The organism is Clostridium sp. TJA032, from assembly GCF_058310275.1.
Window position 1 is genome coordinate 1 of record NZ_JBZEFB010000004.1, and the last position, 57,671, is coordinate 57,671.

General features: G+C 28.2%; 48 protein-coding genes, 8 tRNA genes, 1 riboswitch and 2 other annotated features (1 of these 59 running past the window's edge). Of the genes, 8 read left to right on the top strand and 48 right to left on the bottom strand.

The features are described from left to right. Window positions 1–454: 454 nt before the first annotated feature. Complete coding sequence (gene murD / locus AC4FRL_RS09430; protein ID WP_491139950.1) at window positions 455–1,834, bottom strand: UDP-N-acetylmuramoyl-L-alanine--D-glutamate ligase; 1,380 nt, start codon at window positions 1,832–1,834, stop codon at window positions 455–457. Window positions 1,835–2,138: 304 nt separating this feature from the next. On the opposite strand from murD, the gene hydE reads away from it, so the two are divergent. Further along, a complete protein-coding gene (gene hydE / locus AC4FRL_RS09435) occupies window positions 2,139–3,182 on the top strand; it encodes a [FeFe] hydrogenase H-cluster radical SAM maturase HydE (protein WP_491139952.1) in 1,044 nt (347 codons plus the stop codon). Window positions 3,183–3,273: 91 nt separating this feature from the next. On the opposite strand, the gene AC4FRL_RS09440 is transcribed toward hydE, so the two are convergent. The 39 genes from AC4FRL_RS09440 to purR form a co-directional block, all read right to left on the bottom strand. Beyond that, window positions 3,274–4,515, bottom strand: coding sequence for an NAD(P)-dependent oxidoreductase (locus AC4FRL_RS09440; protein ID WP_491139953.1), 1,242 nt, complete (start codon window positions 4,513–4,515; stop codon window positions 3,274–3,276). Between the two features lie 92 nt (window positions 4,516–4,607). After that, complete coding sequence (locus AC4FRL_RS09445; protein WP_491139954.1) at window positions 4,608–5,471, bottom strand: S66 family peptidase; 864 nt, start codon at window positions 5,469–5,471, stop codon at window positions 4,608–4,610. 171 nt (window positions 5,472–5,642) lie between these two features. Next, entirely contained in the window at window positions 5,643–7,046 is a 1,404-nt protein-coding gene (locus AC4FRL_RS09450) for a glycine--tRNA ligase (RefSeq protein WP_491139955.1), read from the bottom strand. 174 nt (window positions 7,047–7,220) lie between these two features. Beyond that, window positions 7,221–7,388 (bottom strand) — a binding site (T-box leader). Window positions 7,389–7,505: 117 nt separating this feature from the next. After that, window positions 7,506–7,580 (bottom strand) — tRNA-Asn (locus AC4FRL_RS09455). A 203-nt stretch (window positions 7,581–7,783) separates the two neighbouring features. Next, the gene (gene lysS, locus AC4FRL_RS09460; RefSeq protein ID WP_491139957.1) at window positions 7,784–9,730 is read right to left on the bottom strand and encodes a lysine--tRNA ligase; all 1,947 of its coding nucleotides are present in this window, start codon (window positions 9,728–9,730) and stop codon (window positions 7,784–7,786) included. 27 nt (window positions 9,731–9,757) lie between these two features. After that, window positions 9,758–10,234, bottom strand: coding sequence for a transcription elongation factor GreA (gene greA / locus AC4FRL_RS09465; protein ID WP_491139958.1), 477 nt, complete (start codon window positions 10,232–10,234; stop codon window positions 9,758–9,760). Window positions 10,235–10,512: 278 nt separating this feature from the next. Then, the gene (gene dusB / locus AC4FRL_RS09470) at window positions 10,513–11,493 is read right to left on the bottom strand and encodes a tRNA dihydrouridine synthase DusB (RefSeq protein WP_491139959.1); all 981 of its coding nucleotides are present in this window, start codon (window positions 11,491–11,493) and stop codon (window positions 10,513–10,515) included. A 6-nt stretch (window positions 11,494–11,499) separates the two neighbouring features. Next, on the bottom strand, window positions 11,500–12,279 hold the full coding sequence (locus AC4FRL_RS09475; RefSeq protein ID WP_491139960.1) for a type III pantothenate kinase: 780 nt from the start codon (window positions 12,277–12,279) through the stop codon (window positions 11,500–11,502). A 202-nt stretch (window positions 12,280–12,481) separates the two neighbouring features. Continuing rightward, a complete protein-coding gene (locus tag AC4FRL_RS09480; protein WP_491139961.1) occupies window positions 12,482–14,152 on the bottom strand; it encodes a formate--tetrahydrofolate ligase in 1,671 nt (556 codons plus the stop codon). A gap of 173 nt (window positions 14,153–14,325) precedes the next feature. Further along, complete coding sequence (gene ftsH / locus AC4FRL_RS09485; protein WP_491139962.1) at window positions 14,326–16,131, bottom strand: ATP-dependent zinc metalloprotease FtsH; 1,806 nt, start codon at window positions 16,129–16,131, stop codon at window positions 14,326–14,328. A gap of 81 nt (window positions 16,132–16,212) precedes the next feature. Next, window positions 16,213–16,764 (bottom strand): hypoxanthine phosphoribosyltransferase, encoded by a 552-nt coding sequence (hpt, locus tag AC4FRL_RS09490; protein ID WP_491139963.1) that lies wholly within the window; start codon window positions 16,762–16,764, stop codon window positions 16,213–16,215. A 1-nt stretch (window position 16,765) separates the two neighbouring features. After that, the gene (gene tilS, locus AC4FRL_RS09495) at window positions 16,766–18,175 is read right to left on the bottom strand and encodes a tRNA lysidine(34) synthetase TilS (protein ID WP_491139964.1); all 1,410 of its coding nucleotides are present in this window, start codon (window positions 18,173–18,175) and stop codon (window positions 16,766–16,768) included. A gap of 183 nt (window positions 18,176–18,358) precedes the next feature. After that, window positions 18,359–20,749 carry a stage II sporulation protein E gene (gene spoIIE / locus AC4FRL_RS09500; RefSeq protein ID WP_491139965.1) on the bottom strand — a complete coding sequence of 797 codons (2,391 nt, stop codon included), beginning with the start codon at window positions 20,747–20,749 and terminating at the stop codon, window positions 18,359–18,361. A 302-nt stretch (window positions 20,750–21,051) separates the two neighbouring features. Then, window positions 21,052–21,140, bottom strand: a tRNA-Leu gene (locus AC4FRL_RS09505). Between the two features lie 16 nt (window positions 21,141–21,156). Next, window positions 21,157–21,233 (bottom strand) — tRNA-Met (locus AC4FRL_RS09510). A 3-nt stretch (window positions 21,234–21,236) separates the two neighbouring features. Beyond that, window positions 21,237–21,312 (bottom strand) — tRNA-Met (locus AC4FRL_RS09515). 7 nt (window positions 21,313–21,319) lie between these two features. Next, a tRNA-Leu gene (locus AC4FRL_RS09520) sits at window positions 21,320–21,408 on the bottom strand. Between the two features lie 16 nt (window positions 21,409–21,424). Next, window positions 21,425–21,501: transfer RNA gene (locus tag AC4FRL_RS09525), tRNA-Met, on the bottom strand. 3 nt (window positions 21,502–21,504) lie between these two features. Further along, window positions 21,505–21,580 (bottom strand) — tRNA-Met (locus AC4FRL_RS09530). Window positions 21,581–21,587: 7 nt separating this feature from the next. Next, window positions 21,588–21,676: transfer RNA gene (locus AC4FRL_RS09535), tRNA-Leu, on the bottom strand. A gap of 229 nt (window positions 21,677–21,905) precedes the next feature. Next, a complete protein-coding gene (locus AC4FRL_RS09540) occupies window positions 21,906–22,310 on the bottom strand; it encodes a S1 domain-containing RNA-binding protein (protein ID WP_491139966.1) in 405 nt (134 codons plus the stop codon). A 62-nt stretch (window positions 22,311–22,372) separates the two neighbouring features. Continuing rightward, on the bottom strand, window positions 22,373–22,693 hold the full coding sequence (locus AC4FRL_RS09545) for an FtsB family cell division protein (protein ID WP_491139967.1): 321 nt from the start codon (window positions 22,691–22,693) through the stop codon (window positions 22,373–22,375). 95 nt (window positions 22,694–22,788) lie between these two features. Further along, the gene (yabQ, locus tag AC4FRL_RS09550) at window positions 22,789–23,163 is read right to left on the bottom strand and encodes a spore cortex biosynthesis protein YabQ (protein ID WP_491139968.1); all 375 of its coding nucleotides are present in this window, start codon (window positions 23,161–23,163) and stop codon (window positions 22,789–22,791) included. Window positions 23,164–23,168: 5 nt separating this feature from the next. Further along, window positions 23,169–23,465: a sporulation protein YabP gene (gene yabP, locus AC4FRL_RS09555; protein ID WP_491139969.1), complete on the bottom strand. Its 297-nt coding sequence runs from the start codon at window positions 23,463–23,465 to the stop codon at window positions 23,169–23,171. Between the two features lie 129 nt (window positions 23,466–23,594). Next, the gene (locus AC4FRL_RS09560; RefSeq protein WP_491139970.1) at window positions 23,595–23,852 is read right to left on the bottom strand and encodes an RNA-binding S4 domain-containing protein; all 258 of its coding nucleotides are present in this window, start codon (window positions 23,850–23,852) and stop codon (window positions 23,595–23,597) included. Window positions 23,853–23,951: 99 nt separating this feature from the next. Further along, window positions 23,952–24,227 carry a non-specific DNA-binding protein Hbs gene (hbs, locus tag AC4FRL_RS09565; protein ID WP_003450698.1) on the bottom strand — a complete coding sequence of 92 codons (276 nt, stop codon included), beginning with the start codon at window positions 24,225–24,227 and terminating at the stop codon, window positions 23,952–23,954. Between the two features lie 215 nt (window positions 24,228–24,442). Next, complete coding sequence (gene yabN / locus AC4FRL_RS09570) at window positions 24,443–25,894, bottom strand: bifunctional methyltransferase/pyrophosphohydrolase YabN (RefSeq protein WP_491139971.1); 1,452 nt, start codon at window positions 25,892–25,894, stop codon at window positions 24,443–24,445. A gap of 25 nt (window positions 25,895–25,919) precedes the next feature. After that, window positions 25,920–27,452: a putative polysaccharide biosynthesis protein gene (locus AC4FRL_RS09575; RefSeq protein ID WP_491139972.1), complete on the bottom strand. Its 1,533-nt coding sequence runs from the start codon at window positions 27,450–27,452 to the stop codon at window positions 25,920–25,922. Window positions 27,453–27,651: 199 nt separating this feature from the next. Then, window positions 27,652–28,200 (bottom strand): stage V sporulation protein T, encoded by a 549-nt coding sequence (gene spoVT, locus AC4FRL_RS09580; RefSeq protein WP_491139973.1) that lies wholly within the window; start codon window positions 28,198–28,200, stop codon window positions 27,652–27,654. A 196-nt stretch (window positions 28,201–28,396) separates the two neighbouring features. Further along, the gene (locus AC4FRL_RS09585) at window positions 28,397–29,425 is read right to left on the bottom strand and encodes a peptidylprolyl isomerase (RefSeq protein WP_491139974.1); all 1,029 of its coding nucleotides are present in this window, start codon (window positions 29,423–29,425) and stop codon (window positions 28,397–28,399) included. Window positions 29,426–29,537: 112 nt separating this feature from the next. Beyond that, window positions 29,538–33,047 (bottom strand): transcription-repair coupling factor, encoded by a 3,510-nt coding sequence (mfd, locus tag AC4FRL_RS09590; RefSeq protein ID WP_491139975.1) that lies wholly within the window; start codon window positions 33,045–33,047, stop codon window positions 29,538–29,540. A gap of 31 nt (window positions 33,048–33,078) precedes the next feature. Beyond that, entirely contained in the window at window positions 33,079–33,645 is a 567-nt protein-coding gene (gene pth, locus AC4FRL_RS09595; RefSeq protein WP_491139976.1) for an aminoacyl-tRNA hydrolase, read from the bottom strand. A gap of 119 nt (window positions 33,646–33,764) precedes the next feature. Continuing rightward, window positions 33,765–34,922: a S1C family serine protease gene (locus tag AC4FRL_RS09600; RefSeq protein ID WP_491139977.1), complete on the bottom strand. Its 1,158-nt coding sequence runs from the start codon at window positions 34,920–34,922 to the stop codon at window positions 33,765–33,767. 20 nt (window positions 34,923–34,942) lie between these two features. Beyond that, window positions 34,943–36,352: a HAMP domain-containing sensor histidine kinase gene (locus AC4FRL_RS09605; RefSeq protein WP_491139978.1), complete on the bottom strand. Its 1,410-nt coding sequence runs from the start codon at window positions 36,350–36,352 to the stop codon at window positions 34,943–34,945. Beyond that, entirely contained in the window at window positions 36,352–37,038 is a 687-nt protein-coding gene (locus AC4FRL_RS09610; protein WP_011010926.1) for a response regulator transcription factor, read from the bottom strand. The genes AC4FRL_RS09605 and AC4FRL_RS09610 overlap by 1 nt, the downstream gene beginning before the upstream one ends. A gap of 268 nt (window positions 37,039–37,306) precedes the next feature. Continuing rightward, on the bottom strand, window positions 37,307–38,266 hold the full coding sequence (locus tag AC4FRL_RS09615; RefSeq protein ID WP_491139979.1) for a ribose-phosphate diphosphokinase: 960 nt from the start codon (window positions 38,264–38,266) through the stop codon (window positions 37,307–37,309). A gap of 56 nt (window positions 38,267–38,322) precedes the next feature. After that, window positions 38,323–39,687 (bottom strand): bifunctional UDP-N-acetylglucosamine diphosphorylase/glucosamine-1-phosphate N-acetyltransferase GlmU, encoded by a 1,365-nt coding sequence (gene glmU / locus AC4FRL_RS09620; protein ID WP_491139980.1) that lies wholly within the window; start codon window positions 39,685–39,687, stop codon window positions 38,323–38,325. A gap of 204 nt (window positions 39,688–39,891) precedes the next feature. Beyond that, the gene (spoVG, locus tag AC4FRL_RS09625; protein WP_491139981.1) at window positions 39,892–40,164 is read right to left on the bottom strand and encodes a septation regulator SpoVG; all 273 of its coding nucleotides are present in this window, start codon (window positions 40,162–40,164) and stop codon (window positions 39,892–39,894) included. A 111-nt stretch (window positions 40,165–40,275) separates the two neighbouring features. Then, on the bottom strand, window positions 40,276–41,079 hold the full coding sequence (gene purR / locus AC4FRL_RS09630) for a pur operon repressor (protein ID WP_491139982.1): 804 nt from the start codon (window positions 41,077–41,079) through the stop codon (window positions 40,276–40,278). A gap of 361 nt (window positions 41,080–41,440) precedes the next feature. Between purR and murC the strand changes: the two genes are divergently transcribed. The 4 genes from murC to AC4FRL_RS09650 all read left to right on the top strand — a co-directional run bounded on the left by murC (window position 41,441) and on the right by AC4FRL_RS09650 (window position 46,266). Continuing rightward, a complete protein-coding gene (murC, locus tag AC4FRL_RS09635) occupies window positions 41,441–42,814 on the top strand; it encodes a UDP-N-acetylmuramate--L-alanine ligase (protein WP_491139983.1) in 1,374 nt (457 codons plus the stop codon). Between the two features lie 208 nt (window positions 42,815–43,022). Continuing rightward, a complete protein-coding gene (locus AC4FRL_RS09640; RefSeq protein WP_491139984.1) occupies window positions 43,023–44,042 on the top strand; it encodes a LacI family DNA-binding transcriptional regulator in 1,020 nt (339 codons plus the stop codon). A gap of 114 nt (window positions 44,043–44,156) precedes the next feature. Further along, window positions 44,157–44,975, top strand: a complete 819-nt coding sequence (locus AC4FRL_RS09645; RefSeq protein WP_491139985.1) for a purine-nucleoside phosphorylase — start codon at window positions 44,157–44,159, stop codon at window positions 44,973–44,975. 64 nt (window positions 44,976–45,039) lie between these two features. Then, complete coding sequence (locus tag AC4FRL_RS09650) at window positions 45,040–46,266, top strand: NupC/NupG family nucleoside CNT transporter (protein ID WP_491139986.1); 1,227 nt, start codon at window positions 45,040–45,042, stop codon at window positions 46,264–46,266. Window positions 46,267–46,341: 75 nt separating this feature from the next. Here AC4FRL_RS09650 and AC4FRL_RS09655 read toward each other — a convergent pair whose 3' ends face one another. Then, the gene (locus AC4FRL_RS09655) at window positions 46,342–47,418 is read right to left on the bottom strand and encodes a M24 family metallopeptidase (RefSeq protein WP_491139987.1); all 1,077 of its coding nucleotides are present in this window, start codon (window positions 47,416–47,418) and stop codon (window positions 46,342–46,344) included. Between the two features lie 181 nt (window positions 47,419–47,599). On the opposite strand from AC4FRL_RS09655, the gene AC4FRL_RS09660 reads away from it, so the two are divergent. Then, window positions 47,600–48,298 (top strand): metallophosphoesterase family protein, encoded by a 699-nt coding sequence (locus AC4FRL_RS09660; RefSeq protein WP_491139988.1) that lies wholly within the window; start codon window positions 47,600–47,602, stop codon window positions 48,296–48,298. Window positions 48,299–48,426: 128 nt separating this feature from the next. Here AC4FRL_RS09660 and AC4FRL_RS09665 read toward each other — a convergent pair whose 3' ends face one another. Continuing rightward, window positions 48,427–49,143, bottom strand: a complete 717-nt coding sequence (locus AC4FRL_RS09665; protein WP_491139989.1) for a cytochrome b5 domain-containing protein — start codon at window positions 49,141–49,143, stop codon at window positions 48,427–48,429. Window positions 49,144–49,247: 104 nt separating this feature from the next. Further along, window positions 49,248–49,487, top strand: a binding site (T-box leader). A 65-nt stretch (window positions 49,488–49,552) separates the two neighbouring features. Here AC4FRL_RS09665 and asnS point away from each other — a divergent pair. Further along, complete coding sequence (gene asnS, locus AC4FRL_RS09670; protein ID WP_491139990.1) at window positions 49,553–50,950, top strand: asparagine--tRNA ligase; 1,398 nt, start codon at window positions 49,553–49,555, stop codon at window positions 50,948–50,950. Between the two features lie 87 nt (window positions 50,951–51,037). Here asnS and AC4FRL_RS09675 read toward each other — a convergent pair whose 3' ends face one another. The 3 genes from AC4FRL_RS09675 to nrdG form a co-directional block, all read right to left on the bottom strand. After that, on the bottom strand, window positions 51,038–52,525 hold the full coding sequence (locus AC4FRL_RS09675) for a leucyl aminopeptidase (protein ID WP_491139991.1): 1,488 nt from the start codon (window positions 52,523–52,525) through the stop codon (window positions 51,038–51,040). A gap of 131 nt (window positions 52,526–52,656) precedes the next feature. Continuing rightward, the gene (locus AC4FRL_RS09680) at window positions 52,657–53,208 is read right to left on the bottom strand and encodes a YcxB family protein (RefSeq protein WP_491139992.1); all 552 of its coding nucleotides are present in this window, start codon (window positions 53,206–53,208) and stop codon (window positions 52,657–52,659) included. A 115-nt stretch (window positions 53,209–53,323) separates the two neighbouring features. Next, window positions 53,324–53,833, bottom strand: coding sequence for an anaerobic ribonucleoside-triphosphate reductase activating protein (nrdG, locus tag AC4FRL_RS09685; protein ID WP_491139993.1), 510 nt, complete (start codon window positions 53,831–53,833; stop codon window positions 53,324–53,326). A gap of 105 nt (window positions 53,834–53,938) precedes the next feature. Between nrdG and AC4FRL_RS09690 the strand changes: the two genes are divergently transcribed. Beyond that, entirely contained in the window at window positions 53,939–54,547 is a 609-nt protein-coding gene (locus AC4FRL_RS09690) for an HD domain-containing protein (RefSeq protein ID WP_491139994.1), read from the top strand. Between the two features lie 52 nt (window positions 54,548–54,599). Here the strand turns inward: AC4FRL_RS09690 and AC4FRL_RS09695 are convergent, their stop codons facing one another. The 3 genes from AC4FRL_RS09695 to AC4FRL_RS09705 all read right to left on the bottom strand — a co-directional run. Further along, window positions 54,600–55,988 (bottom strand): MATE family efflux transporter, encoded by a 1,389-nt coding sequence (locus AC4FRL_RS09695; protein WP_491139995.1) that lies wholly within the window; start codon window positions 55,986–55,988, stop codon window positions 54,600–54,602. 380 nt (window positions 55,989–56,368) lie between these two features. Continuing rightward, on the bottom strand, window positions 56,369–57,364 hold the full coding sequence (gene add / locus AC4FRL_RS09700; RefSeq protein WP_491139996.1) for an adenosine deaminase: 996 nt from the start codon (window positions 57,362–57,364) through the stop codon (window positions 56,369–56,371). A 55-nt stretch (window positions 57,365–57,419) separates the two neighbouring features. Next, window positions 57,420–57,519: riboswitch (purine riboswitch) on the bottom strand. A gap of 113 nt (window positions 57,520–57,632) precedes the next feature. Then, window positions 57,633–57,671, bottom strand: partial view of an anaerobic ribonucleoside triphosphate reductase gene (locus AC4FRL_RS09705; RefSeq protein ID WP_491139997.1) — the 3' end only. 2,079 nt of this gene lie beyond the right edge of the window; only the last 39 of its 2,118 coding nucleotides appear in the window; its start codon lies beyond the right edge, outside the window; the stop codon is at window positions 57,633–57,635.

The window sequence follows — 57,671 nt, forward strand, 5'->3', positions numbered from 1 at the left end:
AAGTTTAATCTATACTCATATTACTTATAAAAGAATTGCTGGTTTATGTTAATATCTTCTGTTTAATTTTCAAAGACCATTTCTTTGTCGCCCTCAAGCGACTTTCTTAGTTTAACATCACTTTGAAACTTTGTCAATAACTTTTCAAAAAAAACTTTTAATTTATTTTGTTAAGTTGTTTCCGCATCTCTTAGCGACGAGATTTATCTTAACATCTTAACTACTAAAGTTTTCTAATAAATATCAACGTCAAAGTTATTTAAACTTTAAATACTTATATTATCTTAAATTTATTTTAAAATTCAACTATTGATACTCCAGGTTACGTTTTTTATATATTTAAAAGATATATTATTATTATTTCTTTTAAAGATTTAAATATGCACTAAAATAAAAAACCATATTTTATTTTAAAATTTATTTAAATCTTAAAATAAAATATGGTTTTATTTTTTTATTTTATCTTATTTACTATATCTTTAAATTTATTTCCTCTAATCTCAAAGTTCTTAAACATATCAAAACTTGCACAAGCTGGTGAAAGAGTTACAATATCTCCGTTATTAGAAATAGACTTAGCAATATCAACTACTTCTTCTAAATTTTCTCCAAAGTACACAGGAATATTTATTCCTTTTTCTTTTTCTAACTTATCAAAGGCTTCTTTTATTTTATTCTTTGTTTTTCCAAATAAAACTAAAGCTTTTATTTTATCATATCCTTCATAAGCTAAAGGTTCAAAAGGTATGTTTTTATCATAACCACCAGCTAAAAGTATTACTGGTTTTTCAAAAGCTTTTAAACCTGCTAAAGTTCTTGTAGGACTTGAAGCTATAGAATCATTATAATATCTAACGCCATTAACCTCTCTTATAAATTCACATCTATGATTTACTCCACTAAATGTTTCAGCTACAAATTTCATTGTACTTATGGATACTTCATCATATACTGCTAAAAATGCTGCTAGGTAATTTTCTACATTGTGCATGCCTTTTATTATTATATCTTCTTTTTTACATACTTCTTTTCCATGAACATATAATTTACCTTCTTTGTAATAAGCATCTTCTCCCTCTACTTTCTTTGAGCTAAACTTAAAAACCTTTCCTTTTGCTTCTTTATCTAGAACTTTGGTTATTTCATTTTCATCATTTATTACTAAGATATCATTTTCTTTTTGATATTTAAAAACATTTTTCTTAGCATCAATATATTCTTGCATATCTTTATGCATATCCAAATGATTTGGAGTTATATTAGTAACTACTGCTACATCAATTTCAACATCCATTGTCATAAGTTGAAAACTTGATAATTCTAAAACAACCTTATCATTTTCTGTTATTTCTTCAATATTTGAAAATAATGGAGTGCCTATGTTTCCTCCAGTCCAAGTTTTATATCCTTCTTTAGATAATAACTTAGATATTATTGTTGTAGTTGTTGTTTTACCATCACTACCAGTTACACCATACACTTTAGCTTTACAATATCTTACGAACTCTTCCATCTCTGAAGTAATATATGCACCTTGATTTTTGCATCTAACTAAAGCTTCGCTATCTATTCTCATAGATGGTGTTTTAAAAACAACCTCAAACCCAGTTAATCTATCTAAATAACCTTCTCCAAGTTCTAATTTTACTCCTAATTCTTCAAATTCCTTTGCAACTTCTCCTAAATCCTCAAAGGATTTCATATCAAAAGCAGTAACTTTAGCCCCTAACTTAACTAGGAATTTTATAAGAGGTATATTACTTACTCCAATACCTACAACTGCTACATTTTTTCCCTTTATAAATTCTTTAAACTCTTTAAAGTCTCTCTTCATTTTGTGGCCTCCAAAATTTTTACCAATTTTAATAATGGTTTTTTATAATTCTATCCCATTTCTTTCTAATTATAACACTATGAAAAACTCCATTCCATATTATTATAACTTATTCAAAAGCATTCTATTTTGTTATTTTATAAAAATATTCATGTTATAATAAATTATTAATCTATCTTTAATCATATTGTTTAAAATAAATTTGTAAATTATAATTATTAATTAATAATCATTTTAGGATAAATAAAGGTAATTTTTATATCTAAGAAATCCTTATATAAAAGATTTAGGTGGGAGGATTAATATGAATAATATAATAGAAAAAGCGAAAAAAACTCATAGTCTTTCAAGAGATGAAATAATATCCTTATTAAAAGATGATTCTATAAATAAAGAACTTTTTAAAGCTGCTGATGAAGTTAGAAAAGAATATCTTGGTGATGAAGTTCATTTAAGAGGACTTATAGAGTTTACAAATATATGTAAAAGAAATTGTATGTACTGTGGACTTAGAAGAGATAACAAAAATATCGAAAGATATAGACTATCCCATGAAGAAATCCTAGATTTCGCAAAAAAAGCTGTAAGTTATGGATATAAAACTTTAGTACTTCAAGGTGGAGAGGATGATTATTTTACTGTAGAACGTTTAGTTCCTATAATAAAAGACCTTAAAGCTTTAGGTGTTGCTTTAACTTTAAGCATAGGGGAAAGGTCTTTTGAGGATTATGAAGCTCTAAAAAAAGCTGGTGCAGATAGATTCCTTTTAAGAATAGAAACTACTGATAGAGAATTATATGAAAAATTAGACCCAGGAATGAGCCATGAAAATAGAATTCAATGTTTAAAAAATTTAAGGAAATTAGGTTTTGAAGTTGGAAGTGGGTGTCTTGTTGGACTTCCAGGACAAAAAATAGAATCTTTAGCAGATGATATTTTATTTTTTAAAGAACTTGATGTTGATATGAATGGAGTAGGTCCCTTTATTCCAAATGAAGATACTCCACTAAAAGATGCAGAAGGTGGACAATTTATCCTTGCTTTAAAGGTTATGTCTATAATTAGATTACTTTTACCTGATATAAATATCCCTGCTACTACAGCTATGGAAACTTTAAATAAACAAGGAAGAGTAATAGCACTTCAATGTGGTGCAAATGTAGTTATGCCAAATGTTACAGAAGGAGATTATAGAAAACTTTATGCTCTATATCCTGGTAAGATTTGTACTGGAGATACTCCTGCACATTGTAGAGGATGTATAACAGGTAAAATAAGAGGAATTGGTAGAATAGTTTCTGATGGCCCTGGATTTAGAGCTAATGGTTCTAAACCTAAAAGCAGATAATACCTAAATAGCATAAATAAATTTTTATTATTTTAGGATAACCTAGATATATCTAAGTTATCCTATTATTTTTATGTTATTAATTTTATATTTAATTACTTTTACAAAATTCATCTATAGCATATGCAACTTTTTTACTATTTGCAACAGCTTCAACTACAGTTTTAGGACCACTTACAACATCTCCTGAAGCAAATACTCCTTTAAGTGTTGTTATACCCTTTTCATCTGTTACCACTAATCCATATTTATCAGTAGAAATTTCTTTGCTTGTTGAAACTATATTATCTCTTGGTGCTTGGCTTATTGCAACTATTATTGAGTCGCACTTAAATACATCTTCGCTTCCTTCTAAAGTTTTAAAAGATACTCTTCCATCTTTAGATATTACTCTTTCTGTTTTTATGTACTTTACTCCATCTTCATAAATTTCTAATGGAGCTTTATATAATTCAAATTTAACACCATCTTCTTTAGCCTCTTCTATTTCAACTTTAGTAGCTGGCATATCTTCAAAACTCTTTCTATAAAGAATATATGTATCTGCACCATTTCTTTTTGCAGTTCTTGCAGCATCCATTGCTACATTTCCAGCACCTATTACAACTACTCTTTCTCCAAGATTATAGGATTTTGGTGCTTTTAAGTAATCTATAGCATAATGAACATTTCCTAATGTTTCTCCTTTAACATTTAAGGTTTTAGGATTCCAAACTCCTGTAGCTATAAATATGGCTTTGTACCCATCACTTTTTAACATATCTAAAGTTATTACTTTACCTATTAAAGTATTAGGTCTTATTTTTACATTTAACTTAATAAGTGCTTCTTCATACTTATCTATTATCTCTCTAGAAAGTCTAAACTCTGGTATTCCGTATCTTAATACCCCACCAATTTTATCATTTTCATCAAATATTGTTACCTGATATCCCTTTTTAGCTAGTATAAAGGCTGCTGTTATCCCTGCTGGACCTCCACCTATTATTGCAATCTTATCTTCTAGAATAGTATCTTGAGTAAGATTTATATCCTCTAGAAATTCCTCTGATATTTCTTTTTCTATTTCACTAAAGTTTACAGGTCTATCCTTTATTCCCTTTATGCAATTTCCTTTGCATTGATTCTCATGAGGACATACTATAGAACAAACCACAGATAAAGGATTGTTCTCAAATAAAATTTCCCCAGCTTCTTTTATTCTATCCTCTTTAAATAATTCTATTATCTCTGGAATAGGTGTGTTTATAGGGCAATTTGCCTTACATCTTGGATTTTTACACATTAAACATCTTGAAGCTTCTTCTTTCAAACTTTGCTCATTTACCATCATTTTTAATTAACCCCCTGATTTCTTAACAAGCTATAAATTTTATTCATTGTTTCATAATATGATATATTATTAAAATAATTTAGTAAAGTAGTTTATTTAAAAATCAAATATTTTCCTATAGGCATACATTTAGCATTAGCTCCATGTCCTAATTCCTCAGTTTTTAATATTGGAATATTAATCTCACCTATAACTCTTTTTAATATATTAAAAATATCTGGTTTTAAATTATCCTTTTCCATTTCTGTAAATTCCCCTAAAATTAATCCTTTTATCTCTTTAAATACACCTAAATTTTTATATTGTGTAAGATAAGTTACCATCTTAGCTGAATTTCCACTAAAACTTTCTAAAAATAATATTTTATCTTTAAAATTTGGCATATATTCTGTACCTGCTAATTTTAATAGACATCTTATATTTCCTCCAACAACTTCTCCTTCAAGGTAACTTCCATTTATCCATATATAATTTATATTGAATATATCATTTTTACCTTCTATAAAAGAGGATTTAAAATCACCTAACTGCTCCTTAGCACAATTTCCTATTAAATTTCTTAATTGATAATTGTAAGTAGGTATAGAAGTCTTTTTATATATAGCATTAAGTAATACTGTTAAATCACTATATCCAAAGAAAGGTTTAGGATTTTCTTTTATTAATTCAAAATTTAGAAATTCTAAAACTTCATTAGCTAAATCGCCTCCTGAAATATCAAAAATCATTTTTATATCTTTATTTAAAAAAAGCTTTTCTAAGGCTCTAGCTTTTTCTTCTCCTGTTCCACTAAAAAGGTTATATTCCTTTGCATATAATGTATCAGCTTCTAAAGTATTGATTCCTAATAACTTTAAGTTATCCTTTAAAGCATCTATAACAAATTTATTTCTTAAACTAATTCCATTTGAACAACTTATTATACCTATTTTATCTCCTTCATTTAAAATAACCATATTTTAATACCTCCTAAAAATAATTATAATAATACCACTTGTTTTTATAAATTTACCCACCTTAAAATATTATACAATTAAATTTAACTTATTTATAAAAAATTAGTAAGGTTCTAAATTAAATAAAAAAGCTTATAAATATTTTAAAATATTTATAAGCTTTACTTTTAATTAAAACTCTAAGCTTTTTTCAATTATAGCTTTAACATCTTCAATTTTAACTCTTTGTTGTTCCATGTTATCTCTATCTCTTACAGTTACACATCCATCCTCTAAAGTATCGAAATCAACTGTTATACAGAAAGGAGTACCAATTTCATCTTGTCTTCTATATCTCTTACCAATACTTCCTGTTTCATCATAATCAACATTAAAGTATTTGCTAAGTTCAGCGTATACTTCATCAGCTTTTTCTGATAATTTTTTAGAAAGTGGTAATATAGCAGCTTTAAATGGTGCTAAAGCTGGGTGTAAGTGCATAACTGTTCTTACATCTACTTTTCCATTAGCTCCTTCTAACTCTTCTTCATCATAAGCTTCAACTAAGAATGCTAAAGCAACTCTATCAGCTCCTAATGATGGTTCTATAACATATGGTACATATTTTTCATTTGTTGTTGGGTCTAAGTAACTCATATCTTGTCCTGAGTGCTCAGCATGTTTCTTTAAGTCATAGTCTGTTCTATCAGCTATTCCCCAAAGTTCTCCCCAACCAAATGGGAATAAATATTCTATATCTGAAGTAGCATTTGAGTAGAAGCTTAATTCTTCTTCTCCATGGTCTCTCATTCTTATATTATTTTCATTCATTCCTAAGTTTAATAAGAAGTTCCAACAACTATCTTTCCAGTAATTAAACCATTCTAAGTCAGTTCCTGGTTTACAGAAAAATTCAAGCTCCATTTGTTCAAACTCTCTAGTTCTGAAAGTGAAGTTACCTGGAGTTATTTCATTTCTGAAAGATTTACCAATTTGAGCTATACCAAATGGTATTTTCTTTCTTGTAGTTCTTTGAACTGATTTAAAGTTTACGAATATACCTTGAGCAGTTTCTGGTCTTAAATATACTTCGTTTTTACTATCTTCAGTTATTCCTTGGAAAGTTTTAAACATTAAATTAAACTTTCTTATGTCTGTATAATTTAATTTTCCACACTTTGGACAAACTATGTTGTTTTTAACTATGTAGTCCATTAATTCTTCATTGCTCCATCCATCAGCTGTAGCAACTTCTGCTCCGTTTGCAGTCATATGGTCTTCAACTAATTTATCAGCTCTAAATCTAGCTTTACATTCTTTACAATCCATTAAAGGATCTGAAAATCCTCCAACATGACCTGATGCAACCCAAACTTCTCTATTCATTAAGATAGCTGAATCTAATCCAACATTATATTTACTCTCTTGAACAAACTTTTTCCACCAAGCTTTTTTTACGTTATTCTTAAATTCAACTCCTAATGGGCCGTAATCCCATGAGTTTGCAAGTCCACCGTATATTTCTGAGCCTGGGAATATAAATCCTCTATTTTTACATAAGGCTACTATTTTATCCATAGTTTTTTCTACTGCCATATTACAATTACCTCCATCTAAATTAAATAAATTATTTTATATTAATTCTTCACTTTATAAAGAACTTTAAACTTCCTTGAAAAATATTTCTAACAGCTTTTATTAACTGCTAGAAATACTTATTCTAGATTAACAGCCTAAGGGCTTTATATAAATAAAAAAAGCCATTACATTCAAAGGGACGAAATAAAATTCCGCGGTTCCACCCTTTTTAGCAAAAGCTCATCTCTCACAATAATTGTACTCAAAAGCTCCCTTCATTTTAAATCTTTAATAACTTACACCAACCGCTATCTCTCTAAAAAAGATTTTAAAACTACTCTTCTTTATCATAGTACTTATTTAGTTATATTCTTAATTTTATCAAAACTAAATTATATGTCAATAAAAAAAGAATTTATAAGCATATAAATTTATATGTTTATAAATTCTTTCTAAGCTAATTTTAAGCAAAAAAAATGGCTCCTCGGAGAGGACTCGAACCTCCAACCTATCGGTTAACAGCCGAGTGCTCCACCATTGAGCTACCGAGGAACATTTACAAATTTATTATACCATATTTGAAATAAAATACAATAGTTTTTTCATAAAATTTTATAAAAAAGTCTAATTTTTTAAATTAACTTCTAAGTATAAAAAAATATATTTTAATATAATTTTCTTTATAAAAATATAGGACACTTTTAATCTTTAATTATCAATTGAAAGTGTCCTTATTTAAAAATTATTTTTGAATACTAGTATAATTTTGCTCCTGCAGGAATTCTATCATCAACCATAAGAAGGTTAAGTCCTTCACGACCATCTTCTTCATGTACTGCTGAAATTAACATACCTTCTGAAGCTATACCCATCATTTTTCTTGGTGGTAAGTTTACAATAGCAATTGCTGTTTTACCAACAAGTTCTTCTGGTTCATAATACTCATGAATACCACTTAAAATAACACGGTCTTTACGTTCTCCATCATCTAATGTAAACTTTAAAAGCTTTTTAGATTTAGGAACTGCTTCACAAGCAAGAATTTTAACTGCACGATAATCAGATTTAGCAAATGTTTCAAAATCAATCATATCTTTAAAGATAGGCTCTATTTTTACATTTGAAAAATCTACTTTTTCTTTTTCTACTGGAGTAGAGGAAACAACTTTTTCTTCATTTTTAACTTCAATTTTTGAAGAACCTTGTGGTTTCATTGTTGGGAATAAAATTACGTCTCTTATTGATGAAGAGTTAGTTAAGAACATTATCATTCTGTCTATTCCAATTCCTAATCCACCAGTTGGAGGCATACCAGTTTCTAAAGCACTCATGAATTCTTCATCTAACATGTATGCTTCATCATCACCGTATTCTCTTTCTCTAGCTTGTTGTTCAAATCTTTCTCTTTGAACTATTGGGTCGTTAAGCTCTGAGTATGAGTTACACACTTCTCTACCATATACAAATCCTTCAAATCTCTCAGTAAACATTTCATTTCCTCTTTTTTTCTTAGTAAGAGGTGATATCTCTACTGGATAATCTGTTAAGAAAGTAGGTTGTATTAACTTATCTTCTCCATACTCTTCAAATAACATATTTAAAACTTCACCTTTAGTAACTTTATCTAATGGTTTAGGGAATTCTAAATTCTTTTCTTTAGCTATTTCTCTAGCTTCCTCATCACTCTTTATTTCATTGAAGTCTATACCTGCAAATTCTTTAACAGCATCTACCATAGTTAATCTTCTCCATGGTGGTGTAAAGTCTATTTCAGTTCCTTCATACATAACTTTTGTTGAACCATTTACTTTTTCACATACATATGCAATCATATTTTCCATGATTTCCATCATATCATTATAATCTGCATAAGCTTCATATAGTTCTATAGCAGTAAATTCAGGGTTGTGTCTTACAGAAACACCTTCGTTTCTAAAATTTTTACCCATTTCATAAACTTTTTCAAATCCTGCAACTATTAATCTTTTTAAGTATAATTCTGTTGCTATTCTTAAATACATATCTATATCTAAAGCATTGTGATGAGTTATGAAAGGTCTAGCAGCAGCACCACCAGCTATTGGTGAAAGAATTGGTGTATCTACTTCTAAAAATCCTCTATTATCTAAGAATTCTCTTATAGCTTTTATTATTTGTGATCTTTTAATAAAAGTATCCTTAACTTCTGGATTTGTTATTATGTCTACTTCTCTTTGTCTGTATCTTAAATCTGGGTCTTTTAAACCATGCCACTTTTCTGGTAATGGTTTTAATGACTTACATATTAATTCAAAAGAAGTTACCTTAATAGAAACCTCTCCCATTTTTGTTTTAAATACTTCACCTGTTGCAGCAACCCAGTCTCCTAAGTCAAAAGATTTAAATTCCTTTAAAGCTTCTTCTCCAACATTATCAATTTTAATGAACAATTGAATTTTTCCTGGTAAATCTGCTAAATCAGCAAATACAACTTTACCTTGACCTCTTTTTGACATAAGTCTTCCAGCAACTTTTACTTCTTTGCCTTCTAACTCTTCAAAATTGTTTTTTACATCAGCAGAAGAATGTGTTCTTTCTACCTTGTATACATCAAATGGGTCCTTACCAGCTTCCTGTAAATCTGAAAGCTTTTGTCTTCTTAACATTTCTTGTTCACTTAATTGATCTTCGGCTTCGTGAATATTTATTTCCTCATTTGACATTTAAAAATCCCTCCATCTATAAATTATCTATCTTCTTATTCCAAGAATTTCGAACTTAGTAGTTCCTCCTGGTACTTCTATATCTACAACATCTCCAACTTTTTTACCCATTAATCCTGAACCAACTGGTGATTCATTTGATATTTTATAGTTCATTGGATCTGCTTCTGCTGAACCAACTATTGAATACTCAACTTCTTCATCAAAATCAAAGTCCATAACCTTAACTATTGATCCAACTGTAACTATATCTGTTGATATTTCAGATTCATCAACAACAACAGCATTTTTAAGCATGTTTTCTAATTGAATTATTCTACCTTCAGTGAAAGCTTGCTCATTTTTAGCCTCATCATATTCTGAATTTTCACTTAAATCTCCGTATCCTAAAGCAACTTTTATCTTTTCAGTTATTTCTTTTCTTTTTACTGTTTTAAGATATTCTAATTCATCTTCTAACTTTTTAACACCTTCATAAGTCATGATATGTTTTTTTTCGCTCATTTTCTTTCTCCCCTTTGAACATATTATTATAATATCATATTTAAACTTAACCTGTTAATATACAATTCATAAAAACTTTAAGATTATTAAGCCTAATTATTCAAATTATTATAATTCTTAAAGATTATTATGTCAAACCATATATTAAATAAGATATATTCCACTAAATAAAAAAGCATTATTTAGCTTTCATTCTCACCTTTATTTGTATAAATTAAACATTTAACCTTTAACTAATGATTTATTATATCCACCTATATACCCATTTATGATAGATATTATAAATTATTTTTCATTAAATATTCTTTATACTCTTTAAGTATATCCATTATTTTTTCTGGATTTGCTTCTAAATTTAATTTATTCTTAATTTCAGTACAGTTATTTAGTCCTTTTATATACCAAGCTGCATGTTTTCTCATTTCTCTTACAGCTTTATACTCTCCATCATATTTAAGAGCTAAATTATAATGTCTTATACACATATCTATTTTCTCCTCAGGAGTTGGAATATAAACTTCTTCACCATTTAACTTCTGAACTATTTGCTTAAAAATCCAAGGATTTCCCATACTTCCCCTAGCAACCATAATTCCATCACAATTGCTTTGTTTTGTAAGGTTTAGAGCATCCTCTGCTGTAAATACATCTCCATTCCCTATAACAGGAATATTTACGGCTTCTTTAACCTGTCTTATTATATCCCAATTAGCCTTACCTTCATACATTTGAGCTCTAGTTCTTCCATGAACAGCAATAGCATCTACTCCTGCTTCTTCCATAACTTTAGCAAACTCAACAGCATTTATGTGTTCATCATCAAAACCCATTCTAAATTTAACAGTTACAGGTTTTGTTGCAACCTTTTTAATACTGCTCATAATTTCATAAGCTAATTTAGGTTCTTTCATTAAAGCTGAGCCTTCACCATTTTTAACTATCTTAGGTGCAGGACATCCCATGTTAACATCTATTATACATATATCATCATTTGTATTAAAATGTTTCTCAGTGACATAAGCCATTATCTTAGGATCATTTCCAAACATCTGACAAGATACAGGTTTCTCTTCATCTGAAATTCTCATCAATTCTTTTGTATTCTCACTTCCATAGTATAATGCCTTTGCACTAACCATTTCAGTGCAAACAATTCCAGCCCCCATTTCTTTGCATAATCCTCTAAAGGATATGTCTGTAACCCCTGCCATAGGTGCTAAAAAAACATTATTGTCTAAAACTATGTTTGATATTTTCATTACTTTCTACTCCTTGTTTTTCTCGTAAAGAATCTTAAGTCCTTCTAAAGTTAATTTACGATCTACTTCATCAATTACATCCGTTTCGCTATAAACAAGTTTAGCTAGCCCTCCTGTAGCTAATACAAATGGTTCTTTCTCTCCTAAGTCAATCATTTCTTTTTTCATACGCTTTACTATATACTCAACTTTTCCAATGTACCCATAAATTATTCCAGCCTGCATACTAGTAACCGTATTTTTACAGATAACACTCTTTGGCTTTTCAAGTTCTATTCTAGGTAATTTTGCAGCTCTTTCAAATAAAGCATCTGCTGAAATTTGAATACCAGGGCATATGTTTCCACCTAAGTAATCTCCCTTTTCAGTAATTGCACAAAAAGTAGTTGCTGTTCCAAAATCTATTATTATCATAGGTTTTTTATGCTTTTCAAAAGCTGCTACAGCGTTTACTATTCTATCTGCTCCTACTTCTTTTGGATTATCATATTTTATGTTAATACCAGTTTTAATTCCAGGTCCTACTACAATCGGTTCTTTTAAAAAGCACTTTCTAACCATATTCTCTAAAGAATGCATTATATTAGGAACAACAGAAGAAATTATAATTCCTTCTACATCTTCTGGATTTAATTTAGCCTGATTAAATAATTGCATAACTTGTATTGAATACTCATCTGATGTTTTCTTAGAATCTGTAGATATTCTCCATGATGCTATATATTTATTATTATCATGAACACCTAGAACTATATTTGTATTACCTACATCTATTAATAAAATCATGTGTCTTACACCACCTTAATATAATTAAAGACAGCTAATAAAGCTGTCCGGAAAATACCATGTACCCTTTATATAACAATATTAATTTTAACAACTACTATATATTTGTCAAGCAATTACAATTACTAGTTTTCAAAATAAAAAGACCTATATGAATATTTATTAAAAATACTTATATAGGCCTTTAAAGTTATCTAAAGATTTAGAATAATCCTACTATTTCTCCATCTTCTTTTATATCCATTTTGTTAGCTGCTGGCACTTTTGGTAGCCCTGGCATTGTCATAACATCTCCAGTTAAGACAACTATAAATCCTGCACCATTTGAAACTCTAACCTCTTTAACTGTAATATCAAAATTTTCTGGTCTTCCTAAAAGACTTGGGTTATCTGATAAAGAATACTGAGTTTTTGCCATACATATTGGAAGCTTATCTAAATTAAACTTTTCAATTTCGGCTATTTGTTTAAGAGCTTGTGGAGTATAATTTACTCCTTTTCCTCCATATATAGTTTTAACTATTTTTAATATTTTTTCCTTTATAGGTTCCTCTGCACTATAAATCATTTCAAAATTTGAAGGTTCAGTTTCAATTGTTTTTATAACTTTATTTGCTAAATCAATTCCACCTTCTCCGCCTTTTTCCCAAACCTCTGTTAAACTAACCTCTACCTTAACTTTCTTACAGAAATCTTCTATTGCTTTAATTTCCTCATCTGAATCTGTTATAAATTTATTTATAGCTACAACAACTGGTACCTTGTAAGATTTTATATTTTCTATTTGTTTTTCTAAATTCTTAATTCCCTTATTTAAAGCTTCAACATTTGGTATGTTTAACTCATCTTTTTTAACACCACCATGATGTTTTAAAGCTCTTATAGTAGCTACTAAAACTACACAATCTGGTTTTAAATTTCCATATCTACATTTTATATCTAAGAATTTTTCCGCACCTAAGTCTGCTCCAAATCCAGCCTCTGTTATTGTTATATCACTAACTTTTAAAGCTGTTTTAGTTGCTATTATAGAATTACATCCATGAGCTATATTAGCAAAAGGTCCTCCATGAATTATAGCTGGAGTATTTTCTAAAGTTTGTACTAGATTTGGCTTTATAGCATCTTTCATAAGTAAAGCCATAGCACCTTCAACTTGTAAGTCTTTTGCATAAACTGGCTCTCCCTCTAAGTTATATGCAACTAAAATATTTCCCATTCTTTCTTTTAAATCTTCTAAATCACTTGCTATACATAATATAGCCATTATCTCTGATGCAACAGTAATCATAAATCCATCTTCTCTTAAGAATCCATTAGCCTTGCCACCTAGGCCAACAACTATTTCTCTTAAAGCTCTATCATTCATATCCATAACTCTTTTAAAAACAACTCTTCTTGAATCTATTCTTAACTCATTTCCTTGATGAATATGATTATCTATAGCTGCACATAAAAGGTTGTTTGCAGAAGTTATTGCATGCATATCTCCTGTAAAATGAAGATTTATATCCTCCATAGGAACTACCTGTGAATATCCTCCGCCAGCTGCTCCACCTTTAATTCCAAAAACAGGTCCTAATGATGGTTCTCTTAAAGCTATAACTGCATTTTTACCTATTTTATTTAAAGCTTGTCCTAAACCTACTGTAACTGTAGATTTCCCTTCTCCTGCTGGAGTTGGATTTATAGCTGTAACTAAAACAAGTTTACCTTCTTTATTATTTTCTAATTTCTTTATAGCATCTAAAGATATTTTACATTTATATTTTCCATAAAACTCTATGTCATCTTCTGTAAGTCCTATTTTCTTAGCAATGTTTATAATTAGCTCCATCTTAGCACTTTGTGCTATTTCAATATCATTTTTCATAAATCCGCACCTCATTCCAAAGTAATCTAATTACTATTATACCCATATTTTCTTAAAAAACAAAGGATTTTATCGAACATTTAATTATTTTTTAAAATAAATCATTCGTATTTATATTGTATAATTGGTACAATTATTAAAATAAAAAAGGTGCTTTTAAAAGCACCTTTTTATTATGAATTCTCAAATATTTCTCTAAATTCATCTCCATCAATTTTTTCTTTTTGAAGTAATGCATCTGTAACTGCATTTAGCTTACTTATATTTTCACTTAACATAATTTCAGCTCTATTGTAAGCTTCATCAATTAATTTTTTAATTTCCTCATCTATTTTAGCACTAGTTTCTTCACTTATATTGCTACTCTTACCAATATCTCTACCTAAGAATACTTCTCCGCCATCACCATTTCCAAATGATATAGGACCAATTACATCACTCATTCCATATTCCATAACCATACTTCTTGCAATATGACTGGCTCTATCTATATCATTTTTAGCTCCAGCACTTATATCACCAATAACTAATTTTTCTGCAACTCTTCCACCTAAAAGTTCTACCATCTTATCTTTAAGCTGTTTTTTAGATGTATGAGTTCTATCTTCATCTGGTAAATTCATTGTATAACCAGCTGCCATACCTCTTTGTATTATACTTATTTCATGAACTGGATCTGCATATTCTAAAAGATTACTTACAACAGCATGACCTGATTCGTGTACTGCAGTAATTCTTCTGTCATATTCACTAACAACCCTGCTCTTTTTCTCAGGACCTGCTATTACTCTTGTTATAGCTTCTTCAATATCAGTCATATCTATACTATTTTTTCCACATCTTACAGCTAATAAAGCAGCTTCATTAGTTAAATTTTCAAGGTCTGCACCACTAAATCCTGGTGTCATTTTTGCTAAGACACTTAAATCAACATCATCTGATAAATGCTTGTTTCTTGTATGAACTTTTAAAATTTCTTCTCTACCTTTAACATCTGGTAATCCAACTAAAATTCTTCTATCAAATCTACCAGGTCTTAATAATGCTGGGTCTAAGATATCTGGTCTATTTGTTGCGGCAATCATAATTATACCTTCATTAACTCCAAATCCATCCATTTCAACTAAAAGTTGATTTAAAGTTTGTTCTCTTTCATCATGACCACCACCAACACCTGCACCTCTTTGTCTACCTACAGCATCTATTTCATCTATAAATATTATACAAGGAGCATTTTTCTTAGCCTGTTCAAATAAATCTCTTACTCTTGAAGCACCAACACCTACAAACATCTCAACAAAATCTGAACCAGATATACTAAAGAAAGGAACACCAGCTTCTCCTGCTATTGCTTTCGCAAGGAGTGTTTTACCTGTTCCTGGAGGACCAACTAAAAGAACTCCCTTAGGTATTCTTGCTCCCATTTCTATATATCTTTTTGGTTGTTTTAAGAAGTCAACAATTTCCTCTAATTCTCCTTTTTCTTCATCAGCACCAGCAACATCTTTGAAAGTAACTTTATTACTATCTAAGTTAGCCATTTTTGCCTTACTTTTACCAAAATTCATTACGCCCCTATTTCCACCATTATTCTGGGCTTGTTGACTAAACATGAATAAAGCAAATAATATAACTCCCACTATAAGTATTGTTGGAAGGATGCTAATCCAAATTCCCATATTATTTGGAGGTGTATATTTAATTACTGTATCTATACCTTTATTATCTTGTAAAAGATTATCTAGCATTTGATTTGAAACATAAGAAGTAAATCTTTTTCCATCTTTCATTACACCATCAACGACCATTTTATCTTCTTTTATAGTCATTGTTTCAATCTTATTCTCTACATATGCCTCTTTAAAATCTGTATATGATATTACTTTTCCTTGAGTTCCATTTCTATAAAAAGCAAATGCAAACATAAGAATTATAGCTAATATAGCTAAATAAGTAATTACATTTTGTACTTTTTTCATCTCTATGCCCCCCTTCTCTGACCATTATTTTTTAATTTATTTCAAAATAAAATTATAATATATTTTTACAATAGTTTTTAATTATTTATTGTAAATCTCTTCTTTTAAGGCACCAATAAAAGGTAAGTTTCTATATTTTTCAGCATAATCTATACCATAACCAACTATAAATTCATCTGGTACATCAAATCCTTTATATTTTGCTGAAACATTTGAAGTTCTTCTTGCTTCTTTATCTAATAAAGCAACTATCTCTATACTAGCAGCTTTTCTAGCTTTTAAATATTCTAAAAGATAGCTTAAAGTAGTTCCTGTATCAACTATATCTTCAACTATAAGTACATGTTTATTTTCTATATCACTATCTAAATCCTTTAAAATTCTAACAACTCCTGAAGTTTGAGCTGAATTTCCATAACTTGAAACAGCCATAAAATCTATTTCACAAGGAATATCTATATTCTTTATAAGGTCTGATGTAAATACTACAGAACCCTTTAATATTCCTACAACTAATAAATCTTTTCCTTCATAATCCTTACTTATTTCCTTAGCCATTTCCTTTACACGCTTAGCTAATTCTTCCTCTGAGTATAAAACTTTTTTAATGTCATCTTTTATGTATTTTGCCATACTAACTTTCCTTTCCTTTATAGATAATTTTAATTACCCTTTTAGTTTTATTTGTAACTTTAAATGTATCACTTACATTTAAGCCTACAATCCAAGATATCTCATTATTAAATAAGACTAAAGGTATAAAATCTCTTTTCTCTTTAGGTATTTTATTATTTATAAAAATATCTTTTAGCTTTTTAGTGTTTTTCATCCCTAAAGGAATTATCTTATCCCCTTCTCTTCTAAATCTAATGTCTATATTGGAAATTTTATCATAATCAAAAGACTTTATAAATCTATCTTTTGAAAATTTCTCACCCTTTTTAAAATCTTCTAATATAAATTCATAAGTGCCTAAAAGACTATCTTTTATTATAACCTGTTTTTTTTCCTCTAATTCTTTTCTAAAATTATTTAAAGTTATACATTTATCTTCTTTTAAAGAATCTTTTTTAAGCAAACTTATTCTTATTTTTCCATATTCATTTGAAGCTATTACTCCATTTGTAATATTAATCTTTTTTCCTGTTTTTCTATACTTTAAAGCTATTATGTCCTTAATATGCTTTAGCTCAAAGTTATTATTTTTTGAACTTACTTCAACTAAAGCTCTTTTTATAATTCTTGTTAAAAGTGCTTCCTTCTCTGAAAAAGCCTCTTCTTTTATCAAGATACTATTATCTTCTCTTACACAAAATTTAGAAAAACGTTTATTAACTTCCTCTGTAATAAACTCTACGTCTTTACTACAACTATAAGCTAATCTATTTAATGTGTTTATTATATCCTTATTAAAATTTTCTTCTATAAAAGGTATAGCCTTAAGTCTTATCTTATTTCTAGAATAAACTTCTTCTAAATTAGTTTCATCTATTCTAGGATTTAAATTATTTATTTCACAATACTTTTCTATTTCTTCTCTATTTAAAATAAGTATAGGTCTTATAAATATTTTGTCTCTAACAGGCTTAATTCCAACTAATCCTTCTATTCCAGTTCCTCGTAAAGCCCTCATAATAACGGTTTCTGCTTGGTCATTAGCATTATGTGCTATAGCTATTTTATCTAAAGAATATATATCTTTTAACTCTGAAAAGAATTTATATCTTTCCTCTCTTCCTGCCATTTCCGTTGAAATATTCTTTTCTTTACTTATTTTATTTATATCTACTCTTTTTATAAAACATTTTATATTTAAATTTGCACAAAGCTCTTTAACGTAAGCTTCATCTTCTAAGGCACTTTCTCCTCTTAAACAATGATTGACATGGGCTGCATATACTTCTATTTTTAATAAATCTTCAAGTTCTTTCAAAATATGAAGTAAACATACTGAATCTGGACCTCCTGATAAAGCTACTAAAACCTTATCTCCACTTTCAATCATGGAGTTCTCTTTTATAAAATTTATAACCTTTTTCTTCATTGTAATTCACTCCATAAATATTATATTTTGCCCTAATATTATAACACATAAAAAAACTCTTATGTTCTTAAAAAGTTCGTATAATTAAATTTAATTGTCAAAATAAAGGAAAGTGTATAAGAATTTGTTATTTAAAATAAACTAAGTGATTTAATAAATTTTAATTCTTATACACTCTAAACTCTAATTTAAAGCAAAAATTTTAGATATGACAACTGTCATGTCATCCTTAGCCTTTCCTCCACTTAATTCCTTTGCCTTTTCTAAAATTGCTATTGAAAGTTCTTTAGGTTGTCTATATTTAGTATTCTTTAAAAATTCAATTAACCAAGTAGTATCAAAACTACCATCACCTTTAATGTCTAAAACACCATCACTTATACTAACTATTATATCTCCATTTCCTACTTGTTTTTCTACTGTATCTACATCAGGTTCCTCTAAAACTCCAAAAGGAAGAGTATTAGAATTTATAACTTCAACTTTGCTTCCTCTTTTTATAAAACTCTCTATAGCTCCAACTTTCATAAATTTAGCTATGCCTGTATACAAATCTATTTTATTCATATCTAGGGTTGAGAACTTTTCATCCTCACTAAATTTTATACTCATTATAGAATTAACAGCATCAATTGCTATTTTTTCATCAAAGCCAACTTCCATAAACTTTTCTATTATCTCAACAGAAATCTTACTTTCAAGTCCTGCTTCTGGTCCTGAACCCATTCCATCTGATATTACTGTTATATAATTACCATCTCTTGTTCTTCCATAAGAATAAGAATCCCCTGTAAATTTTTCTCCCTCTTTTGTAGCTACAGCAACATGAGAGTTAACATGATATTTTGGTGCCTCTTCTATTATTACTTCACACATATTATTTTTACTATTTATATTACAACCTTCACTTAATATGCTCATAGTTTTACCTAGGGTTTCATTAATTATTGGTAAAACAGTTTTTACACAACTTTGAGACCCCATACAATTTTCTAATTGCATTTTTATTTTTATTCTTCCATTTTTATCGTTATAGCATATTAAATTTCCAAAGTTTACACCATATTTTAAAAGAGATTTTTTTATGCTTTTTTCTATATCAGTACATAAATGAAGTTCATTGCCAAACTCATCTACTATTTCATTTATTGTAATTGACATATTATTTATGTGATTTGATAAAATTTTTCTTCCTTCTCCTAATCTACTCTTTAAAGTTTCATTTACCATATAAATATTCATTGTATCCTCTAAATTTTTTACTAAAGCATATTTTTTAATACACTTCTTTTCTAACTCATGAGGAAATTCTCTTGAATTATTTTCATAATTTCTTATTAAATCTGAAAAAGCATTATAGGTTTGATGAAGTTCCCTCTTCCAACACATATATCTCATATCACAATCACTACAAGTTCTATCTGATAAATTTTCTACTAAAGCATTTCCTTTGCTTTTTATAGCTAACTTATCATTTACCACTAGATTATTTAAGGATTTTCCCATTAAGGATAAAACATCTGTAAAGTCTTTTAATCTCTCTGTTAATTCATCTTTTATTTCTGAAAATCTAACTTCACTAAAATGCCCAACCTTTTTATCTTTATTTATTTCTAAAGAAATCTTCTGATATATTCTTTTTGGAATTAATAAAAATATAAATGTTCCAACTAAACTTTCAATAAATAAAACATCACTAAATACACCTGAGTAAAGGGTTACTATTATAAAAATTATGTTAAATGATAATGCTGTAAAAAGCTTACCTGATTCTCTAAAAATACCTGCAACTAAGCCACAAGCACCATAAATAGCTATATTCTCTAATAAATTCCCAGTTGCAAACCCTAATATTATCCCCATAGTTATTCCTGCACCAGCTCCCATATTTGTATCTGATATAAATGCTAAAGCTACTATAAATAATATAGCTACTATATTTCTTATACTAATATCACTTATGGATATACTTCCTATACCAACAATTAATAAGCACAAGAATAGTTCTATACTTACAATTTCATCTATTGAAAAAAAGTGTTGTGTATTAATTTCTTCTATACATTTTAAGGTATAACTAACCACATAATATATTGGAAACACTAAAGCAGTAACAGATATTGCACTTATTAAACTTAAAACAATATCTCCCTCTTTAAATAAAACCCCATAAATAAGCAAACCTAAAAATACCATTGTAAAGCTCAATATATTTCTAATTTTTTTATTTACCTTGCTCATAGAAATTATTGTAATTACAGTAGATATTATTATGTAAGCTGGAAAATTAATAACTTTATTAAATAAGGTAACGTAACCTATTACAACACCTATACTTGAAGCCAAAATATATTTTTTATCATAGTTTGTTATGGCAATTAAATATGCTAATCCAAAGGGAGCTAATACTTGAGCTACTCCAAAAGTCATATCTAAATAAACCCTACTTATTAAAACTCCTGCCACCATAGCTATAATAAGCCCTATAGTAGAGACTTCTATTTTCATCTTATTTTTTATTTCATTAGAATCTTTTATTCTTTTGTAATTATCAATCTTAACTCCACATTGCATAGTTATCCTCCTAACCTTCTATCTTTATCAACATTATAGCAAGATTATAAGGAAAATTTTGTAAATTAATAGAGGGATTTTTTATTTTTTTAAGACATCAAAAAACATTTTTTTATTTGCTTATATTACTTTTATTATAATTTTATAATTTAATTACCAGTTTATTGGAAATAATTTTATACGAATAGCATTTTTTAGAATATTATCGTTTTTATATATAATTTTTTTGTTGAATAAGATATGATTTTATATAAATAAATATTTATATAAAAATAAAAACTCATCTTTAAAAGATGAGTTTTTGGTGCCGAAGACCGGAATCGAACCGGTACGATGTGTTAGCATCGCAGGATTTTAAGTCCTGTGCGTCTGCCAGTTCCGCCACTTCGGCATGTATTAAATTTAAATGGTAGCGGGAACAAGATTCGAACTTGCGACCCTTCGGGTATGAACCGAATGCTCTAGCCAGCTGAGCTATCCCGCCATATGGTTGCGGGGGCAGGACTTGAACCTACGACCTTCGGGTTATGAGCCCGACGAGCTACCAGCTGCTCCACCCCGCGATATTATTGGTGCCGAAGACCGGAATCGAACCGGTACGATGTGTTAGCATCGCAGGATTTTAAGTCCTGTGCGTCTGCCAGTTCCGCCACTTCGGCATGTATTAAATTTAAATGGTAGCGGGAACAAGATTCGAACTTGCGACCCTTCGGGTATGAACCGAATGCTCTAGCCAGCTGAGCTATCCCGCCATATGGTTGCGGGGGCAGGACTTGAACCTACGACCTTCGGGTTATGAGCCCGACGAGCTACCAGCTGCTCCACCCCGCGATATTATTGGTGCCGAAGACCGGAATCGAACCGGTACGATGTGTTAGCATCGCAGGATTTTAAGTCCTGTGCGTCTGCCAGTTCCGCCACTTCGGCATGTCATGGTGTTTCCCAACGACAAGATTTATTATACATAAGCCTTAGCATACTGTCAACATATTTTTTTATTTTTTTTATAAAATTTATTAAATATATTAATAAACCCTTATAAAATCTAAGTTCTCACATAAAAATAAATTGCAAAAATTTATAGAAAAACTAAGCTAAATAGTATATTTTAAATTTAAAACCCCTTGGAAAATATCCAAGAGGCTCCAATCAATTATTATATTGACTTTCTTTTTCTTTGTTTTACATCTTGATGTTTCTTTACATCTTGAAGTCTTTCTTCACTATCCTTTAAAAATTTTGACATTATATCTTCAAAATTTTGTTTTGGCTTAGCTTTTTTCTCATTATTCCAATCAAAATCTGCAGGTTTAACAGATTTCTTCTTTGGTGGCATAGCTTGCTTTATTGATAAACTTATTTTTCCTTTATCATCAACTGAAATTACTTTTACCTTTACTTTGTCATCTTCTTTAAGATGCTCTCTTATATCTTTAACATAAGTATCTGCTACTTCAGATATATGAACTAAACCTGTTTTTCCTTCCACTTCAACAAACGCACCAAAGTTTGTGATGTTAATTATTCTACCATCTAATATGTTTCCTGCCATTAAGGTCATGTTTAAAAGTTTCCTCCTTAAATTTTTATAAATAAAATATATGTTATTTTTAATTAATAACCTTATTTATTTTTATTATTGTTTTCTTCAGCATTATTTTGTTTATCTTGAGGTGAATTAGAGTTAGTAATAACTTTCTCTCCTTCTTTAATCATTCCCAATCTTTCTCTTGCCATTCTTTCTATGTATTCTTCACTTGAAGATTGGTTTACCTCATCTTGTAATTTTTTATTCTTATCTTGAAGCTCTTTAAGTTGAGTTTGCTTCGCTTCTATGTTCTTATTTATTTTATTCATTGTAACTTCTTGCCTAATTACAGAAATTACTAATATAGCAATTAATATAAGTATTACCATATTTTTTAAATTAATTCTTTTTTTCACTCTTATACCCCCATACTTAAAACGGTAAGATATAAGTCTATTGTAAACACTATTATAGCTTAATTCAAGCAATTTTTACCTTATGAATTAACTTTTTAATTAGTAAAGGTATTTTTAAATGCATATCTCATATTTTTAAGTATTATTCTTATATTCTTTAATAGTATAGCAATAAATTTATGTTGTATTCTTCTAAAATATTTTGATAATGTTTTTAAGTAAATAATAAAACTTATTCCCATAAATACATAAAAATAAATCCCCATAAGTGCATAATTATACCTTAATAAAAACAAGAAAATAACTAAACTACACCAAATCCAGAAAAGTATATCCTCAAAAATTAATACAATTTTATTCTTACAAACTCCTCTAAACTCTCTATAAATATCAAATAAAAATCCAATAATAACTCCTGATAATATTGAAAGTATGATTATTTTAAACTGAATATCTATATCTAATAGCATTTTTATCACCTATTTAAAATCTTAGAAAATAATTTTCTTCTTTTTTTAACCTTTTTATTTAAATAATCAATATTACTTATAAATCCTCCTATTACAACCTCCCCATTTTGAACATCTAGTTTATTCATTTTTAATTCACTTCCTTTTATTATTAAAGGACCTAAATCTGTTTTAAGACTTATTTTTTCATCATCAAAGTTTATAACTTCATTTACTCCTGTAATAGATAAAACCTTCCTATTATCTAAGGAAAGACTACTTGTACCTTTTTTTATTTTATGTTCCTTATCTCTTTCATTCATTAAGGAATCCTCCTAAATAAAATATTTTCCTCACCCTATGATTATTCATATTAAAATAAAAAAATGACTAATATAATTTCAAATTATATTAGTCATTTTTAAATACTACTTTAAAGCTAATCATACTATTTACTTGTCTTCTTCGCCTTCTAATATTTCATACATTTCTTTAGCATTTTCTTTTCTAACATGTTCTGCTATATTTATAACTCTAGCCTTTAGAGTTCTATTTCCAAATAATATTTCTATTATATCTCCTTCTTTTATATCATTAGAAGGCTTAGCGATTTTTCCATTTATTATAACTCTTCCACTTTCACAAGCTTCTTTAGCTACAGTTCTTCTTTTTATTATTCTAGATACCTTTAAATACTTATCTAATCTCATATAAAAATCTCCTTTTAAATAAAAATATTAATAAAAAAGCCCGAGTAAAATAACTCGGGCTTTTTTAAGTTAAATTAACAAAACTTAAAATATCTAAAATTAAGCGTTAACTCTTTCTTTTAATTCTTTACCTGGCTTAAATACAGGAGCTATTGAAGCAGGTATTTTTATAACTTCTTTAGTTCTTGGGTTTCTTCCTTCTCTTTCAGCTCTTACTCTAGTTTCGAAAGTTCCAAATCCAACTAATTGAACTTTATCTCCGTTTTCTAAAGTTTCGCTAACGCTTTCTATGAATGCTTTTAAAGCTAATTCAGCATCTTTTTTAGTTAAGTTGCTTTTTTCAGCCATGCTTGTTATTAATTCTGCTTTATTCACTTTTACATCCTCCTTAAAATTCCAGTTACTTTACTGCAATAATTGTTTGCTAATTATCCAATGAACTAGCATCAACTTATATTATCATAATATATATTTCTTTCTTTGTATAGTCAATACTTTCAATTTTTGCCCTAAAAATACTGATATTTTTGCATTTTTTTTAAAATTTATTGCTTTTTATATTTTAACAAGCCATAAATTAGTAAAAACGCTTATTTTTCACTTATTTTAGCTTCTTCCCATAGTTTATCCATCTCTTCTAAAGACATATCTTTTAAATTTTTATTGTTCTTTATTGCTTGATTTTCAATGTATGAAAATCTCTTTATAAACTTTTTAATTGTTTTATCTAAAGCTAATTCTCCATCCACTTCTAAGAACCTTGCTACATTTATACATGCAAAAAGTAAATCGCCTACTTCACCTTCTATTATTGACTTATCTTCACAATTATAAACCTCTTTTATTTCTTCTAATTCTTCTTTAACTTTATCCATAGCACAATTTATATTATCCCAATCAAAGCCTACCTTTTTAGCCTTTTTTTGAACCTTATATGCTCTAGTAGTAGCTGGAAGTGATTTCGCAATACCTTCCATTTCTTCAGTTAAAGTTTTAATTCCTTTTTCCTCTTTTTTTATTTCATCCCAATTTGATAAGACTTCTTCTGAATTATCAACATTCTTATTTCCAAAAACATGAGGATGTCTGTTTATCATTTTATTTGATACTGCACCTATTACATCCATAATATCAAAGTATCCATCTTCTTTTCCTATAGAAGAATGGAATACAACTTGAAGTAAGACATCTCCAAGTTCTTCAATTAACGCCTCTTCATCCTCATTTTCAATAGCCTCTATAACTTCATAACATTCTTCTAAAAGAGCACTCTTTAAACTTTCATGAGTTTGTTCTCTATCCCAAGGACATCCTTCAGGACTTCTTAAAAATTCTATTATATCTAGTAAATCTTGAAAGTCTTTTTTATTATTTAAATCTTTAGGAATATAGATTGATGTTAAATAATCTATATCTTCCTGCCAATCTAGCTCATATAAAGGTATTTTTCTTATACTCTCTAAACCTTCAACTCCAGCTGCTCTTACAAATATTATTTCAGTATCATCTTCATATGCTTCTAAAAGCCTTAACTTAACTTCAGAAGCTATGAAATTATTATACACTTGAGTTATTATAGTCCCAACACGCTTATCTAAAATTTGATTTTTCATATCAAAGGCATCAATTATTTTAACCCCTTCTATAGGGTCTACTTGAAGTGCTTCCATCATAGCATCCACAAAGCTAACTGCTGGTAAAACTTCATAGTTAATATCTTTTTCTTTACATAATTCAATTAAATTAACTACTGACTTTTCAGCTACTAGAGGATGTCCTGGTACAGCATAGATTAAATCTTCCTCATTATTAACTTTAGTTATTAAATCCTCTGCAATATATTTATAAACTTCATCAAAATTATCATATTTTTCATAAGCATAATCATATGATTTAAACTTTATTCCTTCATCTTTTAAAAAATCAACTGTAGGATGTTTTTCTGTTCTAAAAAATATATTCTTATTGTTTTTTAACTCTTTTAATGCACCTATTGTTAAAGCTTCATAGGCACCTGGTCCTAGCCCAATTATCTTAAGCATTCCATATTCTCCTTCGCAATTTATATTAATTTTTTAGCTTTCCCTTTATTTCTTCAATACTAAAAATCTTAAGTACAAACAATGATATCATATATATAATAATACCCACAAATATAGCTATTAAGCAAGATATACTGTTCTTTTCACTATATTTTAAAGCTTGCGAATATAAATATAAAACAGTTCCAATCATTAAAATTGATGCAAATATTGGCTTTATTATTACATCTTTTATATTAGGCTTATATTTAAATCTCTTTTTCATATATAAAAGATTTAATAATACTACTAGAGAATAAGATATTATTGTTGCTATTACAGCACCATAAATATTTAAAGATTTTATAGGTATTAAAGTAATTGTTAAAACAATTTTTAATATACATCCTATAAACAGATGAAGAACAGGTCTATAGTAATAACCCATACCTTGTAGAATAGATGTTGTTATTTGTGTTCCAACTAAAAATGGAATACTTATTGATAAATATTTTAATATCATAAATCCATCAGCTTTCCCTGGAAATAAAAGATTCATTATAGGTTCTGCCATGAAAAACAGCCCTAAAAAGCAAGGAATTGAAACTATCATACATAGTTTCATTGTAGTATCTATTTTTTCTTTAACTTGAAATTTATCTTTAAGAATATACAATTCAGAAATTATAGGTATTATTGATGCTGCTAAAGCTGTTGCTAATGTCATAGGAATGTTAGTAAATACTGTTGCCTTTCCTGTTAGTTGAGCATATAAAACAGTAGCTTCTTGCCCTGTAAAACCAGCTTGTAAAAGTTTTTGTGGAACCAAAACAGAATCTATAACTCCCATAACACTTCCTACTGCTGCACCTATGGATATAGGAAGTGCTATATTTATTATTTCCATAAATATTTTATGACTTCCCTTTATTTTTCCTAACCTAAAACTTTTTTTAATTTTTCTATACTTAGGAATTAAATATATTGAAGCTACAAAGGCTCCAGCTACTGCACCAAAGGAAGCTCCTCCAGCAGAATACTCAATTCCTTTATCTATTAAAAAATATGCTAATCCAACACCTATAACAACTCTACCTATTTGTTCTATAACTTGAGATACAGCTGTTGGATTCATATTTTGAAAACCTTGAAAAAATCCTCTAATCGGAGTTATTATTCCAATTAAAGTTGGTGCTAAACAAATACCTAATATTGAATAATATGCTTTATTATCCCATTTTAAAAATGGTAAAAGAAACTTTCCTCCTACTGCTAAAAAAATGCTTGTCCCTATTCCTAACAAAACCATAACTTTTAAAGCTTCTTTTATTACTTGAAAACTTTCTTCATATTTTCCTAATGCATTTTTTTCTGACACTAGTTTAGATACTGCAATAGGTATTCCTGCTGCAATTGCAACAAAGAGCATATATAAGGGATATGTCATTTGATAATATCCTAACCCTTCATCTCCTATTAACATTATTAAGGGCCATCTAAAAAACAACCCAAGAAACTTAGCTAAAATTCCAGCAAAAGCAAGTATTAAACTACCTTTTATAAGGGATTGTTTATTCATAAAATACCTCCAAATTTAAATTAAATAAATTATATTTAAATACTATGTCTTTTATAATATTTATTAGAAATTCAACCTTTGTAATACTTAATTAAAATAAGGATTTACTTTACTTTAATTAAGTCTCATTTTATATTATTTAAAATTCAGAGGTATTATTACTATTTAAAATATAATTATTAAATTATAATAGCTTAAATTACTGTTCCATTTGTTTTCCTAAAAAGTTAGCAGCTGTTTCTGCTAATTTTTGCTCAACTTCACCTAAAGGTTTTCCTTCTTTAGAAAGTATAACTACTGCTCCTATAGCATCCCCTTCTGCTAATATAGGTGCTATTACTTGACCTGTGTATTTTCCTTCTTCATCATCACTATGAATAGGTATTAAATTTTTATTATTAGCACTTAATACTACAGACTTTCTTTTGTTCATTATATCTTCTAAGTCATCACTTATTTTTCTTTCTAAAAATTCTTTCTTAGAAGTTCCACTTACAGATATAAACGCATCATTATCAGATATAAGAATTATATGTCCTGTTGATTGTTGTAAAGCTTCAGCATACTCTTTAGAAAAATCAGTTAATTCTCCTATTGGTGAGTATTTTTTTAATATTACTCCTCCATCTCTATCTGTAAAAATTTCTAAAGGGTCTCCCTCTCTTATTCTTAAAGTTCTTCTTATCTCCTTAGGTATTACAACTCTACCTAAATCATCAATACGTCTTACTATTCCTGTAGCTTTCATTTATTTGTACCTCCTTATAAAACATAATAATTACTAATTTTTATGTACACTAATAGTATTAAATTTATTTGAAATTTTATGCATATTCATTCTATTTATGTCATCTTTAAATTTAATAGCCAAATTAAGAAAATATATATTAAAGTTCTAAATAAAAAAAGACTTATGGAATAACTTCCATAAGTCTTAATAAATACTATTTGCTTATTTTTAAGCCTTCTTGTAATTTATCTTCATAAACTTTTACATTTAAATCTTTTTTCCATTGGTCCATATCTTGATTAAACTTTTCTGAATCTTTTTGTTGTTTTAACATTTGTACTATTTGTGATTTAACAGCATCAAAAGGTAATTGTGCACCTTTTTCATAAGTTGGACCAGCTTCAATTATATGATATCCAAATCTAGTTTTTATAGGCTTAGATATTTCACCTTCTTTTAAATCTTTTAATCCTGCTACAAAGTCTGGATCTAAACCTGAATTTTCTTCAGGAACTACTCCTAAACTTTCTGCTATAGGGGTTTTCTTTTCTGCTTTATTGTTTTGATATTTTTCAAATAAATCGTTAAATGTTGTTTTACCAGATTTTATATCGTCATAAGCTTGTTGAGCTTCTTTTTCATTTTCAAATAATAAGTGTCTTGTAAGAACCCCTGTTGCATTCGCTACAAACTGTTGCTTATTTTCATCATAATATTTTTTAGCATCCTCATCTGTTACCTTTACATCTTTAGTAGCAGCATTTATAGTAGCTTGAGCTATAACTTGATTTTTTAAGTAGTCTCTAAAAGTTTCTTCTGTAAAGCCTTCATTTTCTAAAGCCTTTTTAAAATTATCTCCAAACTGCTTTTTAATACTTTCAAATTGCTTATCTACTTCTTTTTTTATTTCATCCTCTGATGGTGTTACGCCTAATTTTCCTGCTTCAATAACTAATACTTTTTCATTTACTATTCCTTGTAAAGTTCCTTGTCTTTGTTGTAATATTTGTTGAGCAGCCTCTGGGTCTTCCATGTACTTATCTCCATATTTCTCCTTTAAGCTATCAAAAAGTCCCTTTAGATGTGAATCAACTTCTCCTAAAGTTATTTTTTCTCCGTCTACTGTAGCTACAGCAGTTTTCTCAATAGCGGCTTGAGTTTTTTCTACCATATTACACCCAACAGCACCAAACATTAAAACTCCAACTAGTGCAGCTCCTACTATCTTCTTTACACTTATCATTCTAATACCTCGCCTTTCTCCTATTAAAATTTACATAATATTCTAATTAAATCCTATTTTAGTATATCAATGTTACAATAATATTTCAATTTATAAATTATTAATTCACTAATTACTCATTTCTTAAATTTATTATTTTATCAAGCATTTCCTTAAATATTTTTAAAACATCTTCTTTCTTTCTATCTTTAACTCTATATAAAAGTGTTGGCTTATCTAAAAATTCAATTAATATATCTTCTTTATAATCCTCTAAAAGAATTTTAAATATTCTCTTATCAGTTCTTTCTCTACTTTCAAAGATAAATATTACATCTTCATTTCTTTCTTTTATTTCCTCAATATTTAAAAGTTTTGCTTTACTTTTTATATAAGCTATATCCATAAGATTATATACAGTATGTGGAATAGATGAGAATCTATCTTCTAATTCCTCTTTAACATACTCATAATCTTCTTCATTTTCTATAGCTGCAATTTTCTTATAAACTTCAATCTTTTGAATTTCATCTTTTATATAACTTGAAGGAATAAAGGCATCAACTTTTAAGTCAACAGTAGTTTCAACTGGTTCTCTATCCATCTCACCTTTTATAATTCTTATAGTATCCTCTAACATTCTACAATATAAATCATACCCAATAGCAGCCATATGTCCATGCTGAGCTGAACCCATCATATTTCCTGCTCCTCTTATTTCAAGGTCTCTCATCGCAATCTTAAAACCTGAGCCAAGTTCTGTGAAATCTTTTAGAGCCTTAAGCCTTTTCTCTGCTACCTCAGTTAAAACCTTATCCCTTTGATATAAGAAATATGCATAAGCAACCTTATTGCTTCTTCCGACTCTTCCTCTTAATTGGTAAAGTTGAGAAAGCCCCATTTTATCAGCATCATTTACTATCATTGTGTTTACATTTGAAATATCAATTCCTGTTTCGATTATTGATGTACAAACTAAAACATCATATTTTCTTTCCATGAAATCTATCATTTCAGTTTCTAACTGTCTCTCTGTCATTTGTCCATGAATTACAGTTGCTTTACACTCTGGAACAAGTTCCTGTATATAATTTGCTACTTCTTGGATACTTTCAACTCTATTGTGAACAAAATAAACTTGACCGTCTCTATTAACTTCTCTTAAAATTGCATCTCTAATAAGTTGGTCATTCTGTTCTACAACATATGTTTGTATAGGATATCTATTCTCAGGTGGTGTTTCTATTACTGAAATATCTCTAACACCAGTAAGGGACATGTGAAGTGTTCTAGGAATAGGAGTTGCACTTAAAGTAAGAACATCAACATTTTTCTTAAAGCTTTTAATTTTTTCTTTTTGAGCAACACCAAATCTTTGTTCTTCATCAACAATTAAAAGTCCTAAATCTTTAAATTGAATATCCTTAGATACAAGCCTATGAGTTCCTATTAATATGTCAACATTTCCCTCTTTTAAAGCTTTTAAAGTTTCAGTTTGCTGTTTCTTTGTCCTAAATCTACTTATCATATCTATTCTTATAGGAAAACCAGCAAATCTTTTTTTCATATTCTTATAATGTTGTTCAGCTAGTATTGTTGTAGGAACTAAGAATGCAACTTGCTTTCCTTCCATTACTGCTTTAAATGCCGCTCTAATAGCTACTTCAGTTTTCCCATATCCAACATCACCACAAAGCAATCTGTCCATTACCTTATTTGCTTCCATATCACTTTTTATATCTTCAATAGCTGATAATTGGTCTGGTGTTTCTTCATATGGGAATTCATCTTCAAATTGCTTTTGCCACTGAGTATCCTTTGAAAATTTATAACCCTTAACCGTTGACCTTTCTGCATATAATTTAACTAAATCACCAGCTATATCGTTTATAGACTTTCTAACCTTAGCTTTAGCTTTTTGCCAGTCATTACCACCAAGCTTACTTATCTTAGGAGAGGCACTATCTGAACCTATATATTTTTGAACTAAATCTAATTGTTCAACAGGAACATATAACTTATCACCTTTAGAATATTCAATATCTAAATAATCTCTTTTATGTCCTTGAACCTCTATTTGTTTTATTCCCTTATAAACTCCAATACCACTATTTACATGAACTACATAATCTCCAGGCTTTAACTCTGCAAAGCTTTTAATCTTAGATACGCCCTTTGATTTTTTTCTCTTAGTCTTTTTAGCTTTTTTACTTTCACCAAAAACACTTTTATCTGATATTAAAGAAATTTTTATATCAGGATATTCAAATCCTTTATTTTGTTCTCCAAAGGTTATTACTACTTCTCCATCATTTATATCATTAACATCATCTTTATAAACACTTTCTATATCTAGTTCTCTTAAAGTATTTACTAATCTTTCTCCTCTTGGTCTTGTTCCTGAAAGTATTAATGTTTTAAATCCATTTTCCTTATTTTCTTTTATATCTTCTATAAGCATATCAAGTTTTCCTTGATAACCACTTTTAGTAATTTGTTTTATTTCAACTCTATTTAAAGAATCTATAAAACCGCCTTCTCCAAAAGGAACTAAATTTATAACCTTATTACTCTTAAGAGATTCCTCAACAAAACTATCATCTAAAATCAAATTAATTTGTGAGGGTAATATGCTTCCTCTCTCTAAAAAAGATTCATAATTTTCTTTAAACTCAAAAATAGTACTTTCTAATTTTCCCTTACATCTTTTAGCGTCATCTATTATAAAAGTATAGTTATTAAAATAATCAAAAAGTGTTGCTGGCTTATCAAAAAAGAAAGGAAGATAACTATCTATAGTTTCAAAATTCCATTTCTCTTCTAAAGATTCTATATTCCTTTTAATTACTTTATTAAGCCTTTCTTTAACTTCTTTATCTGAAACCTTACTTTCAAATTCTGAAAGTTCACTTCTCATTTTTTTTACAGCTTTTTCTATTATTTCTTTATTTAATATAATCTCCTTAGCAGGAAAAATCTCTGCTCTCTTTACTGTTTCTATACTTCTTTGAGATTCCACATTAAAGGTTCTTATAGACTCAACCTCATCTCCAAAAAGTTCTATTCTAAAAGGATTTAAAGAATTAGGAGGAAATACATCTAATATGCCTCCCCTTAAAGAAAATTCTCCCTTACCTTCAACAGTTTCTAATCTTTCATATCCACTTTCAACAAGTTTACTTGCAATATCATTTAAATTTATTTCATCTCCAACTTTAATTTTAAAAACATGATTTTTATAAAGTTCTTTAGGCGTATAGGTTGCTATAAAAGATTCTATTGATGTAACAATTATTTTTTTTGTACTTCTTAGCATCTCCTTTATAACTTTTAATCTTGCCCATCTTAAATCTCCTGAAATTGCATCTATGTTATAAAAAACTATTTCTCTTGAAGGTAAATAATAAACATTAGGTAAATAAAAAGATAAATCTTCATATATATTTCTAGCCTCAATATCATTGTGAGTAACAACAACTATAGGCTTATCTGATTCTTCATATATACCATTTATAAAATAGGATTTTCCAGAATCAGATAAACCTTTTATAATTATTGGATATTTTTCATTTTCAATAAAAGATTTTGTCTTTTTAAAAGCCTCACTATTTAATAAGGGAGTCATTAACCCCTGTAACCTCAATCTAAACACCACCATTTCTAAAGTAAATAAATTATTCTATATTAACTCCATTAAATTTATTCATTGATTCCTTAGCATCATTTTTTATTATTTCAACTATTGCATCACTAGCTATAGGAATAACTTTTTCCATCTTTTCTCTATCTTCTTTTGAGAATTTCCCTAAAACATGATTTACTAAATTATCCTTAGGTTGTCCTACCCCAACTTTAACCCTTGGAAATTTATCTCCACCAAGATTTTGTATAATGCTTTTTATTCCATTATGTCCACCAGCACTACCTTTTTCTCTAATTCTCAATCTTCCTATGTCTAAGCTAATATCATCATAAACAACTATTATTTCATCATCTTCTAGTTTGTAAAAGTTAGCTAGCTCTCTTATACTTTCTCCACTTAAATTCATATATGTTAAAGGCTTTAATAAAATAACCTTTTCATTTTCTATAAATCCTTCACCTAAAACCCCTTTAAATTTTTCCCTATTTACATCAATATTATACTTATTTGCCATATAATCAATTACATCAAAACCAATATTATGTCTAGTTTGTTCATACTGTTTTCCTGGATTTCCTAATCCTACTACTAAAATCATATTAACCTCCCTATAAAATAAGTTATTATTTAAAAATTAAATCATTCTTTAATTATACTTTCACTATTAATATAAAACAATAAAAAACCCCTCACTTTGTGAAGGGCTTTACCTTTTTATTAATTTAAAGTTACTAAAATATCTTTAATATCTTCTCCTCTTATAACTTTAATATTAATCTCATCACCTACTGAATATTCTTTTAATAAATTAACTAAATCCTCTACATTTTTAATCTCTTTTTCATTAGCTTCAATTATTATATCCGTAGGCTTTATTCCAGCTTTAAAGGCATTACTATCTTTTTCAACATCTTCTACATATATTCCATAAACATTACTTTTTTCATCTGAAACAGTAGAACCAGTAATTCCTAAGGTAACATTAGAAGTTTCCCCATCTTTTCTTATTATGGAATCAACTACTCTTAAGGCATCATTTATCTCTATTGCATAATATATTCCTTCTTTTGAAAATTTCTTGGTAAAATATAGACTGTTTATTCCGATTACAACTCCATTATAATCACATAATATTCCACTATTATTTTCTGAATTTATTAAAGAATTAGTTTCTATAAGACTTAGAGAATCTGAATCATTATTTTCATCTTTTCTTAACTCAAGTTTTTTTATAGGAGAAGTTATTATTCCATTTGTAACAAAACCTAAGGGCTCTTCACAACTTGAATTTCCTAAGGCAGCAACCTTTTCTCCTACTTCCACAACTTCTAATTCAGATGTTGAAATACTTTTTAATCCATTAGCACCTATTTTTAAAACTGCAATATCTGTTTCTTTGTCAAATCCAACAATTCTAGCTTCAAAAGGATTGATATCACTACCTGATATCTTAACATAAACTTTTGAAAATTCTTTTATGGCACTATAACTAGTTATTATGTATCCATCTGTTCTCACAATAGACCCTGAAACGTTTTTATCAGATTCTTTTTCTGACGATAAATTACTACTATCTTCACTAATCGTAACTAAACTAGACCCTGATTTATTAACTAAATTAGTTATATCATACCTTCCATCTTTTATCTCATTTAAAAGACTTTCTTTTTGTTCTTTAATCGTTAAATCTTTAGTATAGTGTTTAAAGGCAATAAAACTCACTAAAACAACTAGAATAATAAAACAAAATAACTTTAATAAGTTTTTTATCCAAAACCTTTTTTTATCCTTTTTAATCACTATATTGTCATAGTTATTTTCATTTACTCCATGGGTCTCCTTCCCCTTTTTAGAGTTTTTAAAAAAATTCCCCATAAAGCCCCCCTATGCAATACTTATTTAACTTTAGTTAAAGTAAAATTAAATCTAACACCTATTATTTGACCATTTTTATTTTTTACATTTTCAGCCCAAATATCCTCTTCTAATTGAAGAATTATATTTTTAACAATTGATAGACCTAATCCTGTACTAGTCTTATTGCTTCTTGCTTTGTCGACTTTATAAAATCTATCCCAAATATGGGTTAAATCATACTCATCAATTCCTTTGCTAGTATTAAATATACTAACAACAATTTTACCGCCTTTTGTTTTAGTTGATATTTTAACCTCACCATTTTCATCACAGTATTTTATTGCATTATCAACTAAATTAGTAACAACTTGTATAAGTCTATCATTATCACCATAAACATATTGTTTTTCGCTCTCTAGTAAAACTTCAACCTTTATGTTTTTACTTGTTGCCTTTTGATTCATCTTTAACACAGTTGTTTCTATTATTCTATTTAATTCTAACTCACTTATATTAAACTCAAGTTTTCCAGCTTGCATAGCTGATAAGTCTAATAAGTCATTTATAAGTCTAGTTAATCTACTTATCTCATCGTTTACTATAACAAGATAATACTCTTCTTTATCTTTAGGAATAACTCCATCTAATATGGCAGTTATAAATCCCTTAATAGATGTCATAGGAGACCTTAACTCATGAGACACATTAGATATAAATTCTCTTCTATTCAATTCTGCTTCCTCAATAGAAGTAGCCATTATATTAAAAGACTCTGCAAGTTCACCAACTTCATCATCATAAGAGACATTAACTCTATTTCCAATTTCACCATTAGCAATTTTTTTAGCAGCATTATTTATAACCTTTAAAGGCTTTATAATAATCTTCTTAGAAATAAAATATATTGCTAATCCTGAAAAAATTATTGCTACAGCTACACACATCCATACTATCTGATTAATTCTAACAAGAGAATCTGACAATGCACTTAAAGGTGTTACTATAGATATAGCTCCAGTAAATACACCTTTATAGAATATAGGTTTAGAATATATAAATTCTTTTTTCTTTTTTCTCTCTATAGATGTATTTTCTTTTAATACCTTCATATCTTCATCATCTATTTTTGTTCGTTTTAGATAATCATATTTTTCATTTGAAACTGAATATATGTAACCGTAACTATCAACTAAATAAATATCTGCTTTTAGTGAATCTCCAATAAATGATATAGACTTGTCTAATTCACTTAAAGTAGTTTCACTATTCATAAATGAATTTACAACTTGTTCTATAACCTCAGCCTCTCCAGATAAAGTTTTTAATCTTTCTTGATAATATTCTTTTCTAAATAAGCTAGAGAGTATTATACCAACAATAAAGAAAGTAATGCATATTGTTACGCTTAGTGTTAAGATTAACTTTGGAACTAAGCCACGACATCTCATTATTTCACCTCAAATTTGTACCCAACACCCCAAACAGTTTCAAGTTGCCAATCCTCTCCACCATTTAACTTTTCTCTTAATCTTTTTATGTGAACATCTACAGTTCTTGAATATCCTGGGTAATCATATCCCCAAACCTCACATAAAAGTTGATCTCTTGTGAAAACTTTATTTTTATTACTTGCTAAGTAATGTAAAAGTTCAAATTCCTTAGGTGGAGTTTTAACTTCTTCTCCATTATATATAACCTTATAAGAATTAGCATCTATAGTTAAGCCTGGGAAGTTTAATACTACATTATCAGGTTCTTCTCCTGAATATCTTCTCATTACAGCTTTTACTCTTGCTAATAATTCTTTTGGTTCAAAAGGTTTAACTACATAGTCATCAGCACCAATTTCTAAAGCTAAGACTTTATCAAAAGTTTCTCCTTTAGCAGTTAACATTATTACAGGAACATTACTATCTTTTCTAATCCATTTTAAAACTTCCATTCCATCAATTCCTGGTAACATCATGTCTAAAACAACTAAGTTAGGACTAAAGTTTACAAACTCTTCTTTAGCAGCTTTTCCATCATGTGCAACTTTAACATTGTAGCCTGTAGTTTCTAAGTACATTTTTATTACTTCGCATATATTTTCATCATCGTCTACAATTAAAATCTTTCCTAATAAACCTTCCATAAAATTCACCTCTTAAAATCCTTTCTGTAACTATTCTACATTTGTCCTTATTTGTGCAATTTTATACTTTAAAAATAAAATATTTTTCATTAAAAATATTATTAATGTATATAAATAAAGTGTAAAACATTTATTGATTTTTATCAATTTATAATTAACAAAATTATTTTATTTTTACATTTTAATCAAATTTAAACGTTTTTGTTTAAAAAATGTTTCATTTTTTAGTGAATTTATAAAAAAAAAGAGCGACATAAGCGCTCTTTTTTTAATCTTGGAATAATCCACTTAATGGTTCATCATCATAAATTCTATTTATTGCATCTGCCATTATAGGTGCTACTGATAAAGATTTAAATTTTTCTAAGCCTTCTGTTTTAGGAAGAGCTATAGTATTTAGCATAACTAATTCTTCAATAGCACTATTATTTATTCTTTCAAAGGCAGGACCTGATAATACTCCATGAGTACAACAAGCATATACATTTGTTGCTCCTAAATCTTTAAGCGCATTTGCGGCGTTAGTTATAGTTCCTGCTGTATCTATCATATCATCTATTAAGATACAAACTTTTCCCTTAACCTCACCTATTATATTCATAATTTCAGATACATTTGCTTTTGGTCTTCTTTTGTCTATTATAGCTATAGGAGCATTAAGCTTATCTGCAAATTTTCTTGCTCTAGTTACAGAACCTAAATCTGGAGACACTACAACTACATCGTCTCTATCAGCTAATCCTTTATTAACAAAGTATTTTGCTAATATAGGCGAACCTAGTAGATGGTCTACTGGTATATTAAAGTATCCTTGAATTTGAGCTGCATGTAAATCCATTGTAAGAACTCTGTCAGCACCTGCTGCTGTTAATAAATCTGCCACTAACTTAGCTGTTATTGGATCTCTTGACTTAGCTTTTCTATCTTGTCTAGCATATCCATAATAAGGTATAACAGCGTTTATTCTACCTGCTGAAGCTCTTTTGAAAGCATCAATCATTATTAATAGCTCCATTAAATTATTGTTTACAGGACTACAAGTTGACTGTACTATAAATACATCACAACCTCTAACAGTTTCTTTTATATTTACTGATATTTCTCCATCACTAAAAGTTCCAACTTCAGCTTTACCTAATTCTATGTTTAAAGCCTTTGCAATTTCTTTAGCTAATTCTGGATGAGAATTACCTGTAAATATTTTTATGTTTTTTAAATGATTTTCCATTTAGTGAAGACCTCCTTAAAATTAAACCTAGCCTTTGGCCTTTGTATATTTAATGCTTATTTAAGCTTTTTTCTTTCAACCCAGCCCTCTATATTCTTTTGTTTAGCTCTTGCTATAGCTAAACTTCCTTCTGGAACCTCTTTAGTTATTGTTGAACCTGCTGCTATATAAGTATTATCTTTTACTTCAACAGGAGAAACTAAATTAGTATTACATCCTATAAATGAATCATCACCTATTATTGTTTTATATTTATTCTTTCCATCATAGTTAACTACAACTGTACCACAACCAAAGTTACATCTTTCTCCAACTTCAGCATCTCCAATATAAGTTAAATGTGAAACCTTTGTATTATTACCAATAGTTGATTTTTTTATTTCAACAAAATCCCCAATTCTAACTTGTTGCCCTACAACACTTTCTGGTCTAACATAAGCAAATGGTCCTACAGTTGTTTCATCACCTATTTTACTCTCTAAAATAACTGAACTTTGAATTTCAACACCATTTCCTATTACACTATCTTTAATTCTTGAATTAGGATATAAAATGCAATCTTCTCCAATTTCCGTTTTTCCTTCTATAACATTACCTGGATATATTATAGTATCTCTTCCAATAACTACATCTGGTTCTATATATGTGTTTAGAGGGTCTATTATAGTAACCCCATTATCTAAATGAGTTCTATTTATTCTATTTCTCATTATGCTTTCAACTCTAGCAAGTTCAGCTCTTGAATTAACTCCTAAAGTTTCTTCAAAATCTGTTATCATAGCTCCAACTTTTTTGTTTTCTTTCTTTAATATTTCTATAACATCTGTTAAGTAATATTCTCCTTGAGCATTATTATTTGAAAGCTTTTCTAGAGAAGATAAAAGACTTTCTATATCAAAACAATACATTCCTGCATTTATTTCTTGTATTTTTATTTCTTCTTCATTACAATCTTTATGTTCTACTATTTTTTCAACTGAATCACCACTTCTAACTATTCTTCCATATCCTGTTGGATTTTCTATAATTGATGTTAAAAGTGTAGCAGAATTATCTTCTTTTATATGTGAATCTATTAGATTTTTAACAGTTTCAGCTTTTATTAAAGGAGCATCTCCTGTGAAAATTGCCACAACTCCTGTTTTTCCTGCTAAAAATTCTTTCGCACATTTTACTGCATGGCCAGTACCTAACTGCTCTGATTGTAAAGAATAACTGACATTTCTTGATTTTGTTCTTTCTTTAACTAAGTCAGCACCTTTTCCTATTATTACGTTAACATCATCTATATCTGCATCTCTCATAGCATCTATTACATGGTTAACCATTTCTTTTCCACAAGCTTTATGTAAAACTTTTGGTAACTTAGATTTTATTCTAGTTCCTTGACCTGCTGCTAATATTATAGCACATTTATTCATAAAAACACCTCTTTGTGATACTCATTTTATTATATAAGCTATACTATTTAAAATTAATCTCTTATTTTTTTAAGAAATCTTTAAATTTCTCATTTTCAATTATATGTTAATAAATATCTTATTTCAACATTAAGTTACCACTTTTACCCTAAGTAAAATATTAGAATAAAAAAATAAAAGGAAGTTAACTTCCTTTTATTTAAATTATTCCTGAGTATCTAAATTTTTAACCTTTTCATATTCATCAAGAATAGCTTTTTGAATTTTTTCTCTAGTTTCAGTATTTATAGGATGAGCTATATCTTTAAACTCTCCATCTGGTGTCTTTCTACTTGGCATTGCAATAAAAAGTCCATTTTGTCCTTCTATAACCTTTATATCGTGGACTACAAATTGATTTTCAAAAGTTACTGAAACTATAGCTTTCATTTTACCTTCTGAAGCTATCTTTCTAATCCTTACATCTGTAATATTCATTATGGTACACCTCCAGTTGTTGTTATTATGTATATTCTATGAAAAATTTTGAAATCCTTCTTTTTTTCATATTTTTTGTAAATTATTTTTTAACATAATAACATTTTCTTATTAAATAGAGGGTACCATTTTCACTCCGTTTTCATTTATCTCTATAATATCTATTAAAGAAACATAGTCCTTAGTTATTTTGTTTGTAGATAATTTGTTATCTATTAATACACCAATTCCAAGAAGTTCAGAATCAAATTCCTTTAATAAATCTACTAAACCTTTTGCAGTTCCGCCACCTCTCATAAAATCATCTATAAATATACATTTACTTCCTTGCTTTAAAGATTTTCTAGATAAACACATTTGTTGTATTTTGCCTGAAGTTCCTGAAACATAATTAATAGAAACTGTAGAACCTTCTGTTACTTTACTATCTCTTCTTGCTGTTATTAATTGAACACCTAAACATTTGGCAACTTCATAAGCTAAAGGAACTCCTTTAGTTTCTACAGTTATTACATAGTCTATATCCATATCTTGAAAATAAGATGCCAATATAATAGAAGCCTTACTTATTATACTTGGATTAAACATGATATCGGTAACATATAAAAAATTACCTGGAACAACTCTGTTGCTTTCACTTGCAATATCACAAAGTTCATCTAAAAACTTTCTTTTTTCTAAATCTCCAACTTCAGGAATATACTTTATTCCACCTGCCGCTCCTGCTATTGTTTCTACCTTTCCCATAGAAAACTTAGATAAAACCTCTCTAACTATAACTATATCTTCACTTATAGTTGATTTTGCCGCATTTAAAAGATCTGAAAACTTATTTAATCCTATTATTTTATTAGGATTTTCTATAAGAACTTTTGTTATAATCGATACTCTGCTATTTCTACTTAACTTCTCCATATTAATCACCTGACCTATATAAATTTCCAGTACACAAGTATATATTTTTCCACAATTTATTGATATTTTCTCCTAAAAAACCACACACATTAATATAATTAACCATTAATCCTACATTTAAAATAATTATAACAAACTTTGTTAATACTGTTAACCAGTTATATATTACTCTGTGCGAATTTTAATTTTTTTTTATTAATAATTATTAACATTTTCCTTTTTAAGTGTATAATTATCTATTATTCTATTTTCACTAAAATAAGTAAATTATCATAAAATACTTTTAAAAATAATTTTTTTGTGTGCTTTTCCAAAAAAGTGTATATAATTATTAGTGTATATAAGTAAAGGAGTTGGTATCTTGTCTTTCGATTTATTAAAAGATATTGATAAAAAAGTTCATTTTATAGGAATTGGCGGAGTTAGTATGAGTGGCTTAGCTGCTGTACTTCTTAATGCTGGTTATAAAGTTTCAGGGTCTGATTCAAAAGAATCAGAAATTACTAATAGATTAAAGGAAGAAGGAGCAAAAATATACATAGGTCATAAAAAAGAAAACCTAGAAAATGTAGATATAGTTGTATATACTGCTGCTATTTCAGATGATAACCCAGAAATAATTAAAGCTAAGGAAGATAACCTTATCTTAATGGATAGAGCTGAATTTTTAGGCCAAATAATGAAAGGGCATAAATTTAATGTTGCAGTAGCTGGAACTCACGGAAAAACTACTACAACATCAATGATTTCTCATGTTGCTCTTAGCGCAAACTTAGACCCTACTATATTAGTTGGTGGCGATTTAGATATAATAAATGGAAACTTTAGAGTTGGTAATAGTGAATACTTTATAACTGAAGCTTGTGAATATAAACAAAGTTTCTTAAGATTTTTCCCATATGTTGGTATAATATTAAATATAGATGCAGACCATCTAGATTTCTACAAAGATATAAATCACATAAAGGATACATTCAAAGAGTTTGTTGCACTTATTCCTGAGGATGGATATATAATAGGAAATGCTGATGACGAAAAAGTCTTAGAAGTTATTAAAGATGCTAAATGCAATGTATTAACTTATGGAATTAATAATGGAGATATACAAGCTAGAAATATTGAGTTTAACGAAAAGGGTTGTGCTACATTTGATGTATTTAAAGGAGAGGAAAAACTTTTATCACTTTCCTTAAATGTTCCTGGTATGCATAATGTATCAAATTCATTATCTGCTGTATGTGTAGGTGAAATATTTAATATAGACTCAAAATCAATAATTTCAGGACTTTCCTCTTTCGGTGGGGCTCATAAAAGATTTGAATATAAAGGTACTAAAAATGGAGTAACTGTTATTGATGATTATGCTCATCATCCTGTAGAAATAAAAGCTACTTTAAGTACTGCTAAAAAAATGAAAAATAATAAAATAATTTGTGTATTCCAACCACATACTTACACAAGAACTAAGACTTTATTTGATGATTTTGTTAAATGTTTTGATGATTGTGATGAGCTTGTTTTAATGGACATATATGCTGCTAGGGAGAAGGACTTAGGAGAAGTAAGTTCTGACCAATTAGGAGAGGCTATAAGAAAACATGGAGTTAAGTGTAAAAATGTACATTCTCATGAGGAAGCACTAGATTATGTAAATGCTAACTTATCAGAAGGAGACCTACTTTTAACAGTTGGAGCTGGCGATGTAGTAAAAGTTGGTGAACTTTTTTTAAAGTAAATTAAAAAAAAGACTATTTTATTAAAAAAATAGTCTTTTTTTATTTGCATTCTTGTAAAAATAATGTTATCATTTACACATAGTAATCCTTTTTTTGTACAATTTTATGTAAGCGATAACACAGAAAATCAAATTAAATTTTTATTGGAAAATATTTGTTTAATTATTTTCTCAGTTAATCTATAATATGTACAAGGGGGTGAATGAAATGTCTGTAACCATAAATAACATTGCAAAAGAAGCAGGTGTTTCCTTAGCAACAGTTTCTAGAGTTATAAATAACTCAGGATATGTTAAAGATGAAACCCGCGAAAAAGTTATGCAAGTTATAAATAAATATAATTATACGCCTAGTGCAATAGCTAGAAGTCTTTCTAAAAGTATTACAAATACTATAGGCGTTATTGTTCCTGATATTACAAACCCCTTTTTTGGGTCAATAATAAAAGGAATAAGTGATGTTGCAGAAAAACATAATCTTAATTTAATTCTTTGTGATTCTAATGAAAGTATAGATAAAGAAATTAAAGCTATAAAAACTTTAAAAGAACAAAGAATAAGAGGCATGATAATTTGTCCAACCTCTGTTGAAAATGATTTAAATAGCGAATATTTAAAAACAATAACAAACTTAGGTATTCCTGTTATATTAGTTGATGGAAGTCTTAAGTATCATAATTTCAATGGAGTTTTTGTAGACAATATTAAAGGTTCTTATGATGCAGTTGAGGCCTTAATTAAAGCTAACCACAAAGAAATAGCTATAATAACTGGTCGCATGACATCTAAACCTTCTCAAGACAGACTATTAGGATATGAAAAAGCTTTGCTCATGAATAACATTCCTATAAATAAAGATTTAATTTTTTACGGAAACTATGATGAGGAAAGTGGTTATGAATGTACAAAAAAAATACTAGCAATGAAAAATAGACCAACGGCTATTTTTGTATGTAATAACCTTATGACTTTAGGGTGTTTAAAAGCTTTAAGAGAAGCAGACCTTAAATTATCAAAAGATATTTCATTAATTTCCTTTGATAATATACCTATTTTAGATACCTTAGGTGTAAACCTTAGTCATATAAATGGTCCTACTAGAGAACTTGGAGAAATTGGCATGAACTTGCTAATAGAATCTTTAAAAGACGATTCAAAAAAAGAACTAAACAGTATAATAATAACTCCTGAACTTGTTTTAAAAGGTTCAGAGAAGTTACTAAAATAAATTAAGTTTAATTTAGAATTCTATACATTTTAAAGTAAGCGTTACCACAAACTAGAAATATTCCACAATTAAAATTATTACTAAATTAAAATTTTATTAAAGAGGTGTAAAGTTATGGATTTATCAATGAAAATTAAAACAGCTGCAGAGTACATAAAAGGAAAAAGTAAGTATAATCCAACATTAGGATTAATTTTAGGTTCTGGCTTAGGTGCTATAGCAGACCAAATAGAAGATGCTGAATACTTCCCATACAATGAAATTCCAAATTTCCCTGTATCTACAGTTGAAGGTCATGCTGGAAGATTAGTTATAGGAAAATTCCAAGGTAAAGAAGTTGTTGCAATGCAAGGAAGATTCCACTTCTATGAAGGATATTCAATGCAAGAAGTTACTTGTCCTGTAAGAGTTATGAGATTATTAGGAGTAGAAACTTTAGTAGTTACTAATGCAGCTGGTGCTGTTAATAAAGATTACACTCCTGGAGATTTAATGATAATATCAGATCATTTAAATTTATCTGGCTCAAATCCTTTAATAGGTAAAAACTTAAGCGAATTTGGTACTAGATTCCCTGATATGTCAAATGCTTATGATAAGGATTTAAGAGAACAAGTTAAAGATATAGCTAAAAACCTTGGTATAGAAGTAAAAGAAGGTGTTTACGCTATGTTTAGTGGTCCTACTTATGAAACTCCTGCTGAAGTTAGAATGGCTAGAATTTTAGGAGCAGACGCTGTGGGTATGTCAACAGTTCCTGAAGTTATAGTAGCTAACCATAGTGGAATGAAAGTTATTGGTGTATCTTGTATGACTAACATGGCTGCTGGTATTTTAGAACAACCACTTAACCATGAAGAAGTTATGGAAACTTCAGCTAAGGTTAGAAAAACATTCATAGAACTAATGACTAACATAATAAAAGAAATTTAATTTTTATTAAATTTATATACTTTAAATAAAATAATATAAAAAACATAAGAAAAGGAGAATAAATGTGGATAGGTTTATTGGTGTAATTGGTCTTATTTGTATTATTGGTATAGCTGTTCTTTTTTCTGAAAATCGTAAGAAAATCAACTGGAGATTAGTTGGTACTGGACTTTTATTACAAATAGTATTTGCCTTACTAATTCTAAAAGTTCCAGCTGGTAGAGCAGTTTTTGAATGGATTAGTAGTGGAATAACTAAATTATTAGACTTTACTAAAGAAGGTAGTTCATTTTTATTTGGACCATTACTTGATACAGACAAATTCGGAATGATATTTGCTCTACAAGTATTACCAACTATTATCTTCTTCTCATCATTAATGAGTGTACTTTACCACTTAGGTATAGTTCAAATAGTAGTTAAAGTTATTGCTAAAGGAGTTTGTAAGGTCTTAGGAACAAGCGGTGCTGAAACTTTCAGCGCAGTTGGTAATATATTCTTAGGTCAAACTGAAGCTCCTCTACTAGTTAAACCATACATAAAAAACATGACTAAGTCAGAAATATGTGCAATTATGGTAGGTGGTATGGCTACTGTTGCCGGTGGTGTTATGGCTGGTTATGTTGCTATGGGTGTAAATGCTGGTAACTTATTAGCTGCTTCAATTATGGCAGCTCCAGCAGGACTTATATTAGCTAAGATATTAGTTCCTGAAACTGAAGTTCCTGAAACTAAAGGTGGCGGAACTTTAGAGCTTAAAGTTGAAAGTGAAAATGTTATTGAAGCTGCAGCAAATGGTGCTGCTGAAGGCTTAGGATTAGCTTTAAATGTTGGTGCTATGCTTCTTGCATTCGTTGCTCTTATAGCTATGATTAATGCTTTATTCGGAGCAATAGGCGGAATTTTTGGTGCACCTTGGTTAAGCTTAAACTGGATTCTTGGTAGATTATTCTCTCCATTAGCTTTCATTATGGGAGTTCCTACTAAAGACGTTTTCGCAGCTGGTGACTTACTTGGAATTAAGTTAGCAGTTAACGAATTCTTAGCTTACTCACAATTATCAAACTATATAGCAAATGGAACTTTAGAGCCAAAGACTATAATGATATTAACTTATGCTCTTTGTGGTTTTGCTAACTTAAGTTCAGTTGCTATTCAATTAGGTGGTATTGGTGGCTTAGCTCCAGAGAAGAAACCAATCATAGCTAAATTAGGATTTAAAGCACTTTTAGGTGGTGTATTAGCAACTTGTATGACAGCAACTATAGCAGGTATCTTATTTAGCGCTTAATACTTTAATTTAAAAAATTACCTAAAAAATAAAAGAACATTCTTCAAAGGAAGAATGTTCTTTCTATTTTAAATACTATTTTATAATAACAATTTCTTTATTTAAATGATTTAATCTCTCGCAACCCTCTTCAGTTACTAAAACTAAATCTTCTATTCTAACTCCCATATCTCCTTGAAGATATATTCCTGGTTCTACAGAAAAAATCATTCCTGGTTTTACACAATCAGTATTAGTTGAACCAACATCTCCAAAATCATGAGTTTCTATTCCAATTGAATGACCAGTTCTATGAGTAAAGTATTTTCCATATCCTTCGCTTTCTATAACATCTCTAGCTGCCTTATCTATATCACAGAATCTAACGCCTGGTTTAATCATTTTAATAGCTGCTTTATTTGCCTCTAAAACTATATTGAATATTTCTTTTTGATGCTCTGTAGGCTCACCAAAGAAAACACATCTAGTCATATCTGAGCAATAATAATCTTTTCTACATCCAGTATCTATTAAAACTCCCATACCTTTTTTCAACTTTTGGTTTCCTGATTCTGCATGTGGGTCTGCTGCATTAGCTGAAAAAGCAACTATAGGTTCAAAAGAATATCCTTGACATCCATACTCCTCATATCCCTGTCCTAAAACTGCTACCACTTCTTTTTCTGTCATTCCTTCTTTTAAGCTCTTTATTGCTTTTTCAACTACAATATCATTTATTCTTGAAGCTTCTTTCATTAAAGCTATTTCTTCATTATCCTTTATCATTCTAACTCTATCAATAATAGGAGAACCATTTACAAATTTCTTAGCTGAATTTCTATCTAATAATTGAATTAGAAAATGAGCCTTCCAATCCTTATCTATTCCTAAAATTTCTTCATGGTCTATTATTTTATCTAAGATATCTATAGGATTCATAGTATCGTTATACCATAAAATATCTATTCCTAAATCTTCATTTATAGGAAATAATTCATTTACTACAAACTTATTTTCTCCTTTTGTATTTAAATAAAGTGTTACTAACCTTTCTCCTGGCTCTATCCATTTACCTGTTAAGTAAAATATTGCTGCCGGTGATGAAACTAACATTTGAGGTATATTATTCTCTTTCATAGCTTCTATAATTCTTTTTACTCTTCCCTCTTTCACCTTAATCGCTCCTCTCTAATAGTTAAACTCTTTAAATAAATTATACCATATTTAAATATGCCTAATGCCAAGCAATTTATACATAATATTCTTATTTGTAATATTTATTTTTCATTTTGTCCACTAAATTGTTATATAATGTTTATAAGGAAAATTTTTAATAAATAAGGAGGTCTTTAAATTGAGAATAGCAGTAATATCAGATATACATGGAAACTTATATGCCTTAAGAGAAGTTCTAGAAGATATAGATAACCAAAATATTGATTCCATAATATGTTTAGGAGACTTAGTTGGTTATGGGCCTCATCCTAATGAAGTAATAGCACTTATAAGAAGAAGAAATATATTGTGCTTAAAAGGGAATTATGATGCCTCTGTTGTTGATAATGATTATACATACATTAGAGATACAGAAATAAACTCATTTTCTCTTCCATGGACAGTAGAAGAACTTAGAACTTCTAATAGATATTATTTAGATAATCTTCCTGATAACCTATCTATGAATATCTGTGGAAAATCCATTAAATTTGTACATGGAAGTCCAAGAAAAATAAATGAATATTTAACTGAGAACTCTCCTTGCTTAGAGGAAATAATGAATGAACTTTCTGAAGATGTTTTAGTTTGTGCTCATACTCATATTCCTTATGCTAAAAAACTAGGAAATAAAGTTATAATAAATGATGGAAGCGTTGGGAAACCTAAAAATGGTAAACCTAATGCAACTTATGTTATATTAGATTTCTCAAATGAGTTCAAATTAAAAGTTGAAATGAAAAGTATTCCTTATGAATATAAAAGAACTATGAAAGACATGGAACTTAAAAATTTCCCACAAAAATTAATCTATTCTTATGAATCAGGTAAAGAATAAATAAAAAGCTAGACCTATTTAAACAATTAATTAAAACTAAAATATATCTTATTAAAGTTTTAATTTAATTGTTTATATGGTAATCTAGCTTTTATTTTACTAAGGTAATTTTAAATTAATAGCTATTTTTAATTTTCTATATGTTTTCCTCTAATAGATTCTTTAAATTCATGAAGAATCCCTATCTTTTTAGCTCCTTCTAAAATCTTTTTATCTCCTCTATATTTATTCTTAAATTCTTCTGTAAGATCTTTGCCTAAACTTAACCCCATATTCTTTAATATATTTACTAAAGGTAAATTACTTATATCATAAACTATTCCCTCTATGGCTATATAATATAAAGAACCTTTTTCCCCATTATTCTTTGAAAGTTCTTCTAAAGGAATTATATTTAACTCCTCTTTATTAAAATTATCTTCCTTATCCTTAATAACTTCTTCTTCATAAGGTTCTGCTAAAAGAGCAACCTTATTAATATTTTTAAGTATGTCATAATTTCCATCTTTAAGTAAATTGTTATATTCTTCTGTTACATCACTTCCAGCCTTTAAAGAATTATATGGACTTTCTTTAAATTCTTTTAAATTTGAAATATCATAAATTACTCCTTCTATAGCTATATAAATTTTTTCTTTATCCCTACCATTAAAGCTTGCTAATTCCTCCCTAGTAATAATAGGGAAAGTCTCTTTATTAACTTCATCTTTTTCTAAAATAAATTCCTTAAAAACCTTCTCCAAGTTCTCCCTATATATATTTTTTTGATTTTCCTCTTTACAAAATGTCATTAAATATTTTATTTTGTTTATTTCCTCAAACTTTTCATCAAAAAAATTACACATAAAAACTCCTATATTACGCACTATATCTATATATTTCTATGCGCTTAATATTGCAAATGTTAATATTTTATTGTAAAATCATTATTAATTGAACTAAATAGATTTTATTTACTATGAAGAGAAGAGTAGTTTTAGGATTTAACTTTAAGCGAGCAGATTATGGTGTAAGTTCTGTAGTGTGTCCTATTTTGAAGAACATCTCTGAGTTTCTAACCGAAATCCTTTAGGAGAGTAGACTTAGACGGTTTCAGGCCGTTACACTTGAGGAACATTTTAGTGTTCATAAAGCCGGCTATTTTATAGCAATTTGGGTGGTACCGCGAATAATGCCATTCGTCCCATTAAATATGTGGATGAATGGCTTTTTTATTTGGAATAAAACTTAATTAGGAAAGAGAGGAAAATAATAATGAAAGACGTAGTTTTAGTAAAAAGTCTTTACAGAAATACTAGTGAATACAGTGATAAAAAAGTAAAAATCTCAGGTTGGATAAGAACTTTAAGAGCTTCAAATGCTTTTGGTTTTATAGAAGTTAATGATGGTTCTTTCTTTAAAAACGTTCAAGTAGTTTTTGATAGTGCTAAAATAGCAAACTATAAAGAAATTTCAAAACTACCTATAAGTTCATCAATATCAGTTGTAGGTACTTTAGTTGAAACTCCAGATTCAAAGCAACCCTTTGAAATTCAAGCAGAAGAAATAAATGTAGAAGGTATGTCAGATTCTGATTATCCTCTACAAAAGAAAAGACACACTTTTGAATACTTAAGAACAATTGCTCACCTAAGACCTAGAAGTAACGCTTTCTCAGCTACATTTAGAGTAAGAAGTGTTGCAGCTTATGCTATTCATAAATTCTTCCAAGACCAAGGATTTGTTTATACTCATACACCAATATTAACAGGTTCAGACTGTGAAGGTGCTGGAGAAATGTTTAGAGTAACAACTTTAGATATGATGGCTCCTCCTATAACTGAAGATGGTGGAATTGATTTTTCACAAGATTTCTTTGGAAAAGAAACAAATCTTACAGTTTCAGGTCAATTAAATGCTGAATGTTTTGCATTAGCATTTAGAAACATATACACATTTGGCCCTACATTTAGAGCTGAAAATTCAAATACAGTAAAACATGCTGCTGAATTCTGGATGATAGAACCTGAAATGGCTTTTGCTGATTTAATAGATGACATGGAAGTTGCTGAAAACATGTTAAAATACGTTATAAAATATGTTATGGATGAATGTCCTGAAGAAATAGCTTTCTTTAATCAATTCGTTGACAAAGGATTATTAGAAAGATTAAACCATGTTGTAAATTCAGAATTTGGAAAGGTAACTTATACTGAGGCAGTTAAATTACTTCAAGAATCAGGTAAAGAATTTGAATATCCAGTTGAATGGGGTATAGACCTTCAAACTGAACATGAAAGATATTTAACAGAACAAATCTTTAAAAAGCCTGTATTTGTAACTGATTATCCAAAAGACATTAAGGCTTTCTATATGAGATTAAATGAAGACGGAAAAACAGTTGCTGCTATGGATTGTCTAGTTCCTGGAATAGGAGAAATAATAGGTGGTAGCCAAAGAGAAGAAAGACTTGATGTATTAAAAGCTAGAATGGCTGAATTAAATCTAAATGAAGAAGATTACTGGTGGTATTTAGAACTTAGAAAATACGGTGGAACAATTCACTCAGGATTCGGTTTAGGTTTTGAAAGATTAATAATGTATATAACTGGAATGGCTAATATAAGAGATGTAATACCATTCCCAAGAACTACTGGTACTGCAGAATTTTAATAAAAAAAGAAGTGGATTAATTCCACTTCTTTTTTATTAAACAAAGTTAAATTTAAAGAACTTTAAATTTATATAGTTTTAAAATGATTATTTACATCTTCTATTAACTAATTCATATAATGTTCTAACACCAGCACCTGTACCACCAACTACACAATAATCTGTATTTTTCTCAGTAAAGGCAGGACCAGCTATATCTAAATGTAACCATGGTTTATTTTGAACAAATTCTCCAACAAATAAACCAGCAGTTATTGCTCCTGCGTATCTTCCACCAAGATTTTTTAAATCTGCTATGTCAGACTTTATAAGCTCTTTATAATCTTCAAAGTTTGGCATTTGCCATACCTTTTCTCCTGTATCCTTAGCAGCTTCTTTTAATTCATTATAAAATTCATCTTTATTAGTTATAACAGCTGTTACATCTTCTCCTAAAGAAACTACAGCAGCACCTGTTAAAGTAGCCACATCTATTACTTCAGTAGCATTCTCTTTTTCTATTGCATAAGTTACTGCATCTATTAAAGTAAGTCTTCCCTCTGCATCTGTATTTAAAACTTCTATAGTTTTTCCAGCCATAGAACCTATAATGTCACCTGGCTTATATGCATGACCTGAAATTAAGTTCTCACAAGCAGCAACTATAGCTATAACATTTGCCTTTAATTTTTTCTTAGCTATAGCACTTATTGCACCAATGACTGCTGCTGCACCACCCATATCAGATTTCATTGTAACCATACCATCTGTTGGTTTTAAAGAATATCCACCTGAATCATAAGTTAAGCCCTTTCCAACTAAAGCTAATCTCTTATCCATATTTTCTGTATCACCAAAATATCTCATAACTATAAGTCTAGGTAAATTATCTGAACCTTTTCCTACAGATAAGAAAGCTTCCATTTTAAGTTCTTCTATTTCCTTCATTTTAAAAACTTCAACTTCAAAGCCATATTTTTCTCCTAGAGTTTTAACTTCCTTAGCTAAAGTTTTTGGATAAATTTTATTAGATGGTTCATTTACTAAATCTCTTGCTAAAGAAGTGGTTTCTGAAAGTAAGATTGCCTCATCAATAACTTTTTCACAAAACTCTACTTCATCTTTCTTTATGTTATGTCCTCCTATATGAATTGTAACTTCATAATCTTCTTTTTTATCACTCTTATATTTATCAAAGGAATATGCACCTAAATTTAATCCTTCAACCATAGCCTTTAATGTATTTTCTAATCCTATGCTTTCTGGAAATTCAACTCTTATAAAAACACTTTTGCTTTTTAATCTTTTTATTTCCTTTGAAGCTTTTCCAAAAGCTCTTCTAATTTTTTCTTTGCTTATTTCCTCTTCTTTTCCAAGACCTAATAAAATAACATCTTGTAATTCACCATCAGCAGTTGTAGTTATATTAAATATCTCTCCATAAGCACCTTTAAATTGTCCTTTTTTATTTAAAAGCTCTACTCTTTTACTTACTTCTTCATTAGTTATATTAGTTTTTCCTTCAAAATAAGGTATTACTAATGCTTCTACATCTATACACTTACACTTTAATTTTTTAACTAAATATTTATACATTATTATCCACCTCTCTTAAAATTATTAATACTTATAATTTATAATCTACATTTAATATATACCTAATTAAAACTAAAATATGTGACTTAAATTACTAAAATAATAAAAAAAGCTTAACTAAAAAGTTAAGCTTATGCTAATCCTATGATAGATAATATACGTTCTCTAACTTTATTTCTATCACTATTTATTTTGTTTAAAAAAGAAATACGTTCTCTCTTACTATAAAAAGCCTCTTTTGGAATTGAAATATAATCAATTGAGGATATAAAAAAGTATATGTTTCCTTTAAAAGAAAATACCTCCCTTATTATCTTCCAAGGATATATTCTCTCTACCTTTCCTTCATTATATTGAATTCTTATCCCATCACTTAAAACTTCAATTTTACAATTTCCAAACATGTCCCTTTTTTCTAAGAATTCAACTTTCTCTTGTATATTATGTTCCATTATTTTTTTATTTTTAACATTGCATATAATTGAAAAAACTAGCCAAATCATTAAAGTTATAATATAAAAGCTGTTATTTAAATTATCGCTTGCCTTAATAAAAACCATAGACATTAATAATACAAATATTGCACCTATGATTTCAAAGAAAATCCAAAAGAAAAATTCTCTAATTATAAAATCTTTTCTACAACTTACAAATTCATTTTTATTTAAAATAAATTCTAACATATTCGCTTTCTACTCCCCTTAAGCATTTAATATCAACTATTTCCAAAATTTATATAAATAATTTTACCACAGCTTTTTTAGATAAACTATTATGAACATATTACAATTAAATTTATTAAAAGTCCAATTCTATAACTTTTCCTTCCTTTAGACTTTCTTTAACATCTATTATTCTTTGATTTGAAGAACCTCTAAATTTAAGCCCTTCCTCTTTTTTATTTATGTCAAACTTTCCATCAACTAAAACATCAATATTTTCTAAGTACTCTCTCCACTTGTTAATATCATTAGCGTTTTCTAATAAATATTCAAATCTATATCCTGTATAACTCCAAATATTTAATCCTAATTTTCTTGCTGCCTTAGCAATATAAATAAATTTACTAGCTTGTTCTAAAGGGTCTCCTCCACTAAAAGTTACTCCTTCTATAAATGGATTTTTAGATAAATCTTCTATTAAATAATCCATATCCTTTTCTTCCCCACCATTAAAGTCATGAGTATCTGGATTAAAACATCCCTTACAATTATGTTTACATCCTTGTGAGAAAAAAACTCTTCTTATACCTGGTCCATTTACTAAACTTTCATAAGCTATACCTGATAATCTAATAGTATTACTCATAAAAATACCTCCTATTTATGTATATGATTATTTTTTTTAATTTATTTGTTTAAAAATGTTAACTATTGTTAATCCTTAAAATAAGTAATAATTAGGGGGTACAAAATGACTAATAAAAACTTATTTTTAGAAATAGAAAAACATTTATTAGAGGATAAAAATCCATCAAAATTTTTAGAACAAATTAAAAATGAAGAATCTTTTAAAAATTCTTCCTTTAATATTTTCAACCAAATTAATGAGGAAAATCAAATCGAAAAACTTAACCCTTGGTCCCATACATTAAATGTAGTGGATATTGCTACAAAATTCAAAGCTTTATCTAGTAACCCTAAAGCTTTTATGTTAGCTGCATTTTTTCACAATATTGGTAAATCAAAAACATTAAACTCAATACACCCTAAAATAGGTGGAGAAATTACAAGAAGAATACTTAGAGAATACATAAATGATAGTTATTTAACTAATGAAATAATATCTTTAGTAAAGCACCAAAATGCACCTTTATTTATAGTTAATAGAATTTCCTATAGCATAATAGATTTAATTGATACTACTAACATTTTTGATGTAGCTTTATTATCTTTTTGCATAAGCTTAGGAAGCGAAGATTTTAAAAAAGAAAATTATGATAAATTCCTTTTAAATAGTAATAAATTTCTTAGTATAATGTCAAAAAAGACAAACTTAACCTCTGATAAAATAGTTATTTAAAATAAAAAATCTATATTAATAGAACATATTCTATTAATATAGATTTTTGTATTTACACAGTTATCAAGGAATTTTTCTCTTCATTTTCTATATCACCAATAACATTTTTTATCCATTTTCCTGATTTTAATCTTGCTAATTCAAATATAATTTTTAAAAATTCTTCTGTACAAATTAAGAAGTAAACTCCATAAACAGGTAATGAGAAAACAGTAGCGCCTAAAAATGCTATAGGAACAGCATATAACCAAATGGTACCACATTGAACTAACATAGAATATGTAGTATCTCCACCACCTCTAAATACTCCAACTATCATAACCATATTAAAGGCTCTTATAGTAAAGAATATTGCTATTACTCTTAAAACTTTAACAGTATCTAAATAAGTTTCACTACTAACATTAAAAGGAGTTAAAACTAAAGGTGCTGTTATATATATAATAACTCCTAATATAAATCCTATTAATACGGAAATAACTGCAATATCCTTTGCATATAATTTTGCAGTTTTCTCCTCGTTAGAACCTATTTTGTTTCCTATCATAATAGAAGATGCAGTTGCTAAGCCTATCAAGAAAACCATAAACATATTATTTAAAGTTGTAGCAATTTGCATACTTGCCACAGCATTTGTCCCTATTCTTGCATAAGCTATAGAATATGCAGTCATTCCTAAAGACCATATTATTTCATTAGCAATTACTGACCATGAAGTCTTAAAATATATTTTTACAAAATTAAAATCAAAGGATGTAAGCTCTTTTAAATTAGATGCAACTTTATTATTTTTTAAGTATACAAATGAAATTATAAATATCATTTCTATAAGTCTTGCAATAGTTGTTGCAAAAGCAGCTCCTCCTACGCCCTTAGCTTCAAAACCTAAATTTCCAAAAATAAATACCCAATTTAAAAATGCATTTATTAAAACTCCTACTATACTTGCATACATTGGAACCTTTGGCTGTTCTGTACTTCTTAAAGCTGATGAATATGCTTGAGTAAAATTTGTAAATATACAACTTATAGCAACAACTTTTAAATAATTAGAGCCCAATTCTATAACATTTATATCATTAGATAAAATTTTCATTATCTCATAAGAAAAAATTCCTGCACCTAAAGCAAAAATACTTGATACTATAAATCCTATTGATATATCTAACCCTAAAACTTTTTTGATATTTTTCACATCTTTTTTACCCCAAAATTGAGACATAAAAACACTAGCACCTGCATTTATTCCCATTATACATAAAGTAAAAATAAATACATATTGATTAGCAAGTCCTACTGAAGCTATAGATTCTTCTCCCAACTTTCCAACCATTAAATTATCTACTAAATTTAAAGATGAAGTTATAAAACTTTGAATAGTTATAGGAATAGCTAATTTAGTCATAGTCATTAAAAAATCTTTGTTTTTAAATGCTTTCATATAAATCTAAATCCCCCACTTCTTTATAAATAAAAAAATAAAAGCAAATGGGTAGTATTTAGCCGCCCATCTGCTTTTAAACCGTATTAATTTTCTAATAAATTTACTTATTAGTCAATAGTATTAAGCTCTTATTCATGCTTTTTTAAATTTTTCTACAGAAAAATTATAAAATTATCAAAAATATACTGGAATTTTAGATACATTCTATTGTATAATGTACATCCCACTAATTTTTTAGTGAGAGTACACCAATTACACTCAATAATACATTCAAGGAAATTTATCCACATAAATTTTTCTTGAAAAATATCCACAGTTGTTGAATAAAAAAAATAATCCACAGGCAAATAATTTTTTATTTCCTGTGGATTGTTTTTTTAATTTATATATGTTCTTAACTTTCTTTTTATATCCTCATTACAAAAAGAAGCCTCAATACTATTTAAATAAATTTTTTTATAATCTTCTAAGTTCATTTTAAAAGTTTTATGTAAATTATTATATTCTTCTAAAAGAGTAATGTCTGATACTGTTCTATTATCTGTGCTTAAATTAAGCTTTATATCATCTTTATGATAATTATAAAAAGGATGTTGTGAATAACTTTCAACTCCTTTTGTGTCAATATTGCTCTTTGGACACATCTCTAATACTATTCCTTTTTCTTTTACTAATTTATAAGCCTCTGCATCATTAAAAATAAATAAACCATGTCCTATTCTTTCTGCCTTTAAAATCTCAATAGCATCTCTTACATTTTTCCCAAAACCAGTTTCTCCTGCATGTATAGTAACTCTATATCCTAAACTTCTAGCAAAATTTATAGCCTTCTCATAAGGCTTAACAAAATCTTCAATCTCACAACCTGCTAAATCTATAGCAACCACACCTTTATCTAAAAAATCTTTTCCTGCATTAATAACCTCATAAACACTATCAATAGAATGATGTCTTAAACAAGATAAAATTAAATTTCCCTTTATGTCATAAATTTCTTCTGCTTTTTTAATGCCTCTTAAAATACTCTCTATTACTTCTTTTTGACTTAATCCTTGCCTAATGTGAAGTAAAGGTGCAAATCTTATTTCTATATATTTTATATTTTCTTTACTAGCATCCTCCATAAGTTCAAAGGCAACTCTTTCTAAGTTTTTAGATTTTTGCAATATCTTTATGGGAATATCAAATTTTTTAAGATATTCAGCTAAAGAAGAGCATTCTTCATTAACAGATAAATATCCCTTAAAACTCTCATAATCATAACTTTCTAATTCAATTCCTTCTTCTTTCGCTAATGCAATGGCTGTATCTACTCTTATTGAACCATCTAAATGACAATGTAGTTCAATTTTTGGTAAATTAATTAAGTCCATTAATATATCCTCCCTTATTTCAACTTTATTTATAAAAAAAATTCTTGATTACGAAGAAAGCAAAAGCTCTCTTCGTAATCAAGAATTCTCGGTTCTTGGTAGAAACCTCTAAGCCCTATTCTTAGAGTTATACGAAGCAAAATTATTTTTTTATATTTTACCATATAAAAAATTATAGTCAATATAATTATTTTAATAAAATAAAAAATATGCAATATATTTATAATATATTGCATATTCTATATAAAACTTAAGTAGAATTTATAAGCTAAACACAATGATAAGCCTTTTTATTCCCTTCTAAATG

What these genes read in the sequence shown, in the direction of transcription:
- murD (WP_491139950.1), bottom strand. Translation starts at nt 1,834, where the DNA reads ATGAAGAGAGACTTTAAAGAGTTTAAAGAATTTATAAAGGGAAAAAAT.
- hydE (WP_491139952.1), top strand. Translation starts at nt 2,139, where the DNA reads ATGAATAATATAATAGAAAAAGCGAAAAAAACTCATAGTCTTTCAAGA.
- AC4FRL_RS09440 (WP_491139953.1), bottom strand. Translation starts at nt 4,515, where the DNA reads ATGATGGTAAATGAGCAAAGTTTGAAAGAAGAAGCTTCAAGATGTTTA.
- AC4FRL_RS09445 (WP_491139954.1), bottom strand. Translation starts at nt 5,471, where the DNA reads ATGGTTATTTTAAATGAAGGAGATAAAATAGGTATAATAAGTTGTTCA.
- AC4FRL_RS09450 (WP_491139955.1), bottom strand. Translation starts at nt 7,046, where the DNA reads ATGGCAGTAGAAAAAACTATGGATAAAATAGTAGCCTTATGTAAAAAT.
- lysS (WP_491139957.1), bottom strand. Translation starts at nt 9,730, where the DNA reads ATGTCAAATGAGGAAATAAATATTCACGAAGCCGAAGATCAATTAAGT.
- greA (WP_491139958.1), bottom strand. Translation starts at nt 10,234, where the DNA reads ATGAGCGAAAAAAAACATATCATGACTTATGAAGGTGTTAAAAAGTTA.
- dusB (WP_491139959.1), bottom strand. Translation starts at nt 11,493, where the DNA reads ATGAAAATATCAAACATAGTTTTAGACAATAATGTTTTTTTAGCACCT.
- AC4FRL_RS09475 (WP_491139960.1), bottom strand. Translation starts at nt 12,279, where the DNA reads ATGATTTTATTAATAGATGTAGGTAATACAAATATAGTTCTAGGTGTT.
- AC4FRL_RS09480 (WP_491139961.1), bottom strand. Translation starts at nt 14,152, where the DNA reads ATGAAAAATGATATTGAAATAGCACAAAGTGCTAAGATGGAGCTAATT.
- ftsH (WP_491139962.1), bottom strand. Translation starts at nt 16,131, where the DNA reads ATGAAAAAAGTACAAAATGTAATTACTTATTTAGCTATATTAGCTATA.
- hpt (WP_491139963.1), bottom strand. Translation starts at nt 16,764, where the DNA reads ATGGCAAAATACATAAAAGATGACATTAAAAAAGTTTTATACTCAGAG.
- tilS (WP_491139964.1), bottom strand. Translation starts at nt 18,175, where the DNA reads ATGAAGAAAAAGGTTATAAATTTTATAAAAGAGAACTCCATGATTGAA.
- spoIIE (WP_491139965.1), bottom strand. Translation starts at nt 20,749, where the DNA reads ATGCAATGTGGAGTTAAGATTGATAATTACAAAAGAATAAAAGATTCT.
- AC4FRL_RS09540 (WP_491139966.1), bottom strand. Translation starts at nt 22,310, where the DNA reads ATGACCTTAATGGCAGGAAACATATTAGATGGTAGAATAATTAACATC.
- yabQ (WP_491139968.1), bottom strand. Translation starts at nt 23,163, where the DNA reads ATGCTATTAGATATAGATATTCAGTTTAAAATAATCATACTTTCAATA.
- yabP (WP_491139969.1), bottom strand. Translation starts at nt 23,465, where the DNA reads ATGAATGAAAGAGATAAGGAACATAAAATAAAAAAAGGTACAAGTAGT.
- AC4FRL_RS09560 (WP_491139970.1), bottom strand. Translation starts at nt 23,852, where the DNA reads ATGAGATTAGATAAGTATTTAAAGGTATCTAGAATAATAAAAAGAAGA.
- yabN (WP_491139971.1), bottom strand. Translation starts at nt 25,894, where the DNA reads ATGCTTAAGATAATTGGGCTAGGACCAGGTGCCTATGAAGCTTTAACA.
- AC4FRL_RS09575 (WP_491139972.1), bottom strand. Translation starts at nt 27,452, where the DNA reads ATGAATAAACAATCCCTTATAAAAGGTAGTTTAATACTTGCTTTTGCT.
- spoVT (WP_491139973.1), bottom strand. Translation starts at nt 28,200, where the DNA reads ATGAAAGCTACAGGAATAGTAAGACGTATTGATGATTTAGGTAGAGTT.
- AC4FRL_RS09585 (WP_491139974.1), bottom strand. Translation starts at nt 29,425, where the DNA reads ATGATAAGTGTAAAGAAGATAGTAGGAGCTGCACTAGTTGGAGTTTTA.
- pth (WP_491139976.1), bottom strand. Translation starts at nt 33,645, where the DNA reads ATGATTTTAGTAGTAGGATTAGGAAATCCAGGAAAACAGTATGAACAA.
- AC4FRL_RS09600 (WP_491139977.1), bottom strand. Translation starts at nt 34,922, where the DNA reads ATGGGGAATTTTTTTAAAAACTCTAAAAAGGGGAAGGAGACCCATGGA.
- AC4FRL_RS09605 (WP_491139978.1), bottom strand. Translation starts at nt 36,352, where the DNA reads ATGAGATGTCGTGGCTTAGTTCCAAAGTTAATCTTAACACTAAGCGTA.
- AC4FRL_RS09610 (WP_011010926.1), bottom strand. Translation starts at nt 37,038, where the DNA reads ATGGAAGGTTTATTAGGAAAGATTTTAATTGTAGACGATGATGAAAAT.
- AC4FRL_RS09615 (WP_491139979.1), bottom strand. Translation starts at nt 38,266, where the DNA reads ATGGAAAATCATTTAAAAAACATAAAAATATTTACAGGTAATTCTCAT.
- glmU (WP_491139980.1), bottom strand. Translation starts at nt 39,687, where the DNA reads ATGAATAAATGTGCTATAATATTAGCAGCAGGTCAAGGAACTAGAATA.
- spoVG (WP_491139981.1), bottom strand. Translation starts at nt 40,164, where the DNA reads ATGAATATTACAGATGTAAGGATTAGAAAGATAGCTTCAGAAGGTAAA.
- purR (WP_491139982.1), bottom strand. Translation starts at nt 41,079, where the DNA reads ATGGAGAAGTTAAGTAGAAATAGCAGAGTATCGATTATAACAAAAGTT.
- AC4FRL_RS09640 (WP_491139984.1), top strand. Translation starts at nt 43,023, where the DNA reads ATGTCTGTAACCATAAATAACATTGCAAAAGAAGCAGGTGTTTCCTTA.
- AC4FRL_RS09645 (WP_491139985.1), top strand. Translation starts at nt 44,157, where the DNA reads ATGGATTTATCAATGAAAATTAAAACAGCTGCAGAGTACATAAAAGGA.
- AC4FRL_RS09665 (WP_491139989.1), bottom strand. Translation starts at nt 49,143, where the DNA reads ATGTGTAATTTTTTTGATGAAAAGTTTGAGGAAATAAACAAAATAAAA.
- asnS (WP_491139990.1), top strand. Translation starts at nt 49,553, where the DNA reads ATGAAAGACGTAGTTTTAGTAAAAAGTCTTTACAGAAATACTAGTGAA.
- AC4FRL_RS09675 (WP_491139991.1), bottom strand. Translation starts at nt 52,525, where the DNA reads ATGTATAAATATTTAGTTAAAAAATTAAAGTGTAAGTGTATAGATGTA.
- AC4FRL_RS09680 (WP_491139992.1), bottom strand. Translation starts at nt 53,208, where the DNA reads ATGTTAGAATTTATTTTAAATAAAAATGAATTTGTAAGTTGTAGAAAA.
- nrdG (WP_491139993.1), bottom strand. Translation starts at nt 53,833, where the DNA reads ATGAGTAATACTATTAGATTATCAGGTATAGCTTATGAAAGTTTAGTA.
- AC4FRL_RS09690 (WP_491139994.1), top strand. Translation starts at nt 53,939, where the DNA reads ATGACTAATAAAAACTTATTTTTAGAAATAGAAAAACATTTATTAGAG.
- AC4FRL_RS09695 (WP_491139995.1), bottom strand. Translation starts at nt 55,988, where the DNA reads ATGAAAGCATTTAAAAACAAAGATTTTTTAATGACTATGACTAAATTA.
- add (WP_491139996.1), bottom strand. Translation starts at nt 57,364, where the DNA reads ATGGACTTAATTAATTTACCAAAAATTGAACTACATTGTCATTTAGAT.